The sequence below is a fragment of the Lelliottia sp. WB101 genome, assembly GCF_003051885.1.
GTDB lineage: Bacteria > Pseudomonadota > Gammaproteobacteria > Enterobacterales > Enterobacteriaceae > Enterobacter > Enterobacter nimipressuralis.
In genome coordinates this window covers 2,931,670-2,986,435 of record NZ_CP028520.1, presented here as the reverse complement: position 1 = coordinate 2,986,435, position 54,766 = coordinate 2,931,670, and the positions used below count along the sequence as shown (strand labels likewise).

Here is a 54,766-nt window from a genome sequence, read left to right as displayed (position 1 = left end):
CCGGAGCCTGGTATGTCGATCTGCTGGCCGAGCGGTTACGTGCCCCCCTGCGTGAAGAGCCGAAATTTTATGGCTATACCTCGCGTATCAACCTCGCGGGTGCCGATGTGCGTCTGCTTGTTCCGACCACATTCATGAACCTGAGCGGTAAAGCCGTGGCGGCGATGGCGACGTTTTATCGCATCAATCCGGATGAAATTCTGGTCGCCCACGATGAGTTGGATTTACCGCCCGGTGTCGCTAAATTCAAACTCGGCGGCGGTCACGGCGGTCACAATGGCCTGAAAGACATCATCAGCAAACTCGGCAATAACCCGAACTTTCATCGTTTACGCGTGGGAATCGGCCATCCGGGCGATAAAAACAAAGTTGTCGGTTTTGTACTGGGTAAACCACCCGCTTCCGAGCAGAAGCTTATTGACGATGCCGTAGACGAAGCGGCGCGCTGTACCGAGGTGTGGCTTAAAGAAGGTTTGACCAAAGCGACAAATCGTTTACACGCCTTTAAAGCGCAGTAGTCCGCGCGAGACGCCATTTTTACCGCGCGTGACGGCGGTTACGTGTATAATAGGCAAAGTTATTTACTTTTCTTCAATCGGTTAATGCTAACGGGTTGAATATCAAGACATTAAGGTGATTTAAAGATGGGATTTAAATGCGGTATCGTTGGTCTGCCAAACGTGGGCAAATCCACCCTTTTTAACGCGCTCACCAAAGCGGGTATCGAAGCAGCAAACTTCCCGTTCTGTACGATTGAGCCGAACACCGGCGTCGTGCCGATGCCTGACCCACGTCTGGATCAGCTCGCTGAAATCGTTAAACCACAGCGCATTCTGCCAACCACCATGGAATTCGTCGACATCGCGGGCCTGGTAAAAGGCGCCTCCAAGGGCGAAGGCCTGGGTAACCAGTTCCTGACTAACATCCGTGAAACCGAAGCCATCGGCCACGTGGTGCGTTGTTTTGAAAACGACAACATCATCCACGTGAATAACAAAGTCGATCCGGCTGACGATATTGACGTTATCAACACTGAGCTTGCCCTGTCCGATCTGGACACCTGCGAACGCGCAATCCACCGCGTGCAGAAGCGAGCCAAAGGCGGCGATAAAGACGCGAAAGCCGAACTGGCAGCCCTGGAAAAATGTCTGCCACAGCTGGAAAACGCAGGCATGCTGCGCGCGCTGGATCTGACAGAAGAAGATAAAGCGGCGATCAAATACCTGAGCTTCTTGACCCTGAAGCCAACCATGTACATCGCGAACGTTAACGAAGACGGTTATGAGAACAACCCTTACCTCGACAAAGTGCGTGAAATCGCCGCTGGCGAAGGCTCCGTCGTCGTTGCTGTGTGTGCTGCCGTTGAGTCTGACATCGCCGAGCTGGACGATGCCGACCGCGAAGAGTTCATGGCTGAGTTGGGCCTGGAAGAGCCGGGCCTGAACCGCGTTATCCGCGCGGGCTACGAGCTGCTGAACCTGCAAACCTACTTCACCGCTGGCGTGAAAGAAGTGCGCGCATGGACCATCCCTGTCGGTGCCACCGCTCCGCAGGCGGCCGGTAAAATCCACACCGACTTCGAAAAAGGCTTTATCCGCGCACAGACCATCGCGTTTGAAGACTTCATCACCTACAAAGGTGAACAAGGCGCGAAAGAAGCCGGCAAGATGCGTGCAGAAGGTAAAGATTACATCGTCAAAGATGGCGACGTAATGAACTTCTTGTTTAACGTCTAAATAAAATGTGTTGGCTGACGAGATATCAGCAACAACAAACTTTATAGAATCCACGCTCCGGCGTGGATTTTTTATTTGTATAAAATTACAGGTATAATCCCGGCAAATTTCAAACAGGTTCAGATACGAAGATGACAAAACTTACCTTACAAGAGCAGATGCTCAAAGCAGGCCTGGTCACCAGCAAAAAAATGGCCAAAGTGCAGAGAACGGCGAAGAAATCCCGCGTGCAGGCTCGCGAGGCGCGTGAAGCGGTGGAAGAGAACAAAAAAGCCCAGCTCGAACGTGATAAGCAACTGAGTGAACAGCAAAAACAGGCGACGCTGGCGAAAGAGTTTAAAGCACAGGTGAAACAGCTGATTGAGATGAACCGCATCGTGGTGTCACGCGGAAACATCGATTTCAACTTCACCGATAACAACCTCATCAAAAAGATCGTTGTCGATAAAACGACGCAGACGCAGCTGATTAGTGGCCGTCTCGCCATCGCCCGCCTGGTGGTGGATGGGGCAAGTGAAAGTCAGTACGCGATTATTCCGGCAAGCGTCGCGGATAAAATCGCCCAGCGTGATGCAGACAGTATCGTACTGAACAGCGCCCTGAGTCAGGAAGAGCAGGACGAGGACGATCCATACGCCGATTTCAAAGTGCCTGATGATTTGATGTGGTAATGACGTTTGCGGTCAGAACGGGCTGGCATTACGCGCCGTGATGCGCTCTTCGCTCACGGGATGCACAAAGTGCAGCTCGCTGGCGTGCAGCATCAGACGCGGCGTGCGCTCAGTACCTGGCAGCGTGAGGCCACCATACAGATCGCAGCCTAAAATAGGGTGCCCCAGCTGCTGGCAGTGAATACGCAGCTGATGGGTGCGCCCGGTTTCCGGAGTCAGCTCGACCCGCGTCAACGGCAGTAACACCCCTTCCCTTTCCTGATAAATACGTTCAACCACCCGATAGCGAGAGCGCGCGGGCTTGCCCGTGATGGCGCAAATCGACATCAGCGGGAACAGCGCCGGATCTTTGGCAATCGCTGCATCTATCACCCCGTCGTTATCGTCCAGATGCCCGCACAGCAGCGCAGTGTAAATCTTGGTCACGCGACGCTCGCTAAACTGCTGGCACAGTGCCGCGTTGATAGCCTTATTGCGGGCCACCACCATCAGCCCGGACGTGCCGAAATCCAGGCGGTGCACGAGGGTGCAGCCAGGGAAAATCTTCACCAGTCGATAATGCACCGAGTCGAGATTCTGCGGATTTTTCCCCGAAAGACTCAGCAGCCCCGCCGGTTTGTTGATCAGCACCAGATGCGCGTCCTGATAGAGAATTTCAATCTCGTCGAGACACGGCGGGGCAATAAAGGTATCGATAATCGTAGACATCAGGCTGCACGGATAAAGAGTGGGAGCGGATGATAACGAATTTTCATCCTGGTGGCGAATCAGCCTGCCGCCCCCGCTGGAATTATCTATACTCCCTTTCATCTGCCCTCACCCTGTAAGGCCGCCCGTGTTTGCTACTCTTCTTGTCGCTGTCGTTGCCGTCATCCATCTCTATATTCTGGTGCTCGAAATGTTTTTGTGGAACACCAAAACCGGTCAGAAAGCTTTTAATTTGAGCGCCGATTTTGCGCGTGAAACCCGCGTTCTCGCTGCGAATCAGGGGCTGTACAACGGCTTCCTGGCGGCGGGATTGCTGTGGGGCTTATGGCTCGGCGAACGCGGTGTTTCGGTGATATTCTTCTTTCTGATCTGCGTGCTGGTTGCAGGTATTTTTGGAGCGGTAACCGCCAGTCGGAAGATACTTTATGTGCAGGCGCTTCCAGCGCTTGCCGCGATCGTGGCACTAATAGCCCGTTGAGATCATCCGTTACCGTTTTATTTCCTCATCCGGAACAATAAAGCGTTACGTCTCACCCCCCGCCTGATATCTCTCCCCAGCATCATGCGTAGCTGAAGACCTGAATCATAACGGCAACGCTTTGCCAAATGTGGGCATTATCCCTTTATCAGGCTATGCAGAGAAAAAGCAATGAGCAACATCCCGCCGGCAATGTTGACGTATTTTTTGAGCATTAACGGGTTCGTTTTTTTAACCGAAAATATCAGTGTCTGGCTGACAGAGAAAAGCCAAACGCTCATCACCACGACATGCACAGATGCCAGCGTCAGGTAATTACTAACCCCTCCCTTTATCCCGGCGAACTGTGAAACGACCGTCACATAGAAAAGGATGGCTTTTGGGTTCAAAACATTCGCAAGCCACGCATCTTTTAACGTCACCGCATGCTTTGAATCACTAAACCCGCCTGTATTGACCGTTATCCCACTGCGGATAAGCATCGCGCCCAACCAGAGCAGATAGGCCGTTCCGGCAACTTTGAGTACTGCAAACGCTGCCGGGGACGAGATGAGCACAGCAGTCACACCCAGCCCTATTAAAACCGCATGGGTGTATATGCCCAACGCTGTTCCGGCGAGCGTTCTGATTAGGCCTTTGTGACCACCAGCCAGAGCACTGTTCATAACGAGAGTGAAGCTTGCGCCGGGGGACAGTGCTACAGGCAGTAGTGCTGGCATAAAGCCGAAAATGTTCACATCCATAGATTTTGGATAGTAATGGACACTCTCACAGATTGCCAGTTGAGGCGCTGCGTAACCCTCTGCACTGCCACCGTAATCAACAACCGCAAGATGCTGTTCAAGGTCACCGATTCACTTTCTAAGCCTGGAGAAAACTGACGCCGGTTATGCTCCATTGCCAGCCTGAACTTACCCCTCAGACTGCCAGTAAAGCGGCGAACCAAACACCTCAAGATAGTAATCGATAACCGCCCTGACGTTCAGCGGCGGATGGCGGGTGTGAGGGTAGATAGCCGCAATGTTCTGTGGCTCCGTTTTAATAGAGGTATCCATATCGGTCAGTAGCGCGATCAGCTCACCGCTTTTCAGTCTTTCAGCAATCAGCCAGTCCGGAAAAAGCACAATGCCCATCCCGCCCAGAGCCGCAATAAGCAAAGTCTCTGCGTTATTGGACGACATCAGTGGCGACACGGGATAGTGCACCCACTCCTCACCTGGCCTGCGAACCAGCCAGCGGTTTGGCCCGGAAGAGCCACTGTAGACAAGGCATTTGTGGCGTCCGAGATCCTCCGGGCATTCAGGCATACCGTATTTATCCAGATACGCAGGCGACGCAGCCAGGTGATAAAACTGCTGCCCGAAAACGCGCGCATGAAAGGAAGAGTCAGCCAGAACGCCAATCCGGAAAATGACGTCAGCGGCATCCCTGTGTGGATCGATGTAATCATCGGTCAGCGTCAGCTCAATGGTCAGACGGGGGTAACGCGCCGTCAGACCCGGTAGTCCTGGGGCCACATGCCGCTGTCCGAAAAATACCGGGGCATTAATGCGAATTAAACCTGAAGGCTCAAGCGCACGTTCATCCAGTTCGCGGCGGGCATCCTCAAGATTACCGGCCATGGCGCGTGCGTGCCGGATAAAAAGGTGGCCACTTTCAGTTGGGATAACCGCGCGTGTGTTGCGATAAAAAAGCTGCTGACCGAGCGCGTCTTCAAGATGATGGATAACTCGTGAAACCTGCGAAGCCGATATTCCTTCGCGGCGCGCGACCACGGAAAAATTCTGCGTTTCATACACGTCAATAAAGATTAAAAGAGAACGGATACTGATATTGCCTGCGCCATGCATTGATGCAAATCCTGCAAAGGTGTTTCCTGAATTATGGCATTTTTCACATCTCAGACCAGGTGTAATCTTCTGCGCTTAGACAACCGTAGAGAGTTTGCTATGCAACTGGTACTGATTTTAATTGTTATCGCGGGCGGAATGGGACTGTCTGTAGAGGCTGGTCTGCTGGGGCCGCTGGGAGGAGAAGTCGGCGATTTATGGGCGACATTCAGCGTATTCGGGGTGGGTGCGGCCCTGACGTTTTTGCTGATGCTGTTTTTCAGTCCACGCAATAGCCCATCCTTTTTCGCGCAGCCCTCCTGGAACCTACTGGGCGGGGTGCTCGGCCCTGTTTACGTCATTATTCTGACCATCGCTACACCGGCAATCGGTATCGCTATGACGATGATAGGCATTCTGGCAGGACAGGTATCCAAAAGCCTGATCATTGACCACTATGGTCTGCTGGGCACGCCACATCGGAAAATTGACAATAAACGCATTATCGCGCTGATTTTTATCGTACTGGCGCTGGTTCTTGTTGCTCGGGGTTAAGAAAAAATGATGACTTTTATGATGATTGTGTTGGCGGTTATTGGTGGTGCAATGCTCAGCATTCAGGCTGCGATAAATGGCCAACTGGGTAGCAAAGTGGGTGTATTCAAAAGCGCATTTCTGACCTTCTCCGTCGGCGCGCTTATTACTGCCCTGCTGATTTTCTTCTTTGAGCCTAAACATGCTACCAGCCTATTGGATGTACCGAAGTGGCAGCTGTTAGGTGCTATGTTTGGTGTGCCTTACATCGTCATTATGGTCTTTGCCGTCCAACGTATCGGCACAGCCGTTGCAACGGTTGCGGTGATTTTCGGTCAGCTGACAATGAGCATGCTGATTGATAACTTTGGCTGGCTTGGCAACGGGGCGATCCCCTTCTCAATGAATCGTCTGGGTGCCATCCTCTGTCTGGGTATCGCGCTATTCTTCATCTATTCCAGCAACAGAAGCAAAGCAGCACCGGCTAAAGAAACGCGTCATCAGGCAACCGTAAACGAATAAACGTCCCGGATGAGTAGCAAAAAAAAGAAACCGTCGTCGTGACCGGTTTCTTTTAAATTTAGCGGGGTGTTATTTAACGCAGATTATCTGGAAAATTGTCCGGCAATTCACTCGCCGCGCAGGCAATCACATCGTCATTATTCGCACCGCAGTCACGAATAAAGGTGATGGTGGCAAATTCATCAATAACCTCCGTCGGATAAGCCGGACCGGTATCGCGGTACTGGTTCATCAGCGGAATATGGTCATTCTGGAAACACACGGTTTTTTCGGGGTTATTCATCACCCAACGTGGGAAGAAAATAGTGCCATGGAAGAGTTTATCCCCCAGGTTGACAATTAAGCTCACATCCGTGCCGGTTGGCTCCGTCCAGGAGATTTTGTAAATACTCTCACCCACGCGGACGATATAAGCCTGCTGATCTTTGACCCAACGATTCCCCACCAGGCCGCTGTGAATACGGTAGTCCAGGGTTTGTTCATTTTTGACATAAATTTCGTAGTTCCAGCCGTTATCGTAGGTGTACACCAGATGTTTACCGACAAAACCGCTTAAATCATGTTTATCAAAGTTGCTCATTTCAGGTCTCCTCTGTTCGATAAAACAAGTCTAATGCTTTAATATTTTGATGAATAGCGCTATTTTATGATGATATCAATCCAATAAATGAATCAATATGAATAAAACAACGCTGGAACAATGGGCAATCCTTGACTGTGTGTTCACTACCGGCAGCTTTGCCCGCGCCGCCGATACGCTACACCGCAGCCAGTCCTCTATTAGCTATAATCTCGCGCAGCTCCAGACGCAACTGGGCGTGACGCTGCTGGTTCCTGAGGGGCGTCGTACGGTATTGACCCCAACCGGGGCCACGCTGCTGAGCCAGGTACGCCCGCTGCTGAAAACATTTAGTTATGTGGAGGCCCAGGCCGCAACTCTGCAGGAGGGGATGCGATCGCAGCTTAATTTGGTGGTGGACGTTATCTATCCTCGGGAGCGCCTGTTCTCTGCCCTGCAACAATTCCAGCAGCGCTGGCCGACTATTCGGGTGAAGCTAACGGAAGTCACCGAGAGCATGTTCCCCACCATGTCCGCTGTGGACGATGCTGATGTGATGATCGTGACCGACCGGCAAAATATTACCGGCCGGGGAGAGTGGCTAATGAACGTGGATTTTATTGCCGTGGCACATCGCGATCATCCTCTGCTGTCGGTATCCGGCACGTTGACCGAAGCATTGCTCAGCAACTGGCCACGGATACAAATAGCAGATAGCGGGAAAGCGGCCTCAGGGGATAGCCAAAACTGGGATTTCTCCACTCTGGATGCGGCGGCAGGCGCTGTCGTGGCCGGTCTTGGTTACGGCTGGCTGCCGCAGGCCTATATCCACCAGCAACTGGCAGCAGGCATACTGCAACCATTGCCCCTCAGCCACGGTTCGCACCGCGTCACGCCATTACACATCATCCTGCGCCGTGATGTTCCGCCCGATGAACCGGTCAGTTTCCTGATATCAGCCCTGAAAAAGGCGCTGTAAACCACACCGTGAAATGCGGCACGCCTGTAAGCGCCTGATTACATTCTTATATCGTACTTCTGTTGCAGTACGATATAAGCTTGTTATGGGTGTCTGCCTGTTTGCTGGGGGTGCCTTATTACGTCAACGTCACACCGCCTTTTACCTCGGTGCTTTTCATTAGTGTGTTGGTTCCGTGGTGGAACAACTTCGGCTTTATCGGCTGTTCTGAAACATCCTACCCTTATCAAGTGTCACGGGTAGTTGGGTAGTTGGGTAGTTGGGTAGTTGGGTAGTTGGGTAGTTGGGTAGTTGGGTAGTTGGGTAGTTGGGTAGTTGGGTAGTTGGGTAGTTGGGTAGTTGGGTAGTTGGGTAGTTGGGTAGTTGGGTAGTTGGGTAGTTGGGTAGTTGGGTAGTTGGATAGTTGGATAGTTGGATAGTGCAGAGATTCTATTAGGGATAATGATGGTATTCGGGGAGCCGTGGGTTTGAAATATGAAAGTCCGCTTAGTGCCATTAGAGGACATTACTGGCTCAAGGAAGCAATAATTGCTAAAAGTAGTTCTTAGCTAACCGGACTGCAGTTGGCGTAAACCATTCAGTATTGCACCGGGAACCCATTCTCTAACAGGTTCCCGGGTCAATATTAAAGCCAGTAGCCTTAGTGGCGTGAAAGGCTGAAAAACCAGGCTATTACTGCACAAGCGGTCAGAACCAATCCCAGTTGTTGCACGATACCAGCAAGTCCCAGCATCATTCCCAGCAACATATAGTAGACTAATCCAAACAACGCTCCGGCCGCTCCGGTCTGTTCACGGTATCGGCTCAGGGCCTGGCTGAGCACGTTTGGAATCGCGATGCCATAGGCAACCACAATCCCGGCCATCGGCAAAAGGATCCAGACAGAATGCTGTAATATCCATGCTGCGATACCGGATAACAGGGCCAGCAGGCAGGCATTCTTCACCAGTTTTTCTGGTGGCAAACCTATAGACAACAGTTTCCGGTTCCAGAGGCTGCCCGACAGAGAAGCTAAAGCCAGTAAAATCCCCGTCCATCCGAAAGCACGGGGACTCCAGCCCAGTTGCCCGAAAAGAAACGGTGCCAGGCTGTAGTAACTGAAAAGCATCGTATTGAGCAGCGCAACAAGCATTGCATTTTTCCAAAGCCTTCCATCACCCGCCATTCGGTAACCCAGCCCGCCAAAACGGGCACTGGAAGTATTTTCCGACCGCGTTTCAGGCAGCAGTAATGCGGTCAGTGTCAGCAGCGCCAGGGCCAGTGTCACCAGCGCAACGAACACGCCTGTATGTCCGTACAGGCTGACCAGCCAACCTCCACTTACCAGACCGAAAACCGGGCTTATTGCCAGCGCCGCTCCCATTACGGAAAAGACACGGGCTAAGGCCGTTGATTCGTAACTATCCCGTAACATGGTCTGAACGACAACGGACCCGGCAGCTGCCCCCATGGCCGCCACCATGCGAGCCAGGAGTAAAACACTAAAGTCTGGAGTTACAAGCGCCAGTGCGGAACCGGTCCCGTAGCACAGAAGTCCGGCCATCATCGCCGGTCGCCGACCAATACGGTCGCTTAGCCAGCCCCAGAGTGCAACGCCGACGGCAAACGCGACAAAATAGACTGAAAGTGTCTGCGTGGCACGTTCACTGCCTACCTGAAAAGCACGGGCGATGTCAGGCAATGCAGGGCTGTATATGGTTTCCACCAGTTGGGGAAACATAATCAGTATTGTCAGTAGCCACAACGGTGGCTGCTTATTGGTATTCATAACATTAATCCCTTAAATAAGCAGAACATGCGGCTATTATTGTGGAAATTTTATTGTCACATTATCATTATAATGACTGTATATATTTAAAATCGGACATTAAAAAATGAAGATAAGCCCTGAAGATTCTTTCGATCCGGATCTGTACGATGAACCGGTTATCGGAATTGCATCCGATATGGGGATACATGATTCAGGGATGCATAGCCATCTTCGTCATCAGTTACTTTTTTCGGCAGCGGGAAGTATCACAATTGAGCTGGATAATACCCTTTGCCTGCTCCCACCCCGGCGTGCTGCCTGGATTCCTGCCGGCACGGTTCATCGTGCCATTATGAATGGTTCAATGGCCTATCGTTCTCTTTACTTTTCAAATAGCTTACCGCTATCGGCATTACCCCTGCAGATTGTAGAAGTTAATCCCCTGTTTTTTGAGGTGATCGAGCGGATGGCATTCTGGCAATGGGGAATGCCCGCAGAACGACAAAGCAGTCTACTCACTGTTTTCTGGGAAGAAATTAAAAATGCTCAACGTGAAAACTGGACGTTACGGTTTCCTTCAGATAGTCGACTTAATACCTGGCTGGACACGGTCCGCGAAGGCGAATTACCCCCACGGCTGGGCCAGTTAGTCCAGAAGGTCGGTGCATGTGAACGCACGATAAGCCGTATATTTATCCGGGATACGGGAATGAGTTATCAGAGCTGGAGGCAACAGTGGAGGCTACTGAAAGCGATGGAAATGTTGTGTGACGGTTGGTCGCTAAGTCAGGTTGCACAGCAGCTTGATTTTGTCAGTGACAGTGCCTTTATTGTCTTCTTCCGCCAATATACAGGGACAACGCCGACCCGTTACCTCCGGAATTCAATTGCTGAACATCAGGACGTATCTTCGGTTTAACAGCCAGTACGAACCTATTTTAATCGAGCTGCCATTGCGTTCTTCCATATTTAGCCGATGTACGCTGGCAGAGGGTGAGTCGAGAGTAGATCGTAAAAGGTGTCGTGGATATTTTTGGGCATGATAACGTTCTGAATGCATTCTCTCTGAGACTCATCAGGAAGGCGGTTTATTGAGATTCTGATTTCTATCAGACAATGGTGTCATGTGTGCGAAGGTCCGCTTCTCGCTCAAAGCGGACTTTCTGTTTAGTCAGTTAGTTCCAGTATTCATATTGCGCCGTCATTACGGCGTTATGTTTGTCCATATACTGTTTTCCTGTCCGATCGGTTGGGGTGATCGTGATATCCATATTGGCATGTGTGCACTCTCCATGTGAGTTCCACTCCTTGCAGGTGGTCAGTTTTTTTTCAATCGTGAAATACGTCTGGGTCTTGCTCAGGGTCAACTCACGGCCCTCGTTATCATAGCCATACTCTTCTATGGTTGAAGGTGATTGGGTTTTGATCAGGCGATGATTATCATCATAGCTATATACAATCGTATTATTATCTATCGCCATACTTCCTTTGCTTACCGCGCTTGCCAGTAATCCTGATGAATTAACGGTGTAGCCGATTGTGCCAACTGCGGTTTTGTCTTTATCTCCCGGTTTTGTAGCCACGAAAACGGAACGATTAATCGCGCGGCTGATTATTTCTTTACTGTTAAGCTGGTACATTCCCTCAAGAGTCTGCCTATATATCTGCGTGATTTTCTGGCTGTTTTTATCGGCTATGACCCCGTTTGAGTCTACCTGGATGCGCCAGCCAAATTCCGTTTTATTCAACTGAACATCAGAGGTTGCCGTGAAAACGCCGTTCTGGCCCGTTGAGGCTTTGACCTCTTTCATATGGCCGCTTATTAGCTCACCGCATTGACTGAAGTTGCTTTGAAGCGATGTGCGGAGATATCCATCAGGGCTATCAATAGTGACTGATACAGATTTGGGCGTTTCAGTTCTTGCCTGCTGACCAAGAAGGATGAAGTTGTTCAGTTTGTTTTTAGCGAGGGTTTCCACAGTGCATTGTGCTGCATAAGTCTGAAATGTGCAGAGGGATAAGAGAGTAATAAACAGGTTTTTATTATTGAATGACACTATTTGTTGTCCTCATGAACCAGTCGGTTATCCAGATTATCTCATTAAGAGGTAACCTGCTCCTGAGTGAGCTGGTAAACATCATACATCGATGAACTTTTCATCGGTTTAACCGACCAATGAAACCGTGTCCCTTTGCCAATCATGATAGCGCTACGAATTTCAGTAATTGGTTGAAACTCGTGATTCGACTTCTGAAACTCCATTTGCTTGTTGCGCAGTGGCGCCGCGCCGTAAATGTCTCGGAATTCATGAATGAGCATCGCTTCGAATTCAGAATATACCTTTGAGGCGTTTCTCGCCCGAGGGAAACAATAGCCAATGAGGAACTCATGCTCGCCTTGCAGGTCCGCAAGATCCATCAGCCAGTTCTTATGCTGAGTAATGCGCTGTTCAAAGTTTCCTTCGCCGATGTACACCGTGGGAGAAATGCCGCGTGGGTATTCAATAGCAAACAGGCCATCGAGCCTGATGACATAAACGCACCGTTTAAGATCCTCCTGACTAACGCCTCTGCTTTGCAATACAGGAAGAACATCTTTTTTCCAGGTCTGGCGGCAGTTCCACTTCAGCCAGTCCCACTTAATTTGAACAACTGCCACTTAATCACTCCTTATCAAGATTATTTTGCTCCCGCTGCACCCGCCTGTTGAGCTTATCGCTTCAATTATCCGGCGATAGCCAACAAAGTTGCAAATGGATAGCCAGGTTAAGACAAATGCTCTCTTTTCACCCTAAATACACCGTCATGATATATCGGCAGAGAAACGACTTTGATGAGTGGTTATTCATCTTCTCGCTATTGGTGAGCGTTACCTTCCCCTTAGCACTTCTGACTGTTGATGTACATTCACTAAGCCGTCCGCACCTGCCGCACAGCGGATCGTCAACCCAGTTAGCTGTCCGCGGTGTGCCAGAAGCGGACTTTTAATCTTTCTAGAAATATCTCATGCCGTGGCCAAATTTTGTCGACCACTACACATTAAGGCGGCAATGAGATACGCTCATTTTGCGTCGGAACATTTCACCGAAGCCAGACTTTTGCCCCACTAAACAACATGGATTGGATGATGTTATGGAAAATAAATATACGCATGACTTACACGAAATTCTGTGTTTAAAAACGTTCGGTGAAGCTTTCGAAGCTTATCGCGTCGATGATTACGACAGAATGATCACCGAATGGGCAGAAAGAGAGCTACTCTCCCTCAATAGCTCTGAAACCTTATTAATTTTAGCCTCCCTCAATTTAGATAAACATCCTGAATCAGATGCGATTGAGCGCTACCTTCATGCATATATGCACGAAAAAAACATGATTGTCCCTGACATCAGCACTAGTTCAATTACGTGGCTAAGGTTTAAGGCTTGGTGTCTGATGCAAGCTGATTCTTCCACAGAAATAGAGTTACGGTTGCACCAAATCCCTGCTTTTCACCTATCTTTTGGTTCCCGTATTGTCAGCAACATCTGCTGGCAGCTTTACGGCATATACGATGAACTCTTTGATGATTGGGGGCCCGACTATCCCTCTAAGGCCTCAGCGATGAGCGAAGCAGACATTCTTGATTTTGTGAAATGCCGCGTGAAACCTTTCTATCGTGTTCTCTGTAGCAACGATTGGGCCTGGGTTTTGGCCCGAGCAGTATAAGCAATCTATTGTCCGCAAAGTGCCAGGAGCGGACGTTAGACAAAAGTAGTGTCCCTTTTTATAAGTGCCTTATTTTTAATCAAATGAAAGCAACCCCCTTAAGTCACCTGACCATAATACCAGCGTTCTCCCGTAAACCACTCATCACGGTCCTCACTTCCATAATATTCGAGAGTGATACCGATTTCCTGTATGTTAGCAGGAAGAACGAGTCCCCACTCAGCTACAAGGCTACGATCTTTGATCAAAGCCGAAGCACCATTTTCAGAACGACCTTCAGCTATAAAGCCTTGAAAATATTCTTCAGATCGATAAAGGCAGACCTCACTTGTAAACATATCAGGAAGACATACGACAGCGGTAATTCGAGGGCTGTAATTCATACCAGCAGTAGCCGTTATGAGGTTTGAACATGCATTAATCAAAGCTTGCGCACAATCCGCTTTGGTTTTAAGCGTGCTGCATTTCCCCTCAGCGATATTAATGTCTACTGGAATTTTAAAATTCCAGTAATGCTCATCTTCTGAGAAAATGCTACGTTCGGGGTTGTGAAAAGTACTAGCCCAACGGTTAAGAGCTTTGATGCGTCGGGGAATATTTCTGATTTTGGTTCGATAGTCTCTGTTAAGTCGTCTACTCATGAATAATTTACTTTTTAGCTCGTCAAACAGTTAGAATTGTGTCCCTACACAAAAGCATTCTATCCTAATTTATTCAGCTTATCGTTATGCATGTAATCAAACGCACCGCAATCGGCTTGCGAGAAATTATGTCCGCTCCTCGCTCACAGCAGTCGCTCCTAAAGGTTTTCCATATAATAAAACGCTTTCATTAACTCATCTTCTGTAAGCGGCGATATCAAACTTGCCCCTGTATCTTTCTCAATCTTCATCAATAGCTCGCTGCGGGTTATGCCCAATCTATTCGCAACATGGTTAGCGCAACTCCGTGCGTGTGACGCTCTATGCGCAAGAAGGCCTTCTGCGGCTAGAACTTTTCTTCTTGATGACGAATGTGACATTGATTCCTCCTTTAGCCTAAATCACTCCCCATAAAAGCATTATGCGATAAGAAAAATAACGATGTTCTCGCTAGCTTTATTCTGGAAACACCATAAGCGCAACTTCGTAAACCACAATAGCTGAAGTGTCCGCTATTCGCTCAAAGCGGTTCAACCCGCTCTTTAACCAGTCCTCGTCATACCAAAAGCAAGCCTTGCCAACATCATGATATGCTCCATTCTGGACAGAAGAATGCCCCGTTATTCCCAGTGCATTGCGAATCAAAGACCGTAAAAATAATGACATCACGCATGGAGAACCTTGTCATGGATTTCACTATCCGTCACGCACACCCTGAAGACTTTGAAAGGCTGCGCGCTATTGAGCTCGCGGCTTTTGAAACCTTGCGTAATGCGGGTGCGGTAACAGACGAGGCGGGCGCATGTAGCCTGGAGGAATTGAGCGATTTCTGGCGTAACGGTCTGCTGCTTACGGCCTGTACGTCTGATTCTGTTCCCGTAGGTTTTGTCGCAGCTAAAGTTGAAGATACCTGGCTGCACGTTGCTGAAATGGATGTACATCCGGCCTGGCAACGCCACGGTATCGGCAGACGGCTTATGCAGGCTATTCTCAATATTGGTCAGCAGCGTGGTCTCACGGGAGCCACGCTGACCACAGATAAAATGGCTGCTTTTAATGCCCGATTTTACGCCACATTGGGTTTTGAAATTGTAGAAGGTCTCGCACGACCGCCGCATCTGGTAAGCCTGATTGCTGAAGAACTCGCGACAGGTTTCAACCCGGCGCGGCGTGCAGCGATGTGTATGACTTTCAGCGACGCACACAATCCGCCTCAAATAACCTCAACAACCTCAAACTCCTCTGCGATCAGCTCCATCTCTTCAGAGAAGTCCCCTTCGCGCGCGAAAAAGCGCTGATGTTCTTTCCGCCAGTATTCAAGGCTCAAATCGCCCTCCCCCTCTTTTCTGGCAAACTCATCGGTCACATCGCAAAAACGCACCAGGCGCATTGAAATCAATCTGATCACGCACACCGGTGCATTCTGACCATCAAGGACAATGTTATAGCTACCGATCCGGGGCGCAGTTCCCTCCTGTTGATACGATGAAAAAGAGCCACATGAGGCCGTTTTAATCCCTTTTTTAATCAGGTCAGCAAGCTCGTTCGCCAGCTCAGGGCTGTCACCCATTTGCCAGGCATTTGCTTCCGGATACTTCACCTGCAGCTCATCCAGCATCGTCATGATTATTTTCCTGTTATTTAGTGAGTTAGCGGCTGCCAGACCGAACGAGCCGAAGCCCTTTTGAGACAATTTTTTGGAACTCTTCGCACTCGGTATGCTCTGGCTGTGTACAGCGTGCAGCATGCTTCAGCCCGCGGCTTAAAAGCTGCAATCTGCGAATGGTGTTGTCAATCTTCAGTGATTGCTGATGAAGCTGCTCGCGGTCAATTGCGATCGTCCCTTTCGCACCAAACATCGCTGCAATGTCATCCAGAGAAAATCCTGCCGCCTGCCCCAACGTGATCAGCTGCAGCTTATTAAGCACATTCTCATGATACTGCCTTCTCAGACCGTTGCGACCCACCGGCTGGATCAATCCTCGCTTCTCGTAATAGCGCAGCGCCGAGGGGCTAATGCCCGAAAGGTCGGCGATTTCTCTGATATCCAGTTCTTTCATCGTTGACTTAAACCTGACTTTAACTTGCACACTGTCTGCCAGCTTAGCATTTCATCAGCAAGGAGAAGACTATGGATATGATGTTGGTGTTTAAAACAGTCATAACGGGGATGGGCGCAACAGGGGTGATGGATCTATGGTCCTGCTTTCAGAAACGCACTCTTAAGGTTCCGCCACTGAACTATGCCCTGGTGGGCCGCTGGATTCTGGGTTTGCCGGGCGGGACGTTTTGCCATCACACGATCGTCTCAGCGCCGCCACTACGCTGGGAGCTGTTGACGGGCTGGGTGTTTCACTATCTCACCGGGATACTTTTTGCTGTCGTGCCGCTGATGCTGTACGGAGCAGAATGGTTCACTCACCCCTCCCTCTCGACAGGACTGCTCGCCGGTCTGTTAACATTATTTGCCCCGTTCCTGATTCTGCAGCCTGCGCTGGGTTTTGGCATTGCTGCGTCGCGCACGCCTCGCCCGTGGCTGGCTCGTCTGTTCAGTGTGCTCACGCATCTGGCTTACGGCGTCGGGCTTTATATCGCGGCCTGCGTGATGAGCTTTTAAGGGATAGGACTTATCGTTACGCCTGACCGCCATACGTCAGCCAAAACGTCGTAAGTCGGCATCATTTTTTCCTGTTAGACGCGATGGGCCGGCGGAGTATTATGATAAATCAGGTCTGCTTGCCCCATTCAGGAGGACAATGAATGTCTGAACATCCCTCAGTAGCGCTTATCGGCCCTGGTGCTATCGGTACCACCATTGCCGCGGCACTGCATGAAGTGGGCCGAACGCCCCTTCTTTGCGGACGCACCGCTCATCCACAGTTAGTGTTGCGCCACGATGACGGTGAAATCATCGTACCCGGTCCGGTCATCACCGACCCTGCGCGCGTCAGCCACCCGGTCGCGCTTGTATTTGTGGCCGTGAAAACCACCCAGGTCGCTGACAGCGCCGGGTGGCTGGCTGCGCTGTGCGATGAAAACACCGTCGTCTGTGCGTTGCAGAATGGCGTTGAGCAAAAAGTGCAGCTCGAACCTTACGTTAACGGTGCCGTGGTCGTCCCGTCGGTGGTCTGGTTCCCGGCTCAGCGCGAGCCGGACGCCTCCGTGTGGCTGCGTGCCAAACCGCGCCTGACCCTCCCCGCTATCCCGCAGGCAACACGGATCAGCGATGCGCTGAGCGAGACGCGCTGCGCGGTAGAATTGTCAGCGGATTTTGTCTCTATCGCCTGGCGTAAGCTGTTACAGAATGCGGTCGCGGGCCTGATGGTGCTGGCGAACCGCCGTGCAGGGATGTTCTCGCGGCAAGATATCACGGAGCTGGCACTGGCGTACCTGCGCGAATGCCTGGCCGTGGCGCGGGCAGAAGGCGCATCGCTCGGCGATAACGTTCCGCAAGAGATCGTTGAGGGTTTTCATCGTGCCCCGGCGGATTTAGGCACGTCAATTCTCGCCGACCGTCAGGCCAATCGTCCCCTGGAGTGGGATATTCGCAACGGCGTGATCCTGCGTTATGGCGATAAGCATGGTATTCCTGTCCCCATCAGCCGCGTTGTGGTCCCGCTGCTGGCGGCGGGAAGTGAAGGGCCGGGTTGACGTTAACGCTCGGGGCGGGCTTTTACTGCCGCCCCACGTCCACTACCACCAGTACCCCAAAACTCCCTTCCGGCACGGAATGCCTCGCCCCCTTCGGCACAAAAAAGAACTCCCCGGCTTTCAGGGTAAAGTGCCGCTCCTCCACCACCAGCGGCAGCTCACCGTCCAGCACCAGCAGCAGTTCGTCGAAATCATCATGCGCTTCGGTTGGAAGTCCCTCCCCGCCCATCTTTAGCACTTTTATGTTGGCGTTCCCGACGGTGCCAAGCACGCGCGAACGCCAGACATCCGGCAGGTCTGCCACCACGCTCGCAATTGAGGTTTTCATTGAACACTCTCTGTTTAGTCTGATCGGCGCTACCACCTTTAGCATGCCGCGGGTGAATTACCGTTATAAATTCATCAGGTTAAGGTTGCTGGATTTTAACTAAGTAAAGATAACGGACTAAATTTGAAGAACATTTTCACAAGCGAAGCCATCGAGCCAGCCGCAGAATTCCGGCACGCGGTGACATTCTCAACTAGACTTGGATGTTGTTATTTGCCACCTGTTTGCACATCAACCTGAACTATCCATCTCCTTTCACTCCACCCGAGAGGTTCAATCATGTCATTTGTCACCACCAAAGATAACGTTGAGATCTTCTATAAAGACTGGGGACCAAAAGAGGCGCAGCCTGTCTTCTTCCACCACGGCTGGCCGCTGAGCGCTGACGACTGGGATAACCAGCTGTTGTTCTTTTTGGCGCAAGGCTATCGCGTACTGGCGTCCGACCGCCGGGGCCACGGGCGTTCAAGCCAGGTCAGCGACGGGCACGATATGGATCACTACGCCGCCGATGTCTCCGCCGTTGTGGAACATCTGGATCTGAAAAATGTGGTGCATATCGGGCACTCGACGGGCGGCGGGCAGGTTGCGCGCTATGTCGCAAAATATGGTCAGCCGCAGGGGCGCGTGGCAAAAGCGGTGTTGATCAGCGCCGTACCGCCGTTAATGGTCAAAACGCCGGAGAACCCAGGCGGCACGCCGATTGAGGTCTTTGACGGGTTCCGCCAGGCGCTGGCCGCCAACCGCGCGCAATTTTATCTTGATGTCGCGACAGGCCCGTTCTACGGCTTTAACCGGGAGGGTGCGGAGATCTCACAGGGCACCATTCAGAACTGGTGGCGACAGGGAATGATCGGCAGCGCAAAGGCGCACTACGAAGGTATCAAGGCGTTTTCAGAAACCGACCAGACCGACGATCTGAAGGCTATCACCGTCCCTACCCTGATTTTGCAGGGCGATGACGATCAGGTCGTGCCGTATAAAAATGCGAGCCTGCTTCAGGACGAGCTTCTCAGCAACAGCACCCTCAAGGTCTATCCGGGCCTGCCACATGGGATGCACACCACCCATGCTGACCTGATTAACCAGGATCTTCTGGCGTTTATTCGCAGCTAACCCACCCTCGGTATAGCCGCCCAGGCTATACCGACCCTCTCACCCGCACGCCTTCAATCATCATAAAAATGATGATTATTTGTTGTTATTTCGTTAACTCCAACGGTGTAGAATTGATTCATCGATCGACATAGTCGGAGCTTACATGAATAACAAACGCCGCTCGGTTCCAGGAATCCGGCACTATGATGGTCCTGCCGGGGGATGGGGGGCGCTGAAAGCCACCGCCATCGCCGTTCGCACGCAGATGGACACCCTCGATGCCCCCGCGACCCTGCTTCGCACCAACCAGCCTGACGGATTTGACTGCCCCGGCTGCGCATGGCCCGACAAAGAGCATAAATCCACCTTCCAGTTCTGCGAAAACGGCGCCAAAGCCGTGACCTGGGAAGCCACCAGCAAACGCGTCACCCCGGCGTTTTTCGCCGAAAACACGGTGACTTCCCTGCTGGCAAAAAGCGATTTCGAACTTGAAGGCTATGGCCGTCTGACGCACCCGATGGAGTATCACCGGGAGAGCGACACCTTCCGCCCGGTCGAATGGGAACAGGCGTTTGCACGCATTGGCGAAATACTGCGCGAACTCCCGCCGGATGCGGTCGAGTTTTACACCTCCGGTCGCGCCTCCAACGAAGCGGCGTTCCTGTTTCAGCTGTTTGCCCGCGAACTGGGCACCAATAATTTTCCTGATTGTTCCAATATGTGCCACGAAGCCACCAGCGTCGGTCTGCCGCGCTCCATTGGGATTGGCAAAGGAACCGTGTCGCTCGACGATTTTGATAACACTGAGCTTGTGATTTCAATCGGCCATAACCCCGGCACTAACCACCCGCGAATGATGGGGACGCTGCACGAACTGGCTCGCCGCAAGGTGCCGATTATCGTGCTCAACCCGATGCGTGAGCGCGCGCTGGAGCGATTTGCCGATCCGCAAAGCGTGATGGAGATGGCGACCTACAGCTCCACCGATATCGCCTCGACCTATTTCCAGGTGAAAGCGGGCGGTGATGCTGCCGCGCTGAAAGGCATCGCTAAACATCTGCTGGCGTTTGAAAACGCGCTGGATAGCGATTTTATCGCCACGCACACCCAGGGCTTCGATGACTTTGCGGCGGATATCCAGGCGACAAGCTGGGCGTCGATTGAGCGCGAATCGGGCCTGTCGCGCCAGGATCTCCACCAGGTCGCAGAGGCCTATGCCAAATCCAACGCCACCATCATCACCTACGGCATGGGCATCACCCAGCACAACAAAGGCACCTCCAACGTGCGTCTGATTGCCGACCTGCTGCTGATGCGCGGCAATATTGGCAAACCCGGCGCGGGGATTTGCCCCCTGCGCGGCCACTCGAACGTTCAAGGAAACCGCACCGTCGGGATCTCCGAAAAACCGACGGCGGCGTTTCTCGGCAAAATTAACGAGGTGTTTGGCTTTACGCCACCTGCGGCGCACGGCCACGACGCGGTGCAGGCCACCGAAGCGATGATCAACGGCAGCGCCAGGGCGATGATCTGTCTCGGCGGGAATTTTGCCGTCGCCATGCCCGATCACGCGCGCGCCTTCCCGGCAATGCGCAGCCTCGATCTGAGCGTCCACGTCGGCACCAAGCTTAACCGCACGCATCTCCTGACGGCGAAACAGACCTGGCTGTTCCCCTGCCTTGGGCGCACGGAGCTGGATATGCAGCAAACGGGCCGCCAGTCCATTACGGTGGAAGATTCGATGTCGATGGTTCATGCCTCGTCCGGCAAGCTCAAACCCGCCTCGCCTGAGCTGCGCTCGGAGCCGGCGATTGTCGCCGGGCTGGCAAAAGCGACGCTGCCTCACACCCGAATTGACTGGACCACCCTGGTGTCGGATTACGATCTGATCCGCGATCTGATCGAAAAAACCATCCCCGGTTTTGACCAGTACAACCAGCGCATTCGTATTCCCGGCGGTTTTCGCATGCCGCTTCCGCCAACCGAACGCGTCTGGCCGACGTCCACGGGCAAAGCGATGTTCTCAGTATTTGAAGGTGTCGATGAGAACCAGCCGGGTGTCGGTGACAACGTGCTGCGGCTGGTAACGCTGCGCAGCCACGACCAGTACAACACCACCATCTACGCGCTCGATGACCGGTATCGCGGCGTGTTTGGCCGCCGCGATATTCTGTTTATGAACGAGGGCGATATGGCGCAGTTGGGTCTGGAGCACGGCGATCGTGTGGATATTTCCACCGCGTTGCAGGGCAGCGTTCAGCAACTGGAAGACATCACCGTGGTCGCTTACAGCATTGCCTCTGGTACGGTCGGTGCTTATTATCCAGAGGCTAACGTACTGGTTCCACTCGATTATCTTGACAAAGACAGCGGAACACCGTCCTATAAATCCGTGCCCGTCCGGGTAACGCTGCGATCAAAAGAGATCCGCGCACTATAAACGAGACCTATTGATGTTGATAAAAACCAAAACGTTGCCAGGGAATGAGGCCAACGCCGAGTTTCGCGCGGGCATTACCGCCTGTCTGCCCACCATTCCGGGCTACTGGAGCATCGGTTTTGCTGCGGGAGCCATCGGTACACTCTCCGGCTTTACCACCCTGCAAACCGCCCTGTTGGCGAGCGCGCTCTACGCGGGTTCCGCCCAGTTCCTCTTTTATTCTCTGTGGGCCACCGGCGCGGAAATCGCCTCGGTGGTGCTGAGTGTGTTCCTGGTGAATCTGCGCTATCTGCTGATGAGTTCTGCCATGAGCGTGTTCTTTCGCGATTACACCACCCTGCAAAAAGTGGTCAGCGGGCTGTTGCTGACGGACGAAACCTTTGGCGTCGCGGTTCAACAGGGCAGCCATCAGAGCAAAGTGCCGTTTGCGTGGATGCTGGGGCTGAACATGGCCGCGTGGCTGAACTGGATCCTCGCCTGCGTCGTGGGTGCCTGGCTCGCCTCCGCCCTTCCGCCGTCCCTGATGGAAGGGCTAAGTTTCAGCCTGGTGTCGATGTTTATCGGGCTGGTGCTGATGATCTGGTTTGCCAGCCGCCGCAAAGCGCTGGAATCTTTCAGCATCGCGGCGGCGGTGGTGATCACGCTGCTGACCGCCAGCCATACGGACATGAGCGTGGTGGTCATCGTCGCCGCATCGGTCTCTGCGACGCTGGCAACCCTCGGACTGCGCCTCTTCTATAAAGGCGGTCACTAATGGAGCGCAATATTTTACTGGCGATCGTCGCCTGCGCCGTCGTGACGGCCCTGATGCGCACCGTGCCGATTCTGCTGCTCTCACGCTTTCGTCTGGCGCCGATCCTGCAACAGTGGCTGAGCTTTATCCCCTCGGCGATCATGGCCGCGATCATCACTGCCGAGCTGCTAGGCAAACCGGCGCTGACCTCATCGGGGATCAGCATTTCTTTGCTGGCGGCAGCCGTTGCTGCGGTCGCGGGGATTTTCACCCGCAGCCTGTTCGCCACGGTCATCGCCGGGATGGTGGCGTTTTCCGGGCTGAGTTATCTGTTAGCCTGATTCCCTCTCAGAGCTGCGTCCCCCCTGATTTCTCCGCCGCGTCGCGCCAGTCCAGCAACAGTGAATAGGGCTGGCGCGATACCTCACTGAATCCGCCGATCAGTACCGCCTCGCACACCTCGCGATAGTCGGGCGCCGTCACCAGGGTTTTCAGCGCATCGCGCAGAAGGGAAAGCGTTTCTGCTGACGTGCTGCCCGCCGTAATCAGCGGCAGCCCCGGCGCAGCTGGCGTTTCACCCACCACGCTCAGCCCGTCCAGTAATTCGGGTTCATGACGCTGCAACAGCGCCCAGGTCACGCAGTCGATGGCGGCGATATCCGCCCGCCCTTCTGCCAGGGTAATCAGCGATTGCCGGTGGCTGCCGCTCAGAAGCGTTGCAGAGAAAAACCGTCCGTCGACCGCTAACGGCGCGATCAGGTTGCGCAGGGCGTTGTAGCCCGATTGAGAGTCAACCGAATTGCACACCGCGCGCAGGCCGCGAAAATCAGCCAGCGTTTTGCCTCTGTTCGTGTCGCGTGCAACAAGAACACTGCGGTAGAAAATTCCGTCGCAGCCGGGCGCGGTGTAGTGAAAACAGCCCACCGTCTGCACCGCCGGGAGCTGGGTCATCAGCGGAAATCCGCAGGTCTGGCTGAGCAGCAGTTCGGGGCTACGCCAGTGCGCGAGCAACGCCTCTCCGGCCCCGTCGCGGACAGACAGACCGCGCGCCTGCAAAAGTCCCTGCACCGCCTGCCACAGCCGCGCATTGTCTCTGGGGTTCACGGCATACATCGGAAACGCGAGAGTGTTAGTCATCATTTTTCACGCCAGGATGGACGGTAACATCGACAGCTTTCGCCCAGAACCGGCGCAGCCATTCCCCGTAGCCGCGCACCACAAAATGCAGGTTGCGCTGCTGATACTGCGCTTTATCACGCAGATAGATCGCCCGCAGGCCGTACCAGGGCACGCCGGGAAGATCGTGATGCACTGCATGATAGTTCAGATTGAGAAACAGCACCCGCCACACCAGTGCAGCTTCATTGATAACAGACCTTGCCAGCGGGTCGTCCGCCGCCTGATGCTCCAGGAACGAACGCACTTTGGTCAGCGCCAGAGCGGGATAACTCACGCCGATCACAAACCAGAGCGCAGAGAAGCCGAGCTGTTCCATCACGATAAACAGGGGCACCAGCAGCGCGCCATGGACAAGCCACATCGCCATATTCCTGAGTTCAAGATGGCGAAAGGCGCGACAGGCGCTGGCGAGCGTCTGGGCAATATCCAGAAGCGGGGCTAACAGCAGGCGACCGGGAAACGTATTGCGCGCGTGAATCAGTTTGCGGCGCCACGGGGAGAATTTCGCCCAGCTTTCGTCGGTGAAATAGTAGGATTCAGGATCGTCCACCGGCACGGTCAGATGATCATGATTATGGTGGGCCAGATGCGAATCGCGGTACAGCCCGTACGGGTACCACACGGCCAGCGGCAGCGTGCCAAGCAGTTGATTAAACCACGCGCAGCGCGTCGGGTGACCGTGGATCAGCTCATGCTGCAGGGACATATACCAGGCGGTAAACCAGATCAGCAGCAGCGTAGCAGGAAGGCGACCCAGCGTTTGCCAGTAAAACAGCGTGGCAAACCAGCCGCCGTAAACCACAACCACCAAACTCCAGGTGGGAAATTCGCTGCGCCAGAGCCAGCTACGGGAGAGGTGGCGAATCGTCTCGCGTTGTTGAGGATGTAAATATAAAGGCGACCGTTTAGCCATCTGTTTCGATGCCATTTCCGTAATAAGACGTTATCCCACGAAGATGTGAGATAACGTCGGAAATAACAAAGAATTTAAATGGCTATGCTTTGCCAGAAATAGATAACAATGCGCCGGGTATTATTCTTTCACGCGGGCGCGTTTACCGCGTTCTTCTTGCTGGCTGTCGTCACTTGCCACCAGCGCGAAATTAAAGCTCACTTCCGTATGGGGACCGTTAATATCACGCGCTTGCGACAGTTTGCTGTCGGTAATTTTAACCGGGTCAGCAATCAGTTCCTCGCGGGTGGCAAAGGCAAAATCGTCCCACAAATATTGATCGCCATTGAGGTTAATCTGGGTCGTCAGATGTTTAAAGCCGGGCGCAGAGACAAAAAAATGGATGTGAGCCGGACGATTACCGTGACGCCCCAGTCCGTTCAGCAGTTTTTGCGTTGGACCATCCGGCGGGCAACCGTAGCCGCAAGGGACGATACTGCGCACCGCATAGCGGCCATCCGGCCCGGTCTGCACGCGGCGGCGCAGGTTGTATTCGCTCTGGGAAGCATCAAAGAATGAGTAGCCGCCGAGGGTGTTGGCGTGCCAGATATCGACGATGGCATCGGCCACCGGTTTCCCCTCCAGATCGGTGATGGTGCCGTGCAGCCACAGGGTTTCCGTGTCTTCACTGCCGTCATCCATGCGGGCATAGCCCTCGCTGAGCGGCGCGTTCGCCACATACAGCGGCCCTTCGATGGTGCGCGGGGTGCCAACGTCATTCCCCGCCGCCGCCTCTTTTTCGTCGGCGCGCATATCGAGGTAGTGCTCCAGCCCTAACCCTGCCGCCAGCAGCGCCGCCTCTTTCCGCTCGCCCAGCTCATTTAAATAGTTCACCGCCAGCCAGAACTCTTCGTCGGTAATATCAAACTTTTTAATGGTCAGACACAGATCGCCGAGCAGCTGATGCATAATCGCTTTAAAACGCGGGTTGCCCTGCGTGGCATTTAATCCGCTGCTGATCGCGAGTAACGTTTCCAGTTCTGTTTGTTTTGCCGGATTCACTGACATTGCGTATTCCTCTTGTAGGGTAAGGTTTTTTTCGCTGTTACGACTTTTCAAAATAAATAGACGACGGATGAGCGCACAACGCCTGCACGGTAATCTCCATATAAGGAAAAAGCGGCAGGCCGGTTAATATGTCGTGCAGCTCCTGATTATCTTTCACCTCAAACAGACTGACGTTGGCGTATTGCCCGACCACCCGCCAGATATGCAGCCATTTGCCTTCGCGCTGTAATTGCTGCGAATAGGCTTTTTCTTGCGCCTTTATTTCCTCCACCTGTGCGACAGGCAGCGTGGAGGGAATATTCACCGTCATTTCCACTTTAAATAGCATGAGAGGCTCCTTTATTTTCTGGCGTAATAACGCAGTTTGTCTTCGTCAATCTCAACGCCCAGTCCCGGCCCTTGCGGTAAAGTCACCTGGCCGTCGCTGAAATCGAGGGGGGATACGACGATGTCATCTTTCAGCAGCAGCGGGCCGAACATTTCGGTGCCCCACTGCATTTTCACCGTCGACCAGGCGTGCAGCGACGCCACCGTGCCGAGCGTACCTTCCAGCATCGTGCCGCCGTACAGCGCAACGCCTGCGGCCTGCGCCACGTGCGCCAGCTTCAGGGCCTGTGCCGGGCCGCCCGCTTTGGCAATTTTGAGCGCATACGCGCCGGTAAACCCGCCGCTCGCCAGGGCATATCCGTCATGAGCGGTGGCCACCGCCTCGTCCGCCAGAATCGGCAGGGTAAAACGCTGGCTCAGGGCGATCAGGCCGCGGGTGTCCCACAGCGGAATTGGCTGCTCGACCAGGTCGATGCCGCCCGCCTGTAACAGCGCCATCCCCTTGATCGCGCTCGTCAGATCCCACGCCTGATTCACATCCACCCGAATGCTGACCTCTTCGCCCAGCGCCGATTTGATCGCCAGCGCGTGGCGGATATCGCTGTTCAGCTCGCCCGCGCCGATTTTCAGTTTGAAGGTGTTGTGCCGCCCTTGCGCCAGCAGGCGTTTGCCTTCCTCGATATCCCTGGCGGTATCGCCGCTCGCCAGCGTCCAGAGCACCGGCAGACGGGAAGTGAGTGCGCCGCCGAGCAGGCTGCTGACGGGCACATTCAGCTGTTTTCCCTGCGCATCGAGAAACGCGGTTTCCAGCGCCGATTTGGCAAAGGTGTTGCCTTTCACGCTGGCATTCATCTTCTCCGCAAGGGCCGCCACGCCGCTGAATGTCTGGCCACTCAGCAGCGGCGCGAGATAGGTCTCAATCGCCGAGCGGATCCCTTCCGGGCTTTCCGCACCGTAGCTCAGCCCGCCGATAGTGGTGGCCTCCCCCCAGCCAACCACGCCCTCGGCGCAGGTCATACGCACAATGGTCAGGGTCTGGCAGCCCATGGTCGCCATCGACAGTTTGTGCGGGCGAATAGTCGGAATATCCACCCGCCAGCAGGTGATGGATTCAATGGTTAAGCTCATGTGCGGCTCCTGCGGTGAGAAAAGTGGTCACATGCTGGTTAAACGCCGCCGCGCAGGCCACGTTCGAGAGGTGCGACGCCGGTAAAATGAGAACGTGCGCGTGTGGCGCATCCACCACGATGGCCTCGGCGTCACGGGGCGTAGTGACCGGATCGTACTCCCCGGCAATCACCAGCATCGGACGGGACATGTGCGTAAGGTCATCGTGCAGATCGGCGACGGCCAGCGCGTCGCAGCAGGCGGCGTAGCCCTCGGCTGGGGTCGCGGCGAGCTGTTCGATCAGCGGATAAACCACCTCCGGATTGCTGTGGCGAAACGCAGATGTAAACCAGCGGTCGGCTGCGCTCTCGGCGACGGGGGACATCCCCTGCTCGCGCACCCGTGCCGCGCGCTGCCGCCAGCCCTCCTCCTGCCCAATCCGCGCGGCGGTATTGGCGACCACAATCCGATGAAAACGCTCTGGCGCGTGGCGGTTGAGCCACATCCCGGTCAGGCCGCCGAGGGAAATCCCACAAAAACAGGCCCGCTCCACGTCGAGGTGATCCAGCAGCGCAATCACATCCTGGCCAAGTCGCTCAAGGGTGACGGGCTGCTGCCCGACGGCTGAGCGCCCGTGTCCGCGCGTGTTGTAGCGCAGCACGCGAAAATACTGCGTCAGCGCCGGGAGTTGTGCCTGCCACATCGCCCAGGTGGTACCAAGAGAGTTCGACAGCACCAGCAGCGGCGCGCCCTCAGGGCCATCAAGGCGGAATTCGATTTCCATATGTTCTCCTTTACGCCGTCGCGTCGTCGGTCAATAGCGCAAAGGACAGCGCTACCGGCGTGACAGACTGCAAATACTCAGCGGTCACATCGCCAAACAGTTCGCGCACCACCACACCTTCGGGGGTGATATCCATCACCGCCATATCGGTGTAAATGCGATCGATGCAGGCCATCCCGGTCAGGGGATAGCTGCACTGTTCAACGATTTTGCACTCGCCTTTTTTGGTCAGATGTTCGGTCATCACGAATACCTGCTTCGCGCCAATCGCCAGATCCATCGCCCCGCCGACGGCAGGAATGGAGGACGGCGCGCCGGTGCTCCAGTTGGCGAGATCCCCACTCGCCGACACCTGATAAGCCCCGAGCACGCAAATATCCAGGTGCCCGCCGCGCATCATGGTGAAGGAGTCGCCGTGGTGGAAATAGCAGCCGCCCGCCAGCAGCGTCACCGGCTGTTTTCCGGCGTTGATCAGCTCCGGGTCCTCCTCTCCCGGCGCAGGTGCCGGCCCCATGCCGAGAATGCCGTTTTCGCTGTGCAGGAAAATCTCGCGATCCGCCGGAAGATAGTTAGCAATCTGCGTCGGCATGCCGATGCCGAGATTCACATAAGCCCCCTCGGGAATATCCCGGGCGATGCGCTCGGCAAGCTGTTGGTGAGTCAATGTGTTCACGCTGTCTCCTTGAGTGACGTGGCGGACGCGTTAATCAGGCGCTGCACAAAAATCCCCGGCGTCACCACCGCTTCCGGGTCCAGTTCGCCGAGGGCCACAAACTCGCTCACCTGCGCGATGGTGCAGCGGGCGGCGGCGGCCATAATGGGACCGAAGTTGCGGCCGGTTTTGTCGTACACCAGGTTGCCCCAGCGGTCGGCTTTCAGGGCTTTGATCAGCGCAAAATCGGCTTTGAGCGGCAGTTCAAACACGTAATCTCTACCGTCGATGCGACGCGTCTCTTTGCCTTCGGCAAGCGCGGTGCCAAAGCCAGTGGGGGTAAAAATACCGCCTAACCCTGAGCCGCCCGCCTGAATCCGCGCCGCGAGATTGCCCTGCGGCACCAGCTCCAGCTCAACCTCGCCGCGACGATACAAATCGTCAAACACCCATGAATCCACCTGGCGCGGGAAGGAGCAGATCACCTTCTTCACGCATCCGGCTTTCAGCAGCGCCGCCAGTCCGTAGTCGCCGTTACCGGCGTTGTTGCTGATGAGGGTCAGTCCGCGCGGGCGACGGCGGATTAACGCATCCAACAGTTCCGACGGCTGCCCCGCCGGGCCAAAACCGCCGACCATGACCGTCGCGCCATCAAAAATATCCGCCACTGCGTCATCCAGCGTGGCAATCCGTTTATCAATCATTCCAGAGCCTCTTTGTTGTTACCGGGCAGGCTGCGCAGGGCAATCCACGCCAGTAGCGCGTAAACCACCAGCAGCAGGGAGACGGGCCACGAGGCGTTGAACTCCATCAGCAACGCCACCGCCAGCATCGGTCCCAGACCGCCGGAAAATATCGATCCCACTTCGTGCCCCAGCGCCAGGCCGGAGTAGCGCACCCGCACCGGGAAGAGATCGCTCATGATGCAGGGCTGAGTGCCGATCATCGCCCCGTGGCAGAACGGCAGTCCGAGCAGCATCGCCAGCATGATCCAGCCGTACGTGCCGGTGGAGAGCAGCCAGAAGAACGGGAATGCCATCACCAGCAGGCCAATCACGCCGATGTAGTAGACCGGCTTGAGTCCGATGCGGTCCGACAGCGCGCCCCAGAACAGAATCGAGAAGAACTCCACCAGCATCGCCAGCGTTACAGCGCTGATGATCTCCCCGGTGCTGATGCCGATATGGCGGGCGTAGACCACCGAGAAGGTAAAGAAGATGTAGGACGCGCCGTTCTCCGGCAGGCGCAGAGCAATCGCCTGCAGCAGCGCTTTCGGGTGGTCGCGAATCAGTACCAGCAGCGGGATTTTTTCGTGCTGCGCTTCCGGCTTCGCCTGGGTAAACGCCTTGCTCTCGCGGATGTTTTTGCGGATATAAACGCCGACTAAAAAGATGACGATGCTCAACAGGAACGGCACGCGCCAGCCCCAGCGCATAAAGTCCGATTCAGGCAGTTGCTGCACCAGGTAAAAGGCGAACGCCGAGAGGACAAACCCACCGGAAACCCCCATCTGGCTCCAGGCGGTGTAGTACCCGCGACGCGAGGCGGGCGCGTTTTCGCTCAGCATCAGCACGCCGCCGCCCCACTCCCCGCCCGACGCCACGCCCTGCAGGAAGCGCAGAGTGATGAGCGACAGTGGTGCCCAGAGACCAATCTGCGCGTAGACCGGCAGCAGACCGATCACAAAGGTGGTGGCGCCCATTAGCGTCAGGGTCATGATCAGCGTCATTTTGCGGCTGTAGCGATCGCCGATATGCCCGAAGACTATCCCGCCCAGCGGCCGCGCCAGAAAACCCACTGCGAAACCAGAAAAAGCCAGTAGCGTGCCCTGAAGCGGATCGCCGCCAACCGGGAAGAACAGCGGGCCAAACACCAGCGCCGCCGCCGTCCCATACAGAAAAAAGTCATACCACTCGAGCGCATTCCCCAGCACCGAGGCCACCACCAGTTTGCGCATCTGCTGCGCGTCCTGGCCGCCGGTGGCGGTGGTAGCGGTACTTTCAGTGACGACATTACTCATGACGCGCGTCCCCTCTTGTTGTGGTGGGCTTACGCCTGCACATCGCCACCGACGGTGTGATAGCGGCGGTTAAAGTAGACCAGCCCGCGCGGCTGCTCGCTGATGCGAATCGCCTGCACCTGGCAGTAGAAAACGCTGTGGCTACCCACTTCATGGCAGGTGTCGATGGTGCAGTCGAAGCTGGCGACGGACGAGCTGAGCACCGGCGCGCCGCTGCTCATCACCTGCCAGCTGTCGTGCAAAAAGCGCTCCTCCGACCGCAGACTGGCGTTGGCGAAAACGCCGGACAGCCCCTGGTGATCGCCGGAAAGTACGTTGACGCACAGGGTGCCGTTCTGTTTGAAATGCTGATGGGCGTAAGAGTTGCGGTTCATACACACCAGAAGCGTCGGCGGCTGATCCGTCACGCTACAGACCGCCGACGCGGTAAAACCAAATTTCCCCGCCGGGCCGTCGGTGGTGATCACCGAGACTGCGCTGCCGAGCTGCGCCATCGCGTTACGAAATTCTGTTTGCAGTGTCATAAGTGATTCCTTACAAATCGATAACTAAACGGGGGCATTTCGCCCTGGAACAGCACAGCAGGATCTGATCGCCCTCGGCTTTCTCTTCGTCGGTCAGGTAGTGGTCGCGGTGATCCGGCTCGCCTTCCAGCACGTCCGTCAGGCAACTGCCGCAAATCCCCTGCTTGCACGACACATTTACCTTCAGCCCGGCCCCGGCCAGCGCCTCGACGATGGTCTGGTTTTCCAGCACTTTCACGGTGATCCCGCTGCTTGCCGCCACCACCTCAAACGCGCTGCCGCCGGTCTGGACCTCGGCGCTGAAACACTCCTGATGAATTTGCTCAGCGCGGTACCCCTGCGCGTTAGCCTGATCGGTCACCGCATCCATCAGCCGCGTCGGGCCGCAGGTGTAGACGTGGGTGTTGTCAGGGACGTCGCACAACACCGCCGCCAGATCCAGGCGCTGCTCATCGCTAAAGTGCAGATGCACTCGCCCGGCGAACGGTGCATTTTCCAGCTGCGGAATAAACGCCGCCTGTGAACGCGAACGGGCGCAGTAGTGCAGCGAAAACGCGCGTCCGGCGGCGTGCAGCTCTGCGGCCATCGCCAGCATGGGCGTGATACCAATCCCGCCGCCGATCAGCAGGCTGTATGCCGCGCTGTCGTCCAGTACAAACAGGTTGCGCGGCTCGCTGACCTGAATTTCATCGCCTTCGCACAGGGCATGCACCGCTCGCGATCCGCCCTGCGAGTTGATCTCTTTCAGCACGCCGAGCTGGTAGTGCTGGCTGTTCTGCGGGTCGCTGCACAGGGAGTACGGGCGAATCAGATCGGCGCTCAGGTGCAGATCGATATGGGCGCCTGCGCGAAACGCCGGAAGCGGGCCTCCATCCCTGCGCGCCAGGGTCAGCAGCACCACCTCGCCCTGCAGTTCACGTCGGATGACCTGTAATGTCAGCATGAGAACTCCTTAGCGCATAAACAGGCCGCCGTTGATGTCCCAGGTGGCCCCGGTGACAAACGACGCCTGCGGTGAAGCGAGCAACGCCACGGCTTCGGCAACAAACTCCGCCTCGCCGAGTTTCCCGACCGGGATCATCTGCAGCAGTCCGGCCATTTTTTCTTCCGGTACCAGGGCGTGTACCGTCGGCAGATCCATCGGACCGGGCGCAATAGCATTGACCGTCACGCCCGAGCGACTCAGCTCGCGGGCGAAGACTTTCGTGAGGGTCAAAATGCCGCCCTTTGACGCCGCGTAATGGGCACCGGACGCGGTACCACCGTTCTGTCCGGCGAGGGATGCCAGGTTGATAATGCGACCGTAACCCTGGGCGGCGAAGTAGCGTCCCATCGTCTGGCAGCCGACAAAGGTGCCGCGCAGGTTAGTGCTGAGCACCCGGTCGAACTCGTCGACGCCGATCTCCATCACCGGCGTGGCGAGGGTCAGCGCAGCGTTGTTCACCAGCACCTGTAAGCTGCCAAAACGGGCGAGCGTGGCATCGAGGGCACGGGTGAAGTCGCCCGGCTGGCGGATATCCAGCCCCAGCGCCAGTACCTTGTCGTGGTCAAGAGCGTCCGCCGCCTGTTGCGCACGCGCGGCGTCGACGTCCGTCAGCACCACCTGGAACCCCTGCGCCAGGAGGTGCGCCGCGATAACATTTCCCAGACCGGCTGCCGCGCCGGTCACTAATACGGTTTGCGTCATGAGCGATGCCTCAGAGGATGTAGCCGATGCTGTGCAGCACATCGTCGCTGTTGACCAGACGGATCACCTTTTGCTGGATGCGCAGGCGGTCGCCTTCGCGCTGCAGCTGCCAGGTGATATCCGCCGCGTAATGGCGGCTGTGACCTTTGCGGTGTTCCCACAGGGATTGCGCTCCGCGCACCACGATCAGGCCGTCGCGTGATTCCAGCAGACGAAAACGCGACAACGTGCGCAGAGTACGTGCGCGCGGCGTGGTCGAAATCGACTCCCCGCTGTAGAGGCGGTGAACGCGTTTTTCGCGCATGTGGTGATCGTCACAGGCGTAGTTGAGGGTGTTTTTGAAATCCGTCTCGTTCTGATCGATCGGGACGACGTACAGACCGTCGTGCTGCCACAGATCCAGCCAGGCGCTGAATTCGCCCTGATCGAGCAAGTCGCCCTCAAGGTTAATCAGCGTCACGGCGGCAAAGAGTTCAGATTCTGGGGTCATCATTTTTCGCTCTCCGTCATCAGTTTTTTCCACTGCTGGTAGGCGGCGCGCATCCCGGTTTCGGCGCTAACGTCGCTGCGCAGGCCGTCGTCGGTGCGGTACTCTCCCGCCAGCCCGCGATTGAGCATGATCCAGAGATCATCCCCCGCCGTTGCCCCGCGCTGAACACGCTCCCAGGCCTCCGAGTCGTCCGGCGTGCCGAAGCCCATCGGCCCCTGGAAGTGTTCGTGCAGACGCAGACGCGCCTGGTTGGCAATTTCCGGCCCACCGTCCATGGTGATCACCGCGTGGTGGATTTCCGTTTCATTCACGGAAATCGGCTGGAGTACGCGGAAAAACGCCATCGAACAGGCGATGTTGGGGAAGATATTCAGGTTAAAGCCGGAGCCGCCGACGGCGCGCACGATACGGCGCACCTGCTGTTCGTCGTGATCGGCACGCAGGGCCTCTGCCAGCGTCTCAAAGCGCTCCGGGATTGGCGCGTCGAGGTTGGCGTCGAGATCCACCAGCTCCGGGATCATCACCATTACGCTGTGGCCGTTGCCCAGGTCTTCGACGTAGCCGCTGCCGTCAACGAAATTCAGCATCTCTTCCGTCTGCTTATCGACAGAGCTGAGGAACGAGCGGTGAACCACCGGGAAGTGGTAGCCGTCGGTGGTGTTTTCCAGCTGGATTTTCCAGTTGCCGGGGAAGCGGAAACGGTGGGCTGGCCCGGTTTTAATTGGGTAGCCCGCCCCCTGCTTCATAAACAGATCCATCCATTTTTTCGCCGCGCCGAGGAACTCTTCCAGCGGTTCGATCTGATCGTTAAAGGTGGCGAAAATCATCCCCGCATACTGTTCCGTGCGCAGGGAAATCAGCCCCAGCTCGCCTTTTTCCAGCTGGTCGGCGTAGCTTTCCGGATGCGGCACGCCGCGCAGGCTGCCGTCCAGCGCGTAGCCCCAGCCGTGGTACGGGCAGACGAAACTGTTGGTTTTGCCACTGCGGTGTTCGCACACGGTCGCCGCGCGGTGGCGGCAGCGGTTAAGCAGCGTGTGGACGTTACCTTTGCGGTCGCGCACCACGATCACCGGCTGGGTGCCTAGCTCAGTGGTTTTAAAGCTCCCGGTCTCCGGGATTTCACTGGCGTGTGCCACCCAGACCCAGGTCTTGCTGAAGATGCGATCCAGTTCGAGCTGGAACAGATCGTCCGAGGTGTAGAGCGACGTGTGTACGCGGTCGGACTGTACCAGCGCCGCTATCTCTGCCGTGTCCGGTATCGCCTGCGGTGAAGTGTCGATGTTTTTGATGGTTATCAGGTGATCACATTGCATGTCTATTTCTCCTGCACGTCGTTATTTTTCTCAGGGACAGGTAACGCATCCGCCGCATGCCAGTGGTCCACCGGTCGGCTGAACAGGTTGCGGGTGGTGAAGTGGCGCATCGCCATGCCGTTCGCGTCGCGCGCAAAAGTGACGCAAATTTCCGCCGCGTTCAGGTGCGCGCCACCGGCGGTAAACGCCGAAGTTTGCAGCATCAGCCAGCGCCCCCGCAGTTCGCCGTCCGGCGTGTGGCTTAGCGCCTCCGAGCAGAGAAAGTGCGCGTTCATGGCGAAGTGGGCGGGTTGTCGCACGTAGCTCGCCATCAGAGTGATAATCGCTTCGCGGCCCTGATGTTTACCGAGCCGCGAGGCGTAGGGTTCGCCCAGCCCTTCCCAGCAGGCGTCGGCGGTAAAGAGCGCGCCAATCGACTGCACGGTTTCAGGGCTGTCAAGCTGGTCGCACAGGCGCATGTAATCGCTGATACACACGCGGGCCGCCTGGCTGTCTTCGAGCTGCTGTAAGCGCAGCGCATCCTGTGCGTTCATGGTCTTAGCCCTGAATAATCAGTTCACGGCCCACGCGGGCTTCGATTTTGCAGTACTTCCACAGCTTGCTGCCGCTCTCACCCACCGGCGTGGTGCGGAACAGGTTGCAGACCGCCGCCACATTTTCCAGTTTCTCCGCGTCTGCCAGCACATAGGTGGTCCAGGGGGCGGTAGTGGACGGGCCGACCATCAGCTGGTCGTCATCCATGTTGCCGATGACGCGGATGCCCTGGGTCTCTTCGATCCCTTTCATCATCACGCCGAATGCGCCCCAAACCTGTTTGGCTTCCGCCGGGCTGGCGTCGAAAAAGTTCTGGTTTACGCCGATGCAAAACAGCACGCGTAAGGTTGTTGACTGGCTCATCTGTTGCTCCTTTCGTTAAAAATCACAAATAACCGGGCAGCGGTTTTCCGCCGAAAAAGACCGTACCGGCGTTCAGGTACGAGAGATCGCCCATAAAGGCGTGCTGGGTGATCACCATGGTGTCGCGCACAAAACGTTGCAGCGGGCTGGCCATGGTGACGCCGCCCATGCCGTTCAGCGCCAGCGCCTGACGCGCCACGTCGGCAGCCACGCGGGTGACGTGAGTAGAAGAGAGTCGCAGGGCGTTGATCTGCGCGCAGCTCGCCTCGTTCCCGGCCAGCAGGCACTGCCAGACGTCGTCGATGGCCTCATAGAACCAGGCGCGGGCGGAGCGCAGTTCGGCTTCGCAGCGGGCAATTTGCATCTGCGCCTGCTGGCGATCGGCCAGGCGCGGTGCGCCGGTGACAGACTGTTGACGATGGGCGATCGCGTAGATTTCGTTGAGCGCCGCGCGGGCCACGCCGAGTGCCACCACGGAGAGCACCTGGGTCGCCAGTGACAGCACCGGGTAGCGGTACAGCGGCCCGTCGAAATTCAGCGCGCCGCCGCGAATGAAGGTCCACTCCTGCGGGACAAAGGCATCGTTGACCACCAGATCGTGGCTGCCGGTTCCGGCAAGGCCGACGGTGTCCCAGACGGGATCGATCTGCACGCTCGCCCGTGGCAGAACCGCCATGCGCGGCAGGGCCTGATCGCCCTCGGGCAAGATCCCGACGCCGAGCACCGAGGCCCCCATGCTGCCGCTGGCAAAACTCCAGCGTCCGCTAACGCGGTAGCCGCCGTCGGCCTGCCGTGCTTTTTGCGTCGGGAAAATCCCGCCCGCAAAGACCACATCCGGCCCGTCGCGATAGAGTTCCTTTAGGGTTTCCGGTGGCAGTGCGCCGAGATAAAACGGGCTCATGCCGAAACTGGCTACCCAGCCTGCCGAGCCGTCGGCGGTGGAGATCTGCTCAATCAGCTCGCAAAACTGCGCCGGGGAGCACTCGTCTCCGCCGTACTGTTTTGGCACCAGGGCGCGGTAGACGCCCACCTGTTTGAAGCGGGTAATGATGTCGTCAGAGATATGACGTTGATGCTCAAAATCGCCGCTGCGAGTCGCAACATCACTCAATAGCGGAACAAGCTCCTCACGAACATGGATGGCAGACATAGCGTCCTCCGAAAAGGGTTGTGCGGTGTGCGCGAGGCGAGCGCGTCCGCAATGAGTCGAACTCACTGAGTCATCAGGCAAAGAAAAACGGAATGTTTAGGGTTGTCGTCGTCCGGTGAGCCACTCGACGGCCTGCACCAGCAGCCCGTCGTGGCCTTTGGCAGCCACCAGCTGGAGCGAAACCGGGCGGCCATGCAGTTCATCTACCGCAAGGGTAATGGCCGGATGGCCGCTGAGGTTAAACGGGCGGACCAGGCATGTGAGATTGACCACGCTCAGGGGATCGGCGGCCTCCTCAAGGGTAGGAGGCAGTTCAGGCAGTGTCGCCAGCGCCAGCAGCGGTGTTTTTGACAGCAGTGCGTCGACCTGCGCGGTGAATTCACTGCGCACCTGTTCAGCAGATGCCAGCGCTTCGGCGCTGATATCTGCCCCGGCGCGAATACGGGCAGCCACATCCGCGGAGACGGCGTTGCTCGCCAGCAGCGGGCTGAAGGCCTGCCAGTTTTCATGGCTGATGAGGGTTAAACCTGCGCGATGCGCATCGTTCAGGGCGGGCAACCCGGCCTGCTCAGGGCGTACGCCGCATGCGGCAAGTACCTTGAGAATGCGGTCATCGATTTCCGGTAACGCGGCAGAGATGAAGGCCATCGGCGGCAGTTCGCTGAGCGGTTCCCCCACGGCGACGGAAAGCCGGGTCATAACCTGGCGCAGCACTGTGGCATTGCGGGCAAAGACGCCGACGCAGTCGAGCGAGCTTTGGGCTGCCATAACGCCGTGACGACTGAGCACGCCGTAGCCCGGTTTGAAGCCCAGCACGCCGCAGCAGGCGGCAGGCATTCTGACGGAGCCGCCGGTGTCGGTGCCGAGGGAGAAATCGACCTCACCGGAGGCGACAACGGCGGCAGATCCGCTGGATGAACCGCCCGGAATCAGCTCTGGATAGCGCGGGTTCACCGGCGTGCCGCTCCAGGAGTTGATCCCGGTGACACCAAACGCCAGCTCATGCAGCGTGGTTTTGCCCGTCAGCTGGCAGTGGTTTTCCAGTAGCGTCGCAACCACTCTGGCGTGCTGGCGGGCCAGCGGTGCGTTTTCCAGCGCCGGGCAGCCTGCGCGGGTCGGGTGCCCGGCAATATCCAGGGTGTCTTTGACCGCAAATCGCAGGTCGCCCTCACCGAGGGTAAATTGCTCAACGTAACCATTGCTCTCATAAACTGGCTTCATGATTGATACCTTAACCAGAAAAAATGAATCATATTCAGGCGGGCAGTCAGTGCTGCCTCTTTGTCCTGACTAACGTTAGGTCAATCATGGAAGAATTAGATGAAAATTCAAGTAATCTTTCACGTTAATTTCACGCTTACGCAACATTTAATTAACCTTTGATTCAATAAGGTTACTGATTCAGGGTGATGAAAAATAAGACAAAATGGCGGGAATCAGAAAGGGGTGCCGCCCTGAGCATTCAGCGCGGCATAAGAAAATTAATGATTAAATTACAGAGAGTTAGAAAGAAAGACTACGGAGTTCACAAATTTGTCATCGGATATTTTGACCTCACAGTTCGTTGAGGTTATCCAGTACCTTTGCCAGGGAGAGATTCATTTTCTCGACCTGACTGGCGGTCATGCCCTTGAAGCCTTTTTCGAACACTTTGCTGGTGTATGCGTAGGCCTCTTCCACTTTTTTGCGACCGGCCTCCGTGAGCATCACTTCCGTGACGCGCGCGTCCTGTTCGCTGCTTGCGGTGGTGACCAGGCCGTCATCGCGCAGCCGTCCGACGATTTTGGTGACCGTGGGCATTTTCGCCATCGCGTACTCGGAAATCTGCGAAATACTGGCCTTGCCGTACTGGTGAGTCACCATCAGAACCCGGAAGCGAGAGACATCCAGCTGGGCTTTTTTCAGTGTAATTTCCATGATTTGCGTGTAGCGCGCATACACATTCACGATCCAGTAAAACGGAAACTCTTCGCGATGAAAGGCGGGATCGTCAGGTGCGCCGTCCGGGGTATTTTTTATTGTTGTCATGCGTTTCCTTACCAAAAAAAGCGTCAGAGTGAACGATTATACCCTGCGAATCTGCGGCGACTAAGCCTATCTGAACGGGTGCTGAAACGTATAAGAGATCCCGATCGCATTATGATTCAAAAATGCTAACTGATTAACAATTACGTATCATTTTTTACACATTGCATTGACGGTTGCGGTGGCTGTTTTCTATACGTTTAGCCGACCTGTACGCTAATTCTAATAATCGCAATGTGGAGCTATTCATGAACGAACGTTCTTCTGTGGAGCAGACGCGCCCGCCGTCGCCTGCGCCCGACGCTCTGGACCCTCGCCAGCAGGCCGTGATCAAAAAGCTGTTCCGTCGGCTGATTGTGTTTTTATTTATTTTGTTCGTTTTTTCCTACCTCGACCGCATCAACATTGGCTTTGCCGGCCTGACAATGGGCAAAGATCTGGGTCTGACCAGCACCATGTTTGGCCTCGCGACCACCCTGTTCTACGTGATGTATGTCATTTGCGGTATTCCCAGCAATATCATGCTGAGTATTGTCGGCGCGCGACGCTGGATCGCGGTGCTGATGGTGGTGTGGGGGATCGCGTCCACCGCCACCATGTTCGCCACCGGACCGAACAGCCTGTACGTGCTGCGTATGCTGGTCGGGATTGCGGAAGCGGGCTTTTTGCCGGGCCTGTTGCTCTATTTAACCTACTGGTTCCCGGCCCATTATCGTGCGCGCGCTAACGCGCTGTTTATGATTGCGATGCCGGTCACCATGGCGCTCGGTTCGCTGGCCTCCGGGTATATCCTGAACATGGACGGCCTGCTGAATCTGAAAGGCTGGCAGTGGCTGTTCCTGCTGGAGGGTTTCCCGTCCGTGCTGTTGGGTCTGGTGGTCTGGTTCTGGCTGGATGACAGCCCGTCGAAGGCCAAATGGCTGACGGAAGATGACAAAGCCTGCCTGGCGGAGATGCTGGAAGCGGATAAGATCGCTGCACGCAAAACGCAGCTGGACGCGAGCACGTCGCTGTTGCCGCAGCGCAGCGTGGCGCGCGAACTGTTTACCCCCATCATTATTCTCTACACGGTGGCCTATTTCTGTCTCACCAATACCCTCAGCGCCCTGAGCGTCTGGACGCCGCTGATTCTGCGCAGCTTCAACGAAACCAGCAGCAATGTCACCATCGGGTTGCTGAGTGCCATTCCGCAGGTGTGTACCATTGTGGCAATGGTCTGGTGGAGTAAGCGTTCGGATCGCCTGAACGAGCGTAAAATCCACACTCTGCTGCCCTATCTGTTTGCCGCGGCGGGGTGGATGTTAACTGCCTCCAGCACGCAAGCGGTGCTGCAGTTCACCGGGATTGTGATGGCGTCGGCAGGCGCGTTCGCGGCGATGGTGATCTTCTGGACCACGCCGGATCGCTATATTTCCCTGCGCGCTCGAGCCGTCGGGATTGCGGTGATTAACGCCACCGGGATGACCGGTGCGGCACTCGGTCCGCTGCTGATGGGCTGGATGAAAGACGTCACCGGAAACTTCAACGCCGGGATCTTCATGGTGGCCGGTTTCCTGGTGCTGGGCGCGCTGATCATTGCGCTGATCCCGATGAGCAAAACCCAGCCGCAGAACGCTGCCGCCCCACTCTCGACTTGACTTATTGTGTAATAAAGATACTTTTCAGGACATGAAGAAAATCCTGATTATCGTCCCTGACGGCGGCATGTTGTTCGAAGCCGCCGGTATCGCAGACATTCTGATGCAGGCCAACCAGCTCCATCCGGAAGGCCTCGCCCAGCCTCGCTATCGCATTATTATCGCCACCACCCAGCCGCACCAGGTGATCCACGGTCAGTCCGGGCTAAACCTGCTGGCGGACTATCGTCTGCCGGAGCTGGATCCGCGTGAGCCGCTCGACACCATCATCATCACCGGCCGCGGGATGAACGAGCAGGAGAGCACCGCCGTGGTGGACTGGCTGCATCTGGCCGCACCCCATGCCCGGCGCATCGCCTCGATTTGTGGCGGGGCGATGCTGCTGGCACAAAGCGGCCTGCTGGATGGACGTCGCGCGACCACCCACTGGCGGCTGCTGGAGACGATGCAAAAAAGCTGGCCTGCCATCAACGTCGTAGGCGGCCCGCTCTATATTCAGGATGGTCCCATCTGGACGTCCGGCGGGGTGAGTTCCGGGTTTGATCTCACGCTGGCGCTGGTTGAAGAGGACTACGGTTTTACCCTGGCGCGAGACGTGGCTCAGGATCTGGTGATGTATTTGCGCCGTCCCGGCGGACAGCTGCAGTTCAGCCGCTATAACCTGAACTCATCCGCCAGCGCCGGGCCGGTCAGCGAATTGCAAACCTGGATACTTAACAATCTCACGGCCGATCTGTGCGTCGAAAAACTGGCGGAGCAGGCGGCCATGAGTCCGCGCAATTTCACCCGCGTCTTTACCCGTGAAACGGGCGCTTCTCCGGCACGCTACGTGATGGAAGCCCGTCTCGCCGCCGCCCGTCAGCTGCTGGAGCAGACAAGCGAGCCGCTGGACCGCATCGCCGAGCAGAGCGGATTTGGCTGCAGCATCAACCTGCGCCGGGTGTTTGAGAAACAGCTCCACCTTACCCCCAGCGAGTATCGTCAACGATTCCACTGCCGCAAAATGGCGTAATCTGATCCTTTTTTGTCATTTACGCCATTTCACCTGAAGCCTACAGTGACTCCAGACACCACAGTTAAGGAGCGCATCATGGTTAAGGTCGGTATTAATGGTTTCGGCAGAATCGGTCGCAATTTCTTACGCGCCGCCCTCGGTAACCCGGAGATTCAGATCGTGGCGATTAACGATCTGACGGACAGTAAAACCCTCGCCCATCTGCTGAAATACGATTCCCTGTTAGGGACGCTGCCGGTATCCGTTGAGGCTGCCGATAATCATCTACAGGTGGATGGCAAACAGATTAGGGTCTTCAGCGAGCGCGACCCGGCCGCTATTCCGTGGCGTAATGTCGAAGTGGACGTGGTGATTGAAGCGACCGGCTTCTTCACTGACCGCGAGAAAGCGGCGGTGCATATTGAGAGCGGCGGCGCAAAACGCGTCATCATCTCCGCCCCGGGTAAAAACGACGATTTGACCGTTGTGATGGGCGTGAACGATCGGCTGTACGATCCGGCTCAGCACTTTGTGGTGAGCAACGGCAGCTGCACCACGAACGGTCTGGCACCCGCCGCGCAGGTGCTGCATCAGCACTTCGGCATCGAACATGGCCTGATGAACACCACTCACGCCTACACCAACAGCCAGGCACTGCACGACCAGCCGGAGAAAGATCTGCGCGGCGCGCGGGCGGCGGCCCTGTCGATTGTCCCCTACTCCAGCGGCGCGGCGAAGGCGCTGGGGAAAGTGATTCCTGAGCTGGACGGACGTCTGACCGGGTATTCCCTGCGCGTTCCGGTGCCGGTGGTGTCGATTGTCGATTTGACCGTCACCCTGAGCCGGGAGGTAACGGTGGATGAGGTCAACGCCGCGTTTCGTGAAGCGGCCTCTGCCGGGCCATTGCAGGGCATTCTGGGCTACAGCGACGAGCCATTAGTATCGAGTGATTATCAGGGCGATCCGCGCTCATCGATTATCGACGGGCTTTCTACGCTGGTCATCGGCGGCAATATGGTGAAGATCCTCGCCTGGTATGACAACGAGTGGGGCTTCTCGAACCGCCTGGTCGATTTGGCGCTGCTGATGGATCGCAAAGGGGTGTAAAACCGCGTCGGGTGGCGACATCGCCGCCACCCGGCTTTTAACCGTTATTCCGCTTTGACACGAACGCCCATCAAGACAATCACCATCGCGCTCACCAGCAGCAAGCCGCTTCCGGCGAATACCCCGCTGGCACCGTTGAGATCAAACACCGCCCCGCCGCCTGCCGCACCTGCACCAATCGCAAACTGAATCGACGCCACCAGCAAGCCACCCGCACTTTCGGCTTCGTCCGGCACCGTGGTCGCAAGCCAGGTCGACCAGCCCACCGGCACCAGGCCAAAGGCAAAGCCCCACAGCGCCACCAGCAGGCCGTCGAGCATCGCCAGATGGCCGTATGCCACCATGATCAGCGCCAGAACGCCCATTGCAAACGGCACCAGCGCCAGCGTCAGACGTAAATTGCGCGCCAGCAGATGCCCGGCAATCGAGGTGCCGACGAAATTGGCGAGGCCAAAGCCCAGCAGGATCAGCGAAATGCTCTCGACGCTCGCCTGCCCGACGGTTTCAAGGAACGGGCGCAGGTAGGTAAAGAAGGCAAAGTGACCGCTAAAAATCAGCACCGTGGCTAATAGCCCGCCGATCATGCCAGGGCGGCGCAGCACGCGCAGCAACGTCCCGAGACTGCCACTGCTCTCCGGTTTCATTGACGGGAGCACCCACAGCTGCCAGAGCAGCGCCAGCATGCTCGGCAGAATGCAGAGGATAAAGACGTTACGCCAGCCGATCAGACTGCCCAGGTAGCTGCCGAGCGGCGCGGCGACCACGGTTGCTATCGACACGCTGGAGAAGATCACCGCCAGCGCTTTCGGCACCTTATCGGCCGGAACCAGCCGCATCGCCGTGGCCGTGGACATTGCCCAGAAGCCGCCGATAGCGATGCCTAATAGCAGGCGTCCCATCAGCAGTACCTGCAAATTCGGCGCAAAGGCCACCAGCAGGCTGGAGATAATTTGCAGCACAGAGAAAAACATCAGCACCCAGCGGCGGTCGATGCTTTTGGTGGCGGGCGTAATCAGCAGCCCGGTCACCAGCGCGACCAGCGCCGTTGCGGTCACCGCCTGCCCGGCCATCCCTTCGCTGACGCCGAGACTGGCAGCCATCGGCGTTAACAAACTGGCCGGTAAAAACTCCGCCGTAATCAGGCCAAACACCCCCAGTCCCAGTGAATAGACCGCTCGCCAGGCGGGTTTTGCGGGCGCTATGGCCTCGCTCGCCGCGATAGTTGAATTCATCTGTTGCTCTCCCGTTAGAAAAATGTGACAACCGTCGCAAAAGCATAGAGCGTTCCCCCTGGACGATCTATGACATATAATCTTCACTTATTGATAATTCGTCCGGAGTTGTGCCCATGACCGTTCAGTCGCCCGATTTAATCAGTGAGCTTTTACGTGGAATGCGTCTCTCCGGCGTGAAATACCGCCGCATCGAGGCCAGCGCCCCTTTTGGCGTGGCGTTCACCCAGGCCCCCGGCAAAGCGCAGTTTCATTTCGTCAGCCACGGTTCAGCGGTGCTGCGCATGGAGAGCGGCGCGGTGTTTACCCTGAGCAGCGGCGATGCGCTGTTTATTCCTAACGGCAATGCCCACGCCCTGCTGTCGGATGAAAATGCCACGGTCACCCCGGTGTCGGCGTTTCCCAGCGAGCCGATTTGCAACTCCGTGTGCGCCATCACCTGCGAGCCGTGCCCGGAAAGTGAAAACGTGGTGATATTCAGCGGATGTATGGATTTTGAGCTGGGCGGGATGCAGCCTCTGATCAAAGCGATGCCGGAAGTGATGATGGTGAGCCGTCTGATGTCGACCTGGCCGGAGATCCACCCGCTGCTGGCGGCGATGGAGCGGGAATCCATGACCCGGCAGGTCGGTTTCGCCGGGATTCTGGCGCGTCTCGCCGATGTGGTGGCCGCCCTCATCGTGCGCGGCTGGGTGGAAGCGGGCTGCGGGAAAGCTACGGGCTGGGTGCAGGTACTGCGCGACCCACGTCTGAGCCGTGCGATTTATGCCATGCACCAGCAGCCGGGCGTCAACTGGAGCGTGGCGGAGCTGGCAAAAGAGGCCGGCACCTCGCGTTCGGTCTTTGCCGAGCGGTTTTTATCCGCCACCGGCACCACGCCTGCCAAATATTTGAGTGAACTCAGGATGCGCCTCGCCATTCAGTACATTCGGCATGAACATCAGGCGATTGAAACCGTGGCGTTGCGGCTGGGATATGGATCGCTCGCGGCCTTTAGCCGGGCGTTTAAACGCATCGTCGGCCATGCGCCGGGAACCCTGCGGGAAACCAGTCAGACCCCCGAAGAGGTCTGACTGGCGAGGCATCAGAAGTAGTATTTGAAGCGAACGCGGCCGCCGTAGCGATCGTCGTTGTTATCAGCGCCCTTATTCGGATGCGCTTCCACCCAGGAGGCGTACGCCCCGAGATAGATATTAAAGTTCTTCATATTCATCACGTTCGGGATGAGATACGACGCGTGAAGGGTATGAATATCGTAATCCCCTGGATCGGTTATCCAGCAGTCGTTATCGCAGTTATCGTACACATTCGCGGAGTTAAATTTATCCACTTCGTTGTGGGCGTAAATGTAGCCCAGCTCGATGTTGTGCCACAGGGCGTTAGTCCCCGCGGTAAAGTCGGTTTCATCCGTGGCATCCATATAAGCGGTATTGAGGTTCACCACAACGCCGTCTTGCGGATCGGTTTGCTGCCCATTCCAGGTCATCGTGAAACCGTAACCGGTGCGATCGGACTGATCGACCCACTGCCCTGACGCATCGCGATAGCCGTAGGCGTTGTTGACGAGGTTACTCTCCATCGCCACTGCCGTTGAGAAGCGTCCGCTCTGCCAGGCGATGACCGGGCGGATATAGGCCACATTTTTGTCGTTATCGAGATTGATGCCGTGATACTGCTTGTCGACGAACAGCGTGCTGCCGTCTTCCAGCAACGTGTTGACCTCGAAATACCAGTTATCCAGGGTTTTGCTCATCAGGAAGTTGCCACCGCTGTCGCTACGTCCCCGGCCCTCTTTCATCATATAGATATAGCCGTAGCCGTCGCTGTAGAGATCGTTGGCCGTATTCCCGGAATATTCGATAAAGGTATCCTGATTGAGCGGGAACATATCGTAGGCTTCAAAACGTCCGACTTTGATCTTCCAGTTATTCTCATTGCCGAAGAAGAATACGGCATCATCGAGATTCATTTTGCCGGTGAGATCTGCCAGCGGCTGCACTGAGAATCCGGCAAAATTACCGTCATCCATTCGACGATAACCGTCAAAGCCTAACAGCAGACGCCCGTTAATATCCCAGCGTTCATTATTTCCCGATGCCCAGTCTTTATTCGCACTGGTTTTTATTGACGTTAATGCACCGCTCCTGCTGGCCGCATCCATGTTAAATTCGACGTCGCCGTAAAATTTAATATCGCCGTAGCCAGAAAGCGTCAGTTTCGGTAATGCCGACGCGGTGACCGGCTCGGCTGATTCCACCGTCACGGTCGGCTCTGTTTTGGCGACGACCGTCTGCTGTTGCTGTAATTGCTCAATTTGCGCTTCGGCCTTCTCCGCCCGGCTTTCAGCCTTTTCCAGACGTGCTTCCAGCTGTGCAAGTTTCTCTTCCAGAGTGGGCGCGCGGTGCGCAGCATATCCTCCCGCCGAGCAAATTACGCTGACGGCTAACACAATCAACTTTATTCTCATGGATTCCTTCCTGATGAATTACTGCGGCCAATAAACAGCGATATTTCGCCTAATTGTGACCGACGGTTCCATTACGTTTTTTCATCCGTTAATTATGTTTTTTAATTTATGTGATCGCTAAGAAGCGTTTCTTCATAAAAACGGCAATAAATAATGCACGCGATCACATTTGTAATTAGTGAGAGCCTTAATTCATTCAGACTTATTCAATCACATCACCTATTAAGAATTTAAAAACAATAAACAGCAGATATATATTAACGCTTTATTACTGATTATTTCTGTGTGGGTAAAGAGTCTGGTTTTGCGAAAAATGGGATATTCGACACGCGAAAACGGCCATATTCGTCTAAGGTTTTCAGGTGATTGACGGCAGCGGCGACGCTGCTCGCGAGAATAAAAAGGAGAAAAACCGATGACGAGAACTGAAATGCGCCGTCCTGCACGCCTGCCGCTGGCGCTGCGTGTGGCACTGGGGGGCGCGATGCTGAGCGTCGCCGCACTGAGCTTCGCTGATGAGTTACCTTCCACACAAAAACAGTCGCCGGATATTCTGCTCGGTCCCCTGTTCAGTGATGTGCAAACCGCTAAGCTGTTCCCCGATCAAAAAACCTTCGCCGACGCGGTGCCGAAAAGCGATCCCCTGATGATTCTGGCGGATTACCGTATGCAGCATCTGCAACGCGGATTTGACCTGCGCCATTTCGTCGAGATGAATTTTACCCTTCCCGCTGAAGGCGAAAAATACGTTCCGCCTGCCGGACAGAGCCTGCGCGAGCATATTGATGGCCTGTGGCCAGTGCTGACGCGCACCACCGATAAAGCCGATAAGTGGGATTCGCTGCTGCCGTTGCCGAAACCTTATGTGGTGCCGGGTGGCCGCTTCCGCGAAGTCTATTACTGGGACAGCTATTTCACCATGCTGGGGCTGGCCGAGAGCGATCACTGGGACAAAATCAGCGATATGGTGGCCAATTTCGGCTATGAGATCGACACCTGGGGCCATATTCCCAACGGCAACCGCAGCTACTATCTGAGCCGTTCGCAGCCGCCGTTTTTCTCCCTGATGGTCGAACTGCTCGCCACGCACGATAAAGAGGCGCTGAAAACCTATCTGCCGCAGATGGAAAAAGAGTACACCTACTGGATGGAGGGCGTGGAGACGTTGCAGCCGGGTCAGGCCAACAAGCGGGTGGTGAAACTGGATGACGGCGCAATTCTGAACCGCTACTGGGACGATCGCGACACGCCGCGCCCGGAGTCCTGGCTGGATGACGTGACCACCGCCAAAAACAACCCGAACCGTCCGGCAACGGAAATCTACCGTGACCTGCGCTCCGCTGCCGCCTCCGGCTGGGACTTTAGCTCCCGCTGGATGGACGATCCGCAAAAGCTTGGCACTATTCGTACCACCAGCATTGTGCCGATAGATTTGAACGCCCTGCTGTTCAAAATGGAAAAATTGCTCGCCAAAGCCAGCCAGGAATCGGGTGATACCGAGCGCGCAAACCGCTATGAAACCCTGGCCAACACGCGGCAAAAAGCGATCGAGAGCCATCTGTGGAACGACAAAGAGGGCTGGTACGCCGATTACGATCTGAAGAGCAAAAAGGTACGTAATCAGCTGACTGCCGCCGCCCTGTTCCCGCTGTATGTCAACGCCGCCTCCAAAGAGCGGGCCGATAAAGTGGCGAATGCCACCGCGTCACGCCTGTTGAAACCGGGTGGCGTGACTACCACCACCATCAACAGCGGCCAGCAGTGGGACGCGCCAAACGGATGGGCACCCTTGCAGTGGGTGGCGGCCGAAGGGCTGCAAAACTACGGTCATAAGAAAGTGGCGATGGATGTCACCTGGCGCTTCCTAACGAACGTGCAGCATACCTACGACCGCGAGCAGAAGCTGGTGGAGAAATATGATGTGTCGACCACCGGCACCGGCGGAGGCGGCGGTGAGTATCCGTTGCAGGACGGTTTCGGCTGGACCAACGGCGTGACGCTGAAAATGCTCGATTTAGTCTGTCCGAAAGAGAAACCGTGCGACAGCCTGCCGGCGACTCAGCCTGCGGCGAACGATGATGTGGCGCCTGTGCAGAAGAGTGCCGCGCAGTAGGATTGTGCGGCTGGTGCTCTCACCCTCTCACGCAAGAGAGGTTGAGACATCAGAGGAAAATCAGAAGCTGTAGCTCGCTCCCACCTGAACCGTGCGATCGCGGCCAATCCAGCAGTTTGTCGCGTCGTAGCAGGTAAACGTCTCTTTGTTGGTGATGTTCTGCGCGCTGGCTTTCAGGGTTAGCCCGGCCAGCGACGGCAGAACTTCACCCATCTGGTAAGAGGCGGCGAGATCGTACTGCGTCGTGCCGCCCAGTTTACCCTGATCGTTGGTCGGCGCGATCTCCATTGGCCCGGTGTAGCGCGCGCCTGCGCCGAGGTTCAGCCCTTTCAGCGGCGTGCTGTCGAAAGTGTAATCTCCCCACAGGTTAAAGGCATTTTCTGGCACCTGCGTCGGGCGTTTCCCCTGGTATTTGTCATCTTCCGTGTTGATCGCGTGGGTGTAGGCGTAATTGGCGATCAGCGTCAGGTTATCCGTCGGACGACTGACGGCAGACAATTCCGCCCCTTTCGATTCCACTTCACCGGTCTGACGATAGTTCAGGAAGCCCGGATCGGTCGTGACCACATTTTTCTGGCGAATGTTAAACACCGACGCGGTAAAGGTGGTCGCATACTCTTCCAGCAGGTATTTCACCCCGCCTTCCACCTGTTTGCTGGTGGTTGGCTTGACGTCTTTAGCGGTCAGCGTGCCCTGCGGTGAAACGGGCGCAAAGCCTTCGGAGTAGCTGATAAACGGCGAGATACCGTTTTCAAAGGCGTACAACGCCCCCAGACGTTTAGTGACGCGATCCTGCGATACCCAGGCTTTATCACCGTTTTGCAGATAGTCGGTGGTGACGGAGCGATAGTCATCGTAGCGCAGGCTGCCGAGCAGATTCAGCCCGCCGAATTCGATCTGATCCTGCAGGTAGTACCCGTTTTGCTGATAGCTCAGGCGATTTTTCTGCGCGGTGTAGAGACCGAGGGAACCGTCGTTGACCTGCGTGTAGTCCGGGTTACGCATATCGATACCCGGCGTATTTGCCGCATAGCGATAGTGGAAGTGGGAATTGAGCTTCTGGTAGTCGAAGCCTGCCAGCAAATGGTGCTTCCAGTCGCCCAGTTCCAGCGTTTTGGTGACCTGGTTGTCCATGTTGAAACTCTGCAGGTCTTCGTCGGTGGTGTAAGCAAAGCGATTCAGCTCATACACGTTTGCGCCTGGCCCTGTGGAGTAGATACTGCGCTGGTGCGTATCCACGTCGAAGTAGCGCGCTTTCTGACTGAAGCCCCAGCCGCTATCAAACTGGTGTTCAAAGCTGTAGCCCAGCATCCACTGGCGCTGTTTGAAACCGCTCCATTCGTCGCCTGCATAATCGCTGCGATCGGCATATTTGGAACGCAGATACGCAAGCGGAAGCGGGTTAGACGGCGTCAGGCTCGGGCTGTTTTGCGCGAGCGCATCAAGGGTCAGACGCGTTTTGCTGTCTGGCTGCCAGGTCACGGACGGCGCCACCAGGTAGTTTTCCGTGCGCGTGGTGTGCGGCTGATCGTCGCCTTCCGTCGCTTTGCCCAGCAGACGATAGTCCCAGTCGCTGTCGGCAATCTGTCCGGTGGAATCGAGATAGCCCTCTTTCAGATTGCGCGTTCCGGTGTTAAAGCCCACTTCCGTTTGCGCGGTTTTTTGCGGTTTTTTGCCCTGAATATTGACCAGCCCGCCTGGCGAGCCGCCGCCGTACAGCACAGAGGCGGGGCCTTTGAGGATGTCCACACTCTCGATCAGCAGCGGATCGATGCGCGCTTTGGTGTTCCCGGTGACATTGTAGGGCAGCTGCAGACCGTTGTAATACTCCTGCTCGACGGTGAACCCGCGGATCTTATATTCACTCATATAGGAGGTATTGCCGCGCACTTCCGTCGACACGCCCGGCGCATAGCGCAGGATTTCGTTGACCGAATTCGCGTGACGCTGTTCGATCTCCGTGGCGGAAATGGTGTTGATGACCTGCGGGGTTTTACTCTCGGCAACGGCTGATTTGGTGGCACTGTTCGTCCACTCAGGAAGCTGGCTGCCCTGTTCCGATCCGGTCACGAGAATGGTGGATTCTTCCGCAAACGCGCAAGTCTGCAACGCCAGTGTGACCGCGCCTGCCAACGCACATACTGCAAAACGCGAGGTGTTCATAGTGTCGTCTTATTATTAGATGATATAAAGAACGACAATTATTCTCATTTCGATTAACAAAGCAATATGCGGCCAAAAAAAACGGCCCTCAGGGAGAGCCGTTTGCGTTATTAGTGGTTTATGTGCGTCTGAGCAGTCTGAAAATGGCAAGGACGACGATGGCACCGACCACCGCCACCAGGAAGCTGTGCAGGTTAAATCCGCTGACGCTGCCGCCGACGCCAAACATGGTCGCCAGCCAGCCGCCGACAACCGCACCGATAACCCCCAGCACGCAGGTCAGAATGAAGCCGCCACCATCACGCCCCGGCATAATGAATTTTGCGATCACGCCGGCGATAAGACCAAAAACAATCCAGGCGATAATACCCATAGCGATGCCCTCTTGCAGATGAAATGCATGCGCTGAAAATGTTTCGCGCAAGTGACTTAAGTATAGGTCACTGCGCTAAAACCGTTTTTTCTCACCGACTTAATTCCCTCTCATTTTGAAAAAAAAATCACCGGTTTGTATTAAGTTCTGACGCCCATTGCCGATACTTCAGGGACAGTCCGTCAGACAACCGAGGAGCCATTCGGCGTGAGTAATTACAGTGAGCAGTTCCTGAAGCAAAATCCGCTGGCTGTATTAGGGGTATTACGCGACCTGCACAAGGGCGAAGTGCCGGTGCGCATCAGCTGGGCGTCGAACCAGTTTATCAGTAAGATTCTGGAAGCCACTCCGGAGCGTCTGGTCATCGACCTCGGTAGCCAGGAGTATGAAAACCGGGCGGTACTGCGCGCAAAAAATCTTTCTGTGATGGCGGAAACCAAAGGGGCAAAGGTTGAGTTTGTCCTGCCTCATGTGGAACAAGGTGATTATCTCAATCTGCCCGCTTTTATCACCCCGCTGCCGGAGAGCCTGTGGTTTGTCCAGCGTCGGGAATATTTTCGGATTAACGCCCCGCTGCACCCCTCCTATTTTTGTAAGGCCAGAATGCCGGACAAAAAAGAGATTCGCTTTCGCCTGTTCGACCTGTCGCTCGGCGGGATGGGCGCACTGATGGACACACCCCGACCGGACGGACTGGTGGAAGGGATGCGTTTTTCACAAATCGAACTGGATATGGGCGGCTGGGGACGTTTTTACTTTGATGCGCAGCTGATTGCCATCAGCGAACGCAAAGTGGTGGACAGCAAAAATGAGACCATAACCACACCACGACTCAGTTTTCGCTTTCTGAATGTCGGGCCTGGGGCCGAAAGGGAGCTTCAACGTATTATCTTCTCGTTAGAGCGAGAAGCGCGAGAACGTGCGAATAAGGTTCTCTGAAGGCGCCGGACAGCATCTCGCTGCCCGGCCAGGGCATTACATGGCGTCCATCGCTTTCTGAACTTTCCAGATGTAGCGTGGAGCCTGTGGTGCCGGATGGTTGTTCACCACATGCTCAAAGAATTCGTCTTTGTCCATGCCGTTAATTTCATTGATGGCCTTTTTGCGATCCGACGAGAAGGTTCGCAGCAGCGCCCCCGCCCCGTTCACATACGACACCACCAGCGCATACTGCATCACTTCGGGATCTTCGATGCCTTTCAGCACACCGTGCTCCAGAATGCTCAGATACGCGGTACCCATGGAGATATTACGCTCCGGGTTTTTCAGCTCGCTGGTGGACGGCTGCCCGCTCCAGCCCATGTAGCGATAGACTTCACGCCCGGCGGTGGAGGCTTTCAATTGCATTAAGCCCACTGCATTTGATTTGCTGACCAGCGTCGGGTTGCCGCCGGACTCGACTGCAATAATGGCCGTCACCAGTCGCGGACTGACGCCCCACGCTTTCCCGGCCTTTTCGCTGATCGGCATCCACTGCATGGCACGTTTGACAGGGACTTCCGGGTTCCACGGCGGATTTTGATAATCCTGTTTTGAACTACAGCCCGCCAGCAATACAATCAAAAAAGCAAACCATCTCAATTTCACGTCATCTATCCTTATAGCCGATCATCGCGGTTACGCATCCGCCCCTTGAAGCAGACCGCATACAGGCGGCATGATATAGGCATTTAGTTTCTCATTCAGCAAGGATTTGCCATGTCTCAGTTTCATCTTGTTGCCCCGTCCGGCTACTGCATTAATCAGGACGCCGCCCGGCTTGGCGTAACGCGTTTAGAGGCATCCGGCCATCGGGTGGATAATCAGACGATCATCCCCCGCCGTCTGCAGCGTTTTGCCGGGACTGAGCAGCAAAGAGTGGCTGATATCAACGACCTGGTCACCCTCGAAGGCGAAAACCAGATTATTCTGGCGGTGCGCGGCGGGTATGGCGCGAGCCGTTTGCTGGAGACCATCGACTGGGCCGGGCTTGCCCGACGCCAGCAGCAGGACCCGCTGCTGATCTGCGGTCACAGCGATTTCACCGTGATTCAGCTCGGCCTGCTGGCCCTGCATAACGTCATCACCTTTAGCGGGCCGATGTTGGCGGGGAACTTCGGCGCACCGGAGTTGAACCGTTTTACCGAGGAGCATTTCTGGCGCGCCTTGAAAAATCCGACGTACAGCGTGGAGTGGAAGGGCAACGGCCCGCAGTGTGAGTGCGAAGGCCAGCTGTGGGGCGGCAATCTGGCGATGCTGGTGTCGCTAATCGGCACGCCGTGGCTGCCGCGAATTGAGAACGGCATTCTGGTGCTGGAGGATATCAACGAGCATCCGTTCCGCGTCGAGCGCATGCTGTTGCAGCTGATGCACGCCGGTATTCTCGGGCGTCAGCGCGCGGTTGTGTTAGGCAGCTTCAGCGGTGCAACGCCGAACGATTACGATGCGGGTTATACGCTGGAAACCATGATCGATTACCTGCGCTCGCGCCTCGACATTCCGGTGATCGACGGGCTGGCGTTTGGCCATGAGCAGCAAACCGTCACCCTGCCGCTGGGCGCTCAGGCGACGCTTTGGCACTCGCAGGCGGGCAGCCGGTTAACCCTGCGCGGTCATCCTGTCTTAAAGGCATAAAAAAGCGGTTTAACCACCTCAATAAAACGCTGTTTTTGTCGTTAATATGATAGGGTTTTATTATCAGCAACAACATTGAGGTGGGAGTAAGACAACATTGGATGCCGCAGCGATAATCAGTCTTTTCATTCTGGGTTCCGTATTAGTAACCTGCAGTATTTTATTAAGTTCATTTTCATCGCGTCTCGGCATACCTATCCTTGTTATCTTCCTGGCCATCGGCATGCTCGCGGGCATCGATGGCGTCGGCGGGATTCCATTCGATAATTATCCTTTCGCCTACATGGTGAGTAACCTCGCGCTGGCAGTGATTTTGCTGGACGGCGGGATGCGCACCCAGGCCAGTTCGTTTCGCGTCGCCTTAGGCCCGGCCCTGTCGCTGGCAACCGTCGGCGTGCTGATCACCTCCGGCCTGACCGGTATGATGGCCGCCTGGCTGTTTCATCTGAATATCATGGAAGGATTGCTGATTGGCGCGATTGTCGGCTCGACGGATGCGGCGGCGGTGTTCTCCCTCCTCGGCGGCAAAGGGCTGAACGAGCGTGTCGGCTCGACGCTGGAGATTGAATCCGGCAGCAACGACCCGATGGCGGTGTTCCTGACCATCACCCTGATTGAGATGATCCAGCAGCACGAATCCGGCCTGAGCTGGATGTTTGCCTGGCATATTCTCCAGCAGTTTGGCCTCGGGATTATCATTGGCCTTTCCGGCGGCTATCTGTTGCAGCAGATGATTAACCGCATCTCCCTGCCCGCCGGGCTGTACCCTTTGCTGGCGCTTAGCGGCGGTATTCTGATTTTCGCCCTGACCACGGCGATGGACGGCAGTGGTATTCTCGCCGTTTATCTCTGCGGCTTCCTGCTGGGAAATCGCCCGATTCGCAACCGCCACGCCATTTTGCAGAACTTCGACGGACTGGCCTGGCTGGCGCAAATCGGCATGTTCCTGGTGCTGGGGCTGCTGGTGACGCCGTCCGATCTGCTGCCGATTGCCATTCCGGCGCTGCTCCTCTCGGCGTGGATGATCTTCTTCGCCCGTCCGCTGTCGGTGTTTGCCGGCCTGCTGCCGTTCCGTGGGTTTAACCTGCGCGAGCGTATTTTTATCAGCTGGGTGGGCCTGCGCGGGGCGGTGCCGATCATTCTGGCGGTCTTCCCGATGATGGCGGGGCTGGATAATTCACGGCTGTTCTTCAATGTCGCGTTCTTCGTGGTGCTGGTGTCGCTGCTGTTCCAGGGTACGTCCCTCGGCTGGGCGGCGAAAAAGGCCAAAGTGGTGGTGCCACCGGTTGGCCTGCCCGTTTCGCGCGTGGGGCTGGATATTCATCCGGAAAACCCGTGGGAGCAGTTTGTCTACCAGCTGAGCGCCGATAAATGGTGCGTGGGCGCGTCGCTGCGCGACCTGCATATGCCGACGGAAACGCGGATTGCCGCGCTGTTTCGCGATAACGCTCTGCTGCACCCGACGGGCAGCACTCGCCTGCGCGAGGGCGATATTCTGTGCGTCATTGGTCGTGAGACCGATTTGCCTGCCCTCGGGAAGCTGTTCAGCCAGTCACCGCCCGTGGCGCTGGATCAGCGGTTCTTCGG

General features: G+C 56.0%; 59 protein-coding genes (2 of these 59 running past the window's edge). 24 read left to right on the top strand and 35 right to left on the bottom strand.

Annotated elements, in window-relative coordinates; genetic code table 11:
* The 3 genes from pth to DAI21_RS14360 all read left to right on the top strand — a co-directional run.
* Positions 1–518: the 3' portion of an aminoacyl-tRNA hydrolase gene (pth, locus tag DAI21_RS14370; protein WP_100779905.1), read on the top strand. 67 nt of this gene lie to the left of the window's left edge; 518 of the gene's 585 nt are visible here — the last part of the coding sequence; its start codon lies beyond the left edge, outside the window; the stop codon is at positions 516–518.
* 126 nt (positions 519–644) lie between these two features.
* Positions 645–1,736, top strand: a complete 1,092-nt coding sequence (gene ychF / locus DAI21_RS14365) for a redox-regulated ATPase YchF (protein WP_107703419.1) — start codon at positions 645–647, stop codon at positions 1,734–1,736.
* Positions 1,737–1,867: 131 nt separating this feature from the next.
* Entirely contained in the window at positions 1,868–2,407 is a 540-nt protein-coding gene (locus DAI21_RS14360) for a DUF2058 domain-containing protein (RefSeq protein WP_100779903.1), read from the top strand.
* Between the two features lie 12 nt (positions 2,408–2,419).
* Here the strand turns inward: DAI21_RS14360 and DAI21_RS14355 are convergent, their stop codons facing one another.
* Positions 2,420–3,115: an RluA family pseudouridine synthase gene (locus DAI21_RS14355; protein WP_107704260.1), complete on the bottom strand. Its 696-nt coding sequence runs from the start codon at positions 3,113–3,115 to the stop codon at positions 2,420–2,422.
* A 127-nt stretch (positions 3,116–3,242) separates the two neighbouring features.
* Between DAI21_RS14355 and DAI21_RS14350 the strand changes: the two genes are divergently transcribed.
* Positions 3,243–3,593, top strand: a complete 351-nt coding sequence (locus DAI21_RS14350) for a DUF1304 domain-containing protein (RefSeq protein WP_100779902.1) — start codon at positions 3,243–3,245, stop codon at positions 3,591–3,593.
* A gap of 137 nt (positions 3,594–3,730) precedes the next feature.
* On the opposite strand, the gene DAI21_RS14345 is transcribed toward DAI21_RS14350, so the two are convergent.
* Together DAI21_RS14345 and DAI21_RS14340 are read right to left on the bottom strand one after the other, a co-directional pair.
* Positions 3,731–4,336 (bottom strand): LysE family translocator, encoded by a 606-nt coding sequence (locus tag DAI21_RS14345; protein WP_107703418.1) that lies wholly within the window; start codon positions 4,334–4,336, stop codon positions 3,731–3,733.
* 168 nt (positions 4,337–4,504) lie between these two features.
* Positions 4,505–5,443, bottom strand: a complete 939-nt coding sequence (locus DAI21_RS14340; protein ID WP_107703417.1) for a LysR family transcriptional regulator — start codon at positions 5,441–5,443, stop codon at positions 4,505–4,507.
* Between the two features lie 99 nt (positions 5,444–5,542).
* On the opposite strand from DAI21_RS14340, the gene DAI21_RS14335 reads away from it, so the two are divergent.
* Both DAI21_RS14335 and DAI21_RS14330 read left to right on the top strand, forming a co-directional pair.
* On the top strand, positions 5,543–5,977 hold the full coding sequence (locus DAI21_RS14335) for a DMT family transporter (protein ID WP_100779898.1): 435 nt from the start codon (positions 5,543–5,545) through the stop codon (positions 5,975–5,977).
* A 9-nt stretch (positions 5,978–5,986) separates the two neighbouring features.
* Positions 5,987–6,478 carry a DMT family transporter gene (locus DAI21_RS14330; RefSeq protein ID WP_100779897.1) on the top strand — a complete coding sequence of 164 codons (492 nt, stop codon included), beginning with the start codon at positions 5,987–5,989 and terminating at the stop codon, positions 6,476–6,478.
* Positions 6,479–6,551: 73 nt separating this feature from the next.
* On the opposite strand, the gene DAI21_RS14325 is transcribed toward DAI21_RS14330, so the two are convergent.
* Positions 6,552–7,058: a phenolic acid decarboxylase gene (locus tag DAI21_RS14325; protein ID WP_107703416.1), complete on the bottom strand. Its 507-nt coding sequence runs from the start codon at positions 7,056–7,058 to the stop codon at positions 6,552–6,554.
* A gap of 97 nt (positions 7,059–7,155) precedes the next feature.
* Between DAI21_RS14325 and DAI21_RS14320 the strand changes: the two genes are divergently transcribed.
* Positions 7,156–8,016 (top strand): LysR family transcriptional regulator, encoded by an 861-nt coding sequence (locus tag DAI21_RS14320; RefSeq protein WP_107703415.1) that lies wholly within the window; start codon positions 7,156–7,158, stop codon positions 8,014–8,016.
* A gap of 640 nt (positions 8,017–8,656) precedes the next feature.
* Here DAI21_RS14320 and DAI21_RS14315 read toward each other — a convergent pair.
* Entirely contained in the window at positions 8,657–9,784 is a 1,128-nt protein-coding gene (locus DAI21_RS14315; RefSeq protein ID WP_107703414.1) for an MFS transporter, read from the bottom strand.
* Between the two features lie 106 nt (positions 9,785–9,890).
* Between DAI21_RS14315 and DAI21_RS14310 the strand changes: the two genes are divergently transcribed.
* The gene (locus DAI21_RS14310; protein WP_107703413.1) at positions 9,891–10,685 is read left to right on the top strand and encodes a helix-turn-helix domain-containing protein; all 795 of its coding nucleotides are present in this window, start codon (positions 9,891–9,893) and stop codon (positions 10,683–10,685) included.
* A 256-nt stretch (positions 10,686–10,941) separates the two neighbouring features.
* On the opposite strand, the gene DAI21_RS14305 is transcribed toward DAI21_RS14310, so the two are convergent.
* Complete coding sequence (locus DAI21_RS14305) at positions 10,942–11,823, bottom strand: hypothetical protein (RefSeq protein WP_107703412.1); 882 nt, start codon at positions 11,821–11,823, stop codon at positions 10,942–10,944.
* 44 nt (positions 11,824–11,867) lie between these two features.
* On the bottom strand, positions 11,868–12,425 hold the full coding sequence (locus tag DAI21_RS14300) for a hypothetical protein (RefSeq protein WP_102103919.1): 558 nt from the start codon (positions 12,423–12,425) through the stop codon (positions 11,868–11,870).
* Positions 12,426–12,898: 473 nt separating this feature from the next.
* Here DAI21_RS14300 and DAI21_RS14295 point away from each other — a divergent pair, with 473 nt between their 5' ends.
* Complete coding sequence (locus tag DAI21_RS14295) at positions 12,899–13,474, top strand: hypothetical protein (protein ID WP_102103920.1); 576 nt, start codon at positions 12,899–12,901, stop codon at positions 13,472–13,474.
* A 98-nt stretch (positions 13,475–13,572) separates the two neighbouring features.
* Here the strand turns inward: DAI21_RS14295 and DAI21_RS14290 are convergent, their stop codons facing one another.
* Positions 13,573–14,115: a DUF3916 domain-containing protein gene (locus DAI21_RS14290; RefSeq protein ID WP_107703411.1), complete on the bottom strand. Its 543-nt coding sequence runs from the start codon at positions 14,113–14,115 to the stop codon at positions 13,573–13,575.
* A gap of 686 nt (positions 14,116–14,801) precedes the next feature.
* Between DAI21_RS14290 and DAI21_RS14280 the strand changes: the two genes are divergently transcribed.
* The gene (locus tag DAI21_RS14280) at positions 14,802–15,413 is read left to right on the top strand and encodes a GNAT family N-acetyltransferase (protein WP_107703409.1); all 612 of its coding nucleotides are present in this window, start codon (positions 14,802–14,804) and stop codon (positions 15,411–15,413) included.
* Here DAI21_RS14280 and DAI21_RS14275 read toward each other — a convergent pair.
* Positions 15,329–15,739 (bottom strand): ASCH domain-containing protein, encoded by a 411-nt coding sequence (locus tag DAI21_RS14275; protein WP_199908225.1) that lies wholly within the window; start codon positions 15,737–15,739, stop codon positions 15,329–15,331. The two genes, DAI21_RS14280 and DAI21_RS14275, sit on opposite strands and share 85 nt — an antisense overlap.
* Positions 15,740–15,764: 25 nt before the next feature.
* Positions 15,765–16,175, bottom strand: a complete 411-nt coding sequence (locus DAI21_RS14270; RefSeq protein WP_107703408.1) for a helix-turn-helix domain-containing protein — start codon at positions 16,173–16,175, stop codon at positions 15,765–15,767.
* Between the two features lie 71 nt (positions 16,176–16,246).
* Between DAI21_RS14270 and DAI21_RS14265 the strand changes: the two genes are divergently transcribed.
* On the top strand, positions 16,247–16,732 hold the full coding sequence (locus tag DAI21_RS14265) for a DUF2938 domain-containing protein (RefSeq protein ID WP_107703407.1): 486 nt from the start codon (positions 16,247–16,249) through the stop codon (positions 16,730–16,732).
* Between the two features lie 143 nt (positions 16,733–16,875).
* Positions 16,876–17,766 carry an oxidoreductase gene (locus tag DAI21_RS14260; RefSeq protein WP_107703406.1) on the top strand — a complete coding sequence of 297 codons (891 nt, stop codon included), beginning with the start codon at positions 16,876–16,878 and terminating at the stop codon, positions 17,764–17,766.
* Positions 17,767–17,788: 22 nt separating this feature from the next.
* Here DAI21_RS14260 and DAI21_RS14255 read toward each other — a convergent pair whose 3' ends face one another.
* A complete protein-coding gene (locus DAI21_RS14255) occupies positions 17,789–18,094 on the bottom strand; it encodes a cupin domain-containing protein (RefSeq protein ID WP_107703405.1) in 306 nt (101 codons plus the stop codon).
* A gap of 279 nt (positions 18,095–18,373) precedes the next feature.
* On the opposite strand from DAI21_RS14255, the gene DAI21_RS14250 reads away from it, so the two are divergent.
* From DAI21_RS14250 to DAI21_RS14235, 4 genes are all read left to right on the top strand, one after another.
* On the top strand, positions 18,374–19,210 hold the full coding sequence (locus tag DAI21_RS14250; RefSeq protein WP_102103926.1) for an alpha/beta fold hydrolase: 837 nt from the start codon (positions 18,374–18,376) through the stop codon (positions 19,208–19,210).
* Positions 19,211–19,355: 145 nt separating this feature from the next.
* Positions 19,356–21,632: an FdhF/YdeP family oxidoreductase gene (locus DAI21_RS14245; protein WP_107703404.1), complete on the top strand. Its 2,277-nt coding sequence runs from the start codon at positions 19,356–19,358 to the stop codon at positions 21,630–21,632.
* A gap of 13 nt (positions 21,633–21,645) precedes the next feature.
* Complete coding sequence (locus tag DAI21_RS14240) at positions 21,646–22,386, top strand: AzlC family ABC transporter permease (RefSeq protein ID WP_102103928.1); 741 nt, start codon at positions 21,646–21,648, stop codon at positions 22,384–22,386.
* Positions 22,386–22,706 carry an AzlD domain-containing protein gene (locus tag DAI21_RS14235; protein WP_100779875.1) on the top strand — a complete coding sequence of 107 codons (321 nt, stop codon included), beginning with the start codon at positions 22,386–22,388 and terminating at the stop codon, positions 22,704–22,706. The genes DAI21_RS14240 and DAI21_RS14235 overlap by 1 nt, the downstream gene beginning before the upstream one ends.
* A 7-nt stretch (positions 22,707–22,713) precedes the next feature.
* On the opposite strand, the gene DAI21_RS14230 is transcribed toward DAI21_RS14235, so the two are convergent.
* From DAI21_RS14230 to DAI21_RS14140, 19 genes are all read right to left on the bottom strand, one after another.
* Entirely contained in the window at positions 22,714–23,502 is a 789-nt protein-coding gene (locus DAI21_RS14230; protein WP_107704258.1) for a phosphate/phosphite/phosphonate ABC transporter substrate-binding protein, read from the bottom strand.
* Positions 23,495–24,457 (bottom strand): fatty acid desaturase, encoded by a 963-nt coding sequence (locus DAI21_RS14225; protein WP_107704257.1) that lies wholly within the window; start codon positions 24,455–24,457, stop codon positions 23,495–23,497. Before DAI21_RS14225 ends, DAI21_RS14230 begins: the two co-directional genes overlap by 8 nt.
* Positions 24,458–24,577: 120 nt before the next feature.
* Positions 24,578–25,504 (bottom strand): catechol 1,2-dioxygenase, encoded by a 927-nt coding sequence (catA, locus tag DAI21_RS14220; protein ID WP_107703403.1) that lies wholly within the window; start codon positions 25,502–25,504, stop codon positions 24,578–24,580.
* A 37-nt stretch (positions 25,505–25,541) separates the two neighbouring features.
* Positions 25,542–25,832, bottom strand: coding sequence for a muconolactone Delta-isomerase (gene catC, locus DAI21_RS14215; RefSeq protein ID WP_100779872.1), 291 nt, complete (start codon positions 25,830–25,832; stop codon positions 25,542–25,544).
* 11 nt (positions 25,833–25,843) lie between these two features.
* Complete coding sequence (locus DAI21_RS14210; protein WP_107703402.1) at positions 25,844–26,959, bottom strand: muconate cycloisomerase family protein; 1,116 nt, start codon at positions 26,957–26,959, stop codon at positions 25,844–25,846.
* On the bottom strand, positions 26,943–27,722 hold the full coding sequence (pcaD, locus tag DAI21_RS14205) for a 3-oxoadipate enol-lactonase (RefSeq protein WP_107703401.1): 780 nt from the start codon (positions 27,720–27,722) through the stop codon (positions 26,943–26,945). The genes DAI21_RS14210 and pcaD overlap by 17 nt, the downstream gene beginning before the upstream one ends.
* Before the next feature lie 10 nt (positions 27,723–27,732).
* Positions 27,733–28,395: a 3-oxoacid CoA-transferase subunit B gene (locus DAI21_RS14200; protein ID WP_107703400.1), complete on the bottom strand. Its 663-nt coding sequence runs from the start codon at positions 28,393–28,395 to the stop codon at positions 27,733–27,735.
* Positions 28,392–29,078: a 3-oxoacid CoA-transferase subunit A gene (locus DAI21_RS14195; protein WP_107703399.1), complete on the bottom strand. Its 687-nt coding sequence runs from the start codon at positions 29,076–29,078 to the stop codon at positions 28,392–28,394. Before DAI21_RS14195 ends, DAI21_RS14200 begins: the two co-directional genes overlap by 4 nt.
* Positions 29,075–30,331: an MFS transporter gene (locus DAI21_RS14190; RefSeq protein ID WP_199908249.1), complete on the bottom strand. Its 1,257-nt coding sequence runs from the start codon at positions 30,329–30,331 to the stop codon at positions 29,075–29,077. The genes DAI21_RS14195 and DAI21_RS14190 overlap by 4 nt, the downstream gene beginning before the upstream one ends.
* Before the next feature lie 92 nt (positions 30,332–30,423).
* Positions 30,424–30,918 (bottom strand): flavin reductase, encoded by a 495-nt coding sequence (locus DAI21_RS14185; protein ID WP_100779866.1) that lies wholly within the window; start codon positions 30,916–30,918, stop codon positions 30,424–30,426.
* Between the two features lie 10 nt (positions 30,919–30,928).
* Positions 30,929–31,861, bottom strand: coding sequence for a PDR/VanB family oxidoreductase (locus DAI21_RS14180; RefSeq protein ID WP_107703397.1), 933 nt, complete (start codon positions 31,859–31,861; stop codon positions 30,929–30,931).
* A gap of 9 nt (positions 31,862–31,870) precedes the next feature.
* On the bottom strand, positions 31,871–32,605 hold the full coding sequence (locus DAI21_RS14175; protein WP_107703396.1) for an SDR family NAD(P)-dependent oxidoreductase: 735 nt from the start codon (positions 32,603–32,605) through the stop codon (positions 31,871–31,873).
* Between the two features lie 10 nt (positions 32,606–32,615).
* A complete protein-coding gene (locus DAI21_RS14170) occupies positions 32,616–33,095 on the bottom strand; it encodes an aromatic-ring-hydroxylating dioxygenase subunit beta (protein WP_107704256.1) in 480 nt (159 codons plus the stop codon).
* Positions 33,095–34,408: a Rieske 2Fe-2S domain-containing protein gene (locus DAI21_RS14165; protein ID WP_107703395.1), complete on the bottom strand. Its 1,314-nt coding sequence runs from the start codon at positions 34,406–34,408 to the stop codon at positions 33,095–33,097. Before DAI21_RS14165 ends, DAI21_RS14170 begins: the two co-directional genes overlap by 1 nt.
* Before the next feature lie 2 nt (positions 34,409–34,410).
* On the bottom strand, positions 34,411–34,941 hold the full coding sequence (locus tag DAI21_RS14160) for a nuclear transport factor 2 family protein (protein WP_107703394.1): 531 nt from the start codon (positions 34,939–34,941) through the stop codon (positions 34,411–34,413).
* A gap of 4 nt (positions 34,942–34,945) precedes the next feature.
* Complete coding sequence (locus DAI21_RS14155; protein WP_100779861.1) at positions 34,946–35,305, bottom strand: IacB protein; 360 nt, start codon at positions 35,303–35,305, stop codon at positions 34,946–34,948.
* A gap of 22 nt (positions 35,306–35,327) precedes the next feature.
* On the bottom strand, positions 35,328–36,455 hold the full coding sequence (locus DAI21_RS14150; RefSeq protein WP_107703393.1) for an acyl-CoA dehydrogenase family protein: 1,128 nt from the start codon (positions 36,453–36,455) through the stop codon (positions 35,328–35,330).
* A 96-nt stretch (positions 36,456–36,551) separates the two neighbouring features.
* A complete protein-coding gene (locus tag DAI21_RS14145) occupies positions 36,552–37,676 on the bottom strand; it encodes an amidase (protein WP_107703392.1) in 1,125 nt (374 codons plus the stop codon).
* A gap of 333 nt (positions 37,677–38,009) precedes the next feature.
* The gene (locus DAI21_RS14140; RefSeq protein WP_100779858.1) at positions 38,010–38,483 is read right to left on the bottom strand and encodes a MarR family winged helix-turn-helix transcriptional regulator; all 474 of its coding nucleotides are present in this window, start codon (positions 38,481–38,483) and stop codon (positions 38,010–38,012) included.
* A gap of 245 nt (positions 38,484–38,728) precedes the next feature.
* Here DAI21_RS14140 and hpaX point away from each other — a divergent pair, with 245 nt between their 5' ends.
* From hpaX to gap, 3 genes are all read left to right on the top strand, one after another.
* On the top strand, positions 38,729–40,117 hold the full coding sequence (gene hpaX / locus DAI21_RS14135; protein ID WP_107703391.1) for a 4-hydroxyphenylacetate permease: 1,389 nt from the start codon (positions 38,729–38,731) through the stop codon (positions 40,115–40,117).
* A 31-nt stretch (positions 40,118–40,148) separates the two neighbouring features.
* On the top strand, positions 40,149–41,129 hold the full coding sequence (locus tag DAI21_RS14130; protein ID WP_107703390.1) for a GlxA family transcriptional regulator: 981 nt from the start codon (positions 40,149–40,151) through the stop codon (positions 41,127–41,129).
* A 78-nt stretch (positions 41,130–41,207) separates the two neighbouring features.
* Positions 41,208–42,218 carry a type I glyceraldehyde-3-phosphate dehydrogenase gene (gene gap, locus DAI21_RS14125; RefSeq protein ID WP_107703389.1) on the top strand — a complete coding sequence of 337 codons (1,011 nt, stop codon included), beginning with the start codon at positions 41,208–41,210 and terminating at the stop codon, positions 42,216–42,218.
* A 44-nt stretch (positions 42,219–42,262) separates the two neighbouring features.
* On the opposite strand, the gene DAI21_RS14120 is transcribed toward gap, so the two are convergent.
* Complete coding sequence (locus tag DAI21_RS14120) at positions 42,263–43,450, bottom strand: MFS transporter (RefSeq protein ID WP_100779854.1); 1,188 nt, start codon at positions 43,448–43,450, stop codon at positions 42,263–42,265.
* Positions 43,451–43,566: 116 nt separating this feature from the next.
* Here DAI21_RS14120 and DAI21_RS14115 point away from each other — a divergent pair, with 116 nt between their 5' ends.
* On the top strand, positions 43,567–44,523 hold the full coding sequence (locus DAI21_RS14115; RefSeq protein WP_100779853.1) for an AraC family transcriptional regulator: 957 nt from the start codon (positions 43,567–43,569) through the stop codon (positions 44,521–44,523).
* Between the two features lie 11 nt (positions 44,524–44,534).
* Here DAI21_RS14115 and DAI21_RS14110 read toward each other — a convergent pair whose 3' ends face one another.
* Positions 44,535–45,917 (bottom strand): carbohydrate porin, encoded by a 1,383-nt coding sequence (locus DAI21_RS14110; RefSeq protein ID WP_100779852.1) that lies wholly within the window; start codon positions 45,915–45,917, stop codon positions 44,535–44,537.
* Between the two features lie 415 nt (positions 45,918–46,332).
* On the opposite strand from DAI21_RS14110, the gene DAI21_RS14105 reads away from it, so the two are divergent.
* Positions 46,333–48,030: an alpha,alpha-trehalase gene (locus DAI21_RS14105; protein ID WP_107703388.1), complete on the top strand. Its 1,698-nt coding sequence runs from the start codon at positions 46,333–46,335 to the stop codon at positions 48,028–48,030.
* A 60-nt stretch (positions 48,031–48,090) separates the two neighbouring features.
* On the opposite strand, the gene DAI21_RS14100 is transcribed toward DAI21_RS14105, so the two are convergent.
* Complete coding sequence (locus DAI21_RS14100) at positions 48,091–50,193, bottom strand: TonB-dependent siderophore receptor (protein ID WP_107703387.1); 2,103 nt, start codon at positions 50,191–50,193, stop codon at positions 48,091–48,093.
* A gap of 118 nt (positions 50,194–50,311) precedes the next feature.
* Entirely contained in the window at positions 50,312–50,566 is a 255-nt protein-coding gene (locus DAI21_RS14095) for a GlsB/YeaQ/YmgE family stress response membrane protein (protein ID WP_100779849.1), read from the bottom strand.
* Between the two features lie 207 nt (positions 50,567–50,773).
* Between DAI21_RS14095 and DAI21_RS14090 the strand changes: the two genes are divergently transcribed.
* Positions 50,774–51,505 carry a flagellar brake protein gene (locus DAI21_RS14090; protein WP_100779848.1) on the top strand — a complete coding sequence of 244 codons (732 nt, stop codon included), beginning with the start codon at positions 50,774–50,776 and terminating at the stop codon, positions 51,503–51,505.
* Between the two features lie 36 nt (positions 51,506–51,541).
* On the opposite strand, the gene emtA is transcribed toward DAI21_RS14090, so the two are convergent.
* Positions 51,542–52,153, bottom strand: a complete 612-nt coding sequence (gene emtA, locus DAI21_RS14085) for a membrane-bound lytic murein transglycosylase EmtA (RefSeq protein WP_100779847.1) — start codon at positions 52,151–52,153, stop codon at positions 51,542–51,544.
* A gap of 111 nt (positions 52,154–52,264) precedes the next feature.
* Here emtA and ldcA point away from each other — a divergent pair, with 111 nt between their 5' ends.
* Positions 52,265–53,179 carry a muramoyltetrapeptide carboxypeptidase gene (gene ldcA / locus DAI21_RS14080; protein WP_107703386.1) on the top strand — a complete coding sequence of 305 codons (915 nt, stop codon included), beginning with the start codon at positions 52,265–52,267 and terminating at the stop codon, positions 53,177–53,179.
* A gap of 97 nt (positions 53,180–53,276) precedes the next feature.
* Positions 53,277–54,766, top strand: partial view of a potassium/proton antiporter gene (locus DAI21_RS14075; protein WP_107703385.1) — the 5' portion only. The gene runs 247 nt beyond the window's last position; 1,490 of the gene's 1,737 nt are visible here — the first part of the coding sequence; its start codon is at positions 53,277–53,279; the stop codon falls past the right edge of the window.

What these genes read in the sequence shown, in the direction of transcription:
- ychF (WP_107703419.1), top strand. Translation starts at nt 645, where the DNA reads ATGGGATTTAAATGCGGTATCGTTGGTCTGCCAAACGTGGGCAAATCC.
- DAI21_RS14360 (WP_100779903.1), top strand. Translation starts at nt 1,868, where the DNA reads ATGACAAAACTTACCTTACAAGAGCAGATGCTCAAAGCAGGCCTGGTC.
- DAI21_RS14355 (WP_107704260.1), bottom strand. Translation starts at nt 3,115, where the DNA reads ATGTCTACGATTATCGATACCTTTATTGCCCCGCCGTGTCTCGACGAG.
- DAI21_RS14345 (WP_107703418.1), bottom strand. Translation starts at nt 4,336, where the DNA reads ATGGATGTGAACATTTTCGGCTTTATGCCAGCACTACTGCCTGTAGCA.
- DAI21_RS14340 (WP_107703417.1), bottom strand. Translation starts at nt 5,443, where the DNA reads ATGCATGGCGCAGGCAATATCAGTATCCGTTCTCTTTTAATCTTTATT.
- DAI21_RS14335 (WP_100779898.1), top strand. Translation starts at nt 5,543, where the DNA reads ATGCAACTGGTACTGATTTTAATTGTTATCGCGGGCGGAATGGGACTG.
- DAI21_RS14330 (WP_100779897.1), top strand. Translation starts at nt 5,987, where the DNA reads ATGACTTTTATGATGATTGTGTTGGCGGTTATTGGTGGTGCAATGCTC.
- DAI21_RS14325 (WP_107703416.1), bottom strand. Translation starts at nt 7,058, where the DNA reads ATGAGCAACTTTGATAAACATGATTTAAGCGGTTTTGTCGGTAAACAT.
- DAI21_RS14320 (WP_107703415.1), top strand. Translation starts at nt 7,156, where the DNA reads ATGAATAAAACAACGCTGGAACAATGGGCAATCCTTGACTGTGTGTTC.
- DAI21_RS14315 (WP_107703414.1), bottom strand. Translation starts at nt 9,784, where the DNA reads ATGAATACCAATAAGCAGCCACCGTTGTGGCTACTGACAATACTGATT.
- DAI21_RS14310 (WP_107703413.1), top strand. Translation starts at nt 9,891, where the DNA reads ATGAAGATAAGCCCTGAAGATTCTTTCGATCCGGATCTGTACGATGAA.
- DAI21_RS14295 (WP_102103920.1), top strand. Translation starts at nt 12,899, where the DNA reads ATGGAAAATAAATATACGCATGACTTACACGAAATTCTGTGTTTAAAA.
- DAI21_RS14290 (WP_107703411.1), bottom strand. Translation starts at nt 14,115, where the DNA reads ATGAGTAGACGACTTAACAGAGACTATCGAACCAAAATCAGAAATATT.
- DAI21_RS14280 (WP_107703409.1), top strand. Translation starts at nt 14,802, where the DNA reads ATGGATTTCACTATCCGTCACGCACACCCTGAAGACTTTGAAAGGCTG.
- DAI21_RS14275 (WP_199908225.1), bottom strand. Translation starts at nt 15,739, where the DNA reads ATGACGATGCTGGATGAGCTGCAGGTGAAGTATCCGGAAGCAAATGCC.
- DAI21_RS14270 (WP_107703408.1), bottom strand. Translation starts at nt 16,175, where the DNA reads ATGAAAGAACTGGATATCAGAGAAATCGCCGACCTTTCGGGCATTAGC.
- DAI21_RS14265 (WP_107703407.1), top strand. Translation starts at nt 16,247, where the DNA reads ATGGATATGATGTTGGTGTTTAAAACAGTCATAACGGGGATGGGCGCA.
- DAI21_RS14260 (WP_107703406.1), top strand. Translation starts at nt 16,876, where the DNA reads ATGTCTGAACATCCCTCAGTAGCGCTTATCGGCCCTGGTGCTATCGGT.
- DAI21_RS14255 (WP_107703405.1), bottom strand. Translation starts at nt 18,094, where the DNA reads ATGAAAACCTCAATTGCGAGCGTGGTGGCAGACCTGCCGGATGTCTGG.
- DAI21_RS14250 (WP_102103926.1), top strand. Translation starts at nt 18,374, where the DNA reads ATGTCATTTGTCACCACCAAAGATAACGTTGAGATCTTCTATAAAGAC.
- DAI21_RS14245 (WP_107703404.1), top strand. Translation starts at nt 19,356, where the DNA reads ATGAATAACAAACGCCGCTCGGTTCCAGGAATCCGGCACTATGATGGT.
- DAI21_RS14240 (WP_102103928.1), top strand. Translation starts at nt 21,646, where the DNA reads ATGTTGATAAAAACCAAAACGTTGCCAGGGAATGAGGCCAACGCCGAG.
- DAI21_RS14235 (WP_100779875.1), top strand. Translation starts at nt 22,386, where the DNA reads ATGGAGCGCAATATTTTACTGGCGATCGTCGCCTGCGCCGTCGTGACG.
- DAI21_RS14230 (WP_107704258.1), bottom strand. Translation starts at nt 23,502, where the DNA reads ATGACTAACACTCTCGCGTTTCCGATGTATGCCGTGAACCCCAGAGAC.
- DAI21_RS14225 (WP_107704257.1), bottom strand. Translation starts at nt 24,457, where the DNA reads ATGGCTAAACGGTCGCCTTTATATTTACATCCTCAACAACGCGAGACG.
- catA (WP_107703403.1), bottom strand. Translation starts at nt 25,504, where the DNA reads ATGTCAGTGAATCCGGCAAAACAAACAGAACTGGAAACGTTACTCGCG.
- catC (WP_100779872.1), bottom strand. Translation starts at nt 25,832, where the DNA reads ATGCTATTTAAAGTGGAAATGACGGTGAATATTCCCTCCACGCTGCCT.
- DAI21_RS14210 (WP_107703402.1), bottom strand. Translation starts at nt 26,959, where the DNA reads ATGAGCTTAACCATTGAATCCATCACCTGCTGGCGGGTGGATATTCCG.
- pcaD (WP_107703401.1), bottom strand. Translation starts at nt 27,722, where the DNA reads ATGGAAATCGAATTCCGCCTTGATGGCCCTGAGGGCGCGCCGCTGCTG.
- DAI21_RS14195 (WP_107703399.1), bottom strand. Translation starts at nt 29,078, where the DNA reads ATGATTGATAAACGGATTGCCACGCTGGATGACGCAGTGGCGGATATT.
- DAI21_RS14190 (WP_199908249.1), bottom strand. Translation starts at nt 30,331, where the DNA reads ATGCGCAAACTGGTGGTGGCCTCGGTGCTGGGGAATGCGCTCGAGTGG.
- DAI21_RS14185 (WP_100779866.1), bottom strand. Translation starts at nt 30,918, where the DNA reads ATGACACTGCAAACAGAATTTCGTAACGCGATGGCGCAGCTCGGCAGC.
- DAI21_RS14180 (WP_107703397.1), bottom strand. Translation starts at nt 31,861, where the DNA reads ATGCTGACATTACAGGTCATCCGACGTGAACTGCAGGGCGAGGTGGTG.
- DAI21_RS14175 (WP_107703396.1), bottom strand. Translation starts at nt 32,605, where the DNA reads ATGACGCAAACCGTATTAGTGACCGGCGCGGCAGCCGGTCTGGGAAAT.
- DAI21_RS14170 (WP_107704256.1), bottom strand. Translation starts at nt 33,095, where the DNA reads ATGACCCCAGAATCTGAACTCTTTGCCGCCGTGACGCTGATTAACCTT.
- DAI21_RS14165 (WP_107703395.1), bottom strand. Translation starts at nt 34,408, where the DNA reads ATGCAATGTGATCACCTGATAACCATCAAAAACATCGACACTTCACCG.
- DAI21_RS14160 (WP_107703394.1), bottom strand. Translation starts at nt 34,941, where the DNA reads ATGAACGCACAGGATGCGCTGCGCTTACAGCAGCTCGAAGACAGCCAG.
- DAI21_RS14155 (WP_100779861.1), bottom strand. Translation starts at nt 35,305, where the DNA reads ATGAGCCAGTCAACAACCTTACGCGTGCTGTTTTGCATCGGCGTAAAC.
- DAI21_RS14150 (WP_107703393.1), bottom strand. Translation starts at nt 36,455, where the DNA reads ATGTCTGCCATCCATGTTCGTGAGGAGCTTGTTCCGCTATTGAGTGAT.
- DAI21_RS14145 (WP_107703392.1), bottom strand. Translation starts at nt 37,676, where the DNA reads ATGAAGCCAGTTTATGAGAGCAATGGTTACGTTGAGCAATTTACCCTC.
- DAI21_RS14140 (WP_100779858.1), bottom strand. Translation starts at nt 38,483, where the DNA reads ATGACAACAATAAAAAATACCCCGGACGGCGCACCTGACGATCCCGCC.
- hpaX (WP_107703391.1), top strand. Translation starts at nt 38,729, where the DNA reads ATGAACGAACGTTCTTCTGTGGAGCAGACGCGCCCGCCGTCGCCTGCG.
- DAI21_RS14130 (WP_107703390.1), top strand. Translation starts at nt 40,149, where the DNA reads ATGAAGAAAATCCTGATTATCGTCCCTGACGGCGGCATGTTGTTCGAA.
- gap (WP_107703389.1), top strand. Translation starts at nt 41,208, where the DNA reads ATGGTTAAGGTCGGTATTAATGGTTTCGGCAGAATCGGTCGCAATTTC.
- DAI21_RS14120 (WP_100779854.1), bottom strand. Translation starts at nt 43,450, where the DNA reads ATGAATTCAACTATCGCGGCGAGCGAGGCCATAGCGCCCGCAAAACCC.
- DAI21_RS14115 (WP_100779853.1), top strand. Translation starts at nt 43,567, where the DNA reads ATGACCGTTCAGTCGCCCGATTTAATCAGTGAGCTTTTACGTGGAATG.
- DAI21_RS14110 (WP_100779852.1), bottom strand. Translation starts at nt 45,917, where the DNA reads ATGAGAATAAAGTTGATTGTGTTAGCCGTCAGCGTAATTTGCTCGGCG.
- DAI21_RS14105 (WP_107703388.1), top strand. Translation starts at nt 46,333, where the DNA reads ATGACGAGAACTGAAATGCGCCGTCCTGCACGCCTGCCGCTGGCGCTG.
- DAI21_RS14100 (WP_107703387.1), bottom strand. Translation starts at nt 50,193, where the DNA reads ATGAACACCTCGCGTTTTGCAGTATGTGCGTTGGCAGGCGCGGTCACA.
- DAI21_RS14095 (WP_100779849.1), bottom strand. Translation starts at nt 50,566, where the DNA reads ATGGGTATTATCGCCTGGATTGTTTTTGGTCTTATCGCCGGCGTGATC.
- ldcA (WP_107703386.1), top strand. Translation starts at nt 52,265, where the DNA reads ATGTCTCAGTTTCATCTTGTTGCCCCGTCCGGCTACTGCATTAATCAG.